Consider the following 44,354-nt stretch of genomic DNA (forward strand, 5'->3'; position numbering starts at 1 on the left):
CCCTCATCCAGTGGCTCGGCGCCTCGTACGCCCTCGCGCTCGGCGTCCTGCTCGTCCTCGGCGGACGGCTCGGCGACAAGTACGGCCGCCGCCGGCTCTTCCTGACCGGACTCGCGGGCTTCACCGCCGCCTCGGTCGCCTGCGGCCTCGCGCCCACACCGGGAACCCTCGTCGCCGCCCGGCTCGTCCAGGGCGCGTTCGGCGCGCTCGTCATCCCGCAGGGCTTCGGCATCCTCGGGGCGACCTGGCCCCGGGACCAGATCGGCAAGGCGTACAGCCTGTTCGGACCGGTGATGGGCCTGTCCGCCGTCGGCGGCCCGATCCTCGCCGGGTTCATCGTCGACGCCGACCTCGCCGGTCTCGGCTGGCGCCCGATGTTCCTCATCAACCTCGTCCTCGGCGGCGCCGCACTCCTCGCCGCCGCCCGGCTGCTCCCCCGCGACACCGGCGACCGCGCGACCACCGTCGACGTGCCCGGCTCCGCCCTCCTCGGCGCCACCATGCTCGCCCTGCTCACCGGCCTCATCGACGGCTCGGCCCACGGCTGGGGCGCGCTCCCCGTCCTGCTCCTGCTCGTCGGCCTCGCGCTCTTCGCGGGGTTCTGTCACCGCCAGCGCACCGCGCCCAGCCCCCTGATCAAGCCCTCCCTCCTGCACAACCGCGGCTTCACCTCGGGACTCGTCATCGGCGTCGTCTTCTTCGCCGCGGTCGCCGGCCTCCTCTACGTCGTCTCCCTCTTCCTCCAGCAGAGCCTCGGCCGCTCCCCCGCGGCTGCCGCGCTCGCTCTCACACCCCTGTCCGCGGGCATCGTCATCGCCTCGATCGCCTGCTACCGCCTGATCGGCCGGCTGGGCCGCCGCCTCGTCCTCATCGGCTTCCTCGTCACCCTCGCCGGAACGGCCCACCTCATCGCCCTGGTCACCGTCTCCGGCACGGACACCGGCGGCTGGGCCCTGGTCCCACCGCTGCTGGTCATCGGCCTCGGCATGGGCGCCTGCTTCGGCTCGCTCTACGACGTCACCATCGGTGACATCGAACCCGCCGAGGCCGGCAGCGCGGGCGGCTCACTCGGCGCGGTCCAGCAGCTCGCGAACGCGCTCGGAGCCGCCGCCGTCACCACCGTCTACTTCCGGGCCGACGGCGGCGGGACCCACGCCACCACCGTGAGCCTCACCGTCGTGGCCGCCGTCACCGTCCTGTGCTGCCCCCTCGTACGCCTGCTCCCCCTCAAGGCCCCGGAGCAGCACCACTAGGGATTCCACCGGGCCGCCGATCAGGGCACCAGCACCAGTCGGCCGCGCAGTCCGCCCTCCGCGAGCCGCGCGTGGACCTTGACGGCCTCGTCGAGGGCGTACGTCCCGGCCACCCGGGTCGTCAGCGCCCCCTCGTCGACGAGCGCCACCAGCTCCGCGAGCCGGGCCCCGTCGGCGGCGACCTCCACGGCACCGGTCCGCACCCCGCGCACGGACGCCGGGTGGGCCCCCGGGATGACACCCATGAAGGCACCCCCGTCCTGCACCCACTCCAGGGCGTCGGCGCCCAGGATCGCCGCGTCCAGCACGGCGTCCACGCTCCGCGGGGCCACACCGTCCGACACGAACCGGTCGGCCCCCAGGGACCGTACGAGCTCCTCGTCGCCCTCACGGGCCAGTGCGGTCACGCTCACCCCGAGCCGGGCGGCGAGCTGCACGGCGTACCCGCCGACCGCGCCCGCGGCACCGGTGACCAGCAGACTCCGCCCCGGCTCCAGGCCCAGCCCGTCCAGGGCCCGGGCCGCGGTCAGGGCGTTGAGCGGCAGGCTCGCCGCGTGCGCCGTGTCGACCGAGCGGGGCGCCACGGCCACCGCGTCGGCGTCGACCACCACGAGATCGGCGTGCGTGCCGAGGGGCTTGGCGGTCCCGTACGCCAGCGCCAACACCTCGTCCCCCACGTTCCACCCCGAGGCGACCCCGACCGCCTCCACCACACCCGCCACGTCCCAGCCGAGGCCCAGCCGCTTCCCGGCGCCCCCGAAGACACCGGCGCGCACCCCGGCGTCCACGGGGTTGACCCCGGCGGCCGCCACCTTGATCCGCACCTGCCGGGCCCCCGGCTCCGGCGGGGCGACCTCGACGATCTCGACGGCTTCCGGACCACCGAACGACGTCACAACCGCTGCACGCATCCCAGCTCACCCCATCTGTAGGTCATCCACGGGTCTCTCACCCGCCACAACAACCCTAGGAAGAGTTACTATCCATTGGTAAGTAGGCACCTGAAGGTGCGTACGTCACCCGGAGGTGAGTCATGGCGACCACGACGGCGGCCCAGCGGCGCCACCAGGCCCGCGTCGAGTACGACGCGTTCCTCAAGAGCTGCCCCACCAACCAGCTCCTGGACCGCATCAGCGACAAGTGGGTCAGCCTGATCGTGAGCGCGCTCGCCGACGCCGGCGGACCGATGCGGTACAGCGACCTCGGCCGCAAGATCGCCGGAGTGAGCCCCAAGATGCTGACGCAGACCCTGCGGTCACTGGAGCGCGACGGCATCCTCTCCCGCGCGGTCACCCCGTCCGTGCCGGTCCGCGTCGACTACGAACTCACGCCTCTGGGCACGAACCTGAGCCGCCTGCTCACCGCCGTCAAGGACTGGGCGGAGCACCACATCGAGGAGGTCGTCGAGGCCCGCGAGCGCTACGACACCTCGTCCGAGGCGTCCTGAAAGTCCCCTGACCGCAGCCGTGCGACCTGCTCGGCGCTGAAGTCGACCGTGCGCCGCATGTGCCCGATGATCAGGGCGACCTCGTCGTCGTCGAGGCCCTCGAACAGGCCGTACCAGCCGGCGCCCAGCCGCTCCCACATGCGCCCGAACTCGGCGATCTTCTCGGGCACGGTCGCCACCAGCACCCGCCGCCGGTCGACCACATCGCGCTCCCGCACGACGTAACCGGCCTTCTCCAGCCGGTCCACCAGCCGCGTGGCCGACCCGGTGGTCAGCCCCGTCATCTCGGCGATCCGCCCGGTGGTCACGGGCCCGTCCTCCAGGCTGAGCAGGTTCACGCACTGCACGTCCGTCGGGTGCAGGCCGACGTGGTCGGCGAGGGCCTGGTTGAACAGGGCGTACGAGGCCATGTACCGCCGCGAGACGACCGCCAGCTCGCCCAGCAGCCGCTCCCGAGAATCCCCGCCGATGGCCATCCGGCCCCTTTCACCAGCCCGGCCAGAATCGTACGCCGCCCGCCCCACACCCCCAGAAACGATCACCCACCCCACAAGCGTTTCCTCGCCCCCTCCGCCCCTACCCGACCCACCCTGGGGCTCCGCCCCAGACCCCGCTCCTCAAACGCCGGAGGGGCTGAAATTTCGCACCCGCAGGCGGGATCCGGCGTGAGGGGACGTGCCGGTACATCGATGCCCGTCGCCACCGACGGTCACCTCTCCGTCCGACGGCGACGGGCTGATGCACCGGCACGGCCCCGACCCACCCACCGGACCGAACCCGCGACGGCCGGTGCAACGAACCCGTCCTGGCACAGTGACCCCCATGCTGATCGCCCGCTCCGCGCTCCTCTTCGCCCTCGCCGCACTGCTGGAGATCGGCGGCGCCTGGCTCGTCTGGCAAGGCGTACGCGAACACCGGGGCGCCCTCTGGATCGGCGCCGGCGTGATGACGCTGGGCCTCTATGGCTTCATCGCCACCCTCCAGCCGGACGCCGAGTTCGGCCGCGTCCTCGCCGCGTACGGCGGAGTCTTCGTGGCCGGCTCCCTCGCCTGGGGCGTCGTCGCCGACGGCTACCGCCCCGACCGCTGGGACATCACCGGCGCCCTGATCTGCCTGGCCGGAGCCGCCGTGATCATGTACGCCCCCCGAGGGGGCAACTGACCCCCGCCTATCCTGGCCGAAGCGACCGCAGACCCACCGACACCGCAGACACGCAGAGACACAAACACCGCCAAGGAGCAGCCGTATGACCCCCGCCGCCGCGTCCCGTATCGCCGTCATCACCGGTGCAAGCAGCGGAATCGGCGCCGCGACGGCCCGACAGCTCGCGGCCGAGGGCTACCGCGTCGTCCTCACGGCCCGCCGCAAGGACCGCATCGAGGCGCTGGCGGAGGAGATCACCGCGGCGGGCGGCCAGGCCACCGCGTACACCCTGGACGTCACGGACCGCACCGCGGTCGACGAGTTCGCGACGGCGTTCAAGACGATCGGCGTGCTGGTCAACAACGCCGGCGGCGCACTCGGCGCCGACCCGATCGCGACGGGCGACCCGGCCCAGTGGCGCCAGATGTACGAGACGAACGTCATCGGCACCCTGAACATCACCCAGGCCCTCCTCCCGGCGCTCACCTCCAGCGGCGACGGCACGATCGTCGTCCTGTCCTCCACGGCGGCCCACGCCACGTACGAGGGCGGCGGCGGCTACGTGGCCGCCAAGCACGCCGAGCACGTGCTCGCGGAGACGCTGCGCCTGGAGATCGTCGGCACGCCGGTGCGGGTCATCGAAGTGGCCCCGGGCATGGTCAAGACGGAGGAATTCGCGCTCACCCGCTTCGGCGGCGACACCGAGAAGGCCGCCAAGGTCTACGCGGGCGTGGCCCAGCCCCTGACCGCCGACGACGTCGCCGAGACGATCACGTGGGCCGTCACCCGCCCCAGCCACGTGAACATCGACCTCCTCGTGGTCCGCCCCCGAGCCCAGGCGTCGAACACGAAGATCCACCGCGAACAGTGACCCCGGCCGAACCACCCACCCCCCAGCCACCCGCAGCCGACGAACAGGCCCGCCTGGCCCTGGAGAAGAAACGCGAACGCTACGTCTGGTACTACCTCGCGTACTTCCTCTTCGGCATCCACATCGTGGCCTTCGTCATGATCTACGCGGTCCTGTCAACGAAGTGACCCTCCGCCCGAGGACAAAGCCCCACCTCAGCAGCCCGGCGCATAGCTCACACGGGTGAACTCGATCGATCACCCGCACGCCTTCCGAACGCCCGACCTAGGCTCGCGCCACAACATCAAAAACGACGGCCCTCGGCCGGGACTGCCATCCCGGCCAAGGGCCTGACCAGCACGGAAGTGAGCTTCCTGATGGCTGAACGCGAGCCTAACGCGCTCCCCTGCGCTCCGGACGAATCCCGCTGCGCGACAACAGAGTTCATGGATCTCGAAGTCCCCGAGTACGCCTACATGTTCGGCTTCCTGCAAGCCGACGGGCACCTCTCCAAGGGGACGGGTCAAAAGGGGCGCTTGACCGTCGAGCTCAGCGCTCGCGACGTCGACATTCTGCGCGAGTTCCAACGCCTGACCCCGTACAACAGCACCATCGGCGGACGGACCCGGACCACGAACTTCGCCGCGTCGCACGAGTCTTCCATCTGGAACCTGTGCGCCCTCGAAGCGAGGACGAAGCTGAACGAACTCGGTCTGCCGTACGGACGTAAGTCCAGGACCATCGCGCCCCCTCACGCCCCCTTCTCACAACCTGACTATCTCCGGGGAGTGATCGACGCGGACGGCTCGGTGGGCTTCACGGCCCAGGGCTTTCCCTTCGTGTCCCTGACCACCGCCAGCGTCGCCATCGGCGCCTACCTATGCTTTTACGCAGGCAGGATTACCGGCGTCGAACGTTCTCTCAAGCGCAACGCCCGCGACGGCATCTTCAACATCCTTTACACGAAGGAAGCGGCCCAGCAACTGGCCGCCCGCCTCTACTACCCGGACTGTCTGTCACTGGACCGCAAGCGGGCTGCCGCCGAGTCTCTCCACACGTGGTCGCGCCCGGCCGACATGCGCGTGGCGCCCGACCGTCGCCGCTGGACGCCATCGGAGGACCGATTGCTGCTGGCTCTGAACAACGACGCCGCGGCGGCCAAGGAACTCGGCAGGACCGAGAAGAGCTGTTACGTCCGCCTCTGGCGCCTGCGGACCGGCAGGACACCTCTTCCGGCCGACGCCTGACCGAACAGTCGGCGAGGCCCCGGACCCGGGGCCTCGCCGGCATCAGCCCTTCACACAGATGAACTGCTTCAGCTTCGCCACGACCTCCACGAGGTCACGCTGCTGCTCCATCACCTGCTCGATCGGCTTGTACGCGCCCGGGATCTCGTCCACGATGCCCGAGTCCTTACGGCACTCGACACCCCGTGTCTGCTCCTCCAGGTCCTTCGTCGTGAAACGGCGCTTCGCGGCACTCCGGCTCATGCGCCGACCCGCCCCGTGCGAAGCCGAGTTGAAGGCCTTCTCGTTGCCGAGACCCTTGACGATGTACGAGCTGGTGCCCATCGAGCCCGGAATGATTCCGAACTCTCCGCGGCCGGCGCGGATCGCTCCCTTGCGCGTGACGAGCAGGTCCATGCCCTCGTACCGCTCCTCGGCCACGTAGTTGTGGTGACAGGAGATCTCCGTTTCGAAGGTCGGCTTCGCCTTCTTGAACTCCTTGCGGATCACGTCCTTGAGGAGCGCCATCATGAGCGTGCGGTTGTACTTGGCGTACTCCTGCGCCCAGTAGAGATCGCTGCGGTAAGCCGCCATCTGAGGTGTGTCGGAAACGAAGACGGCGAGATCGCGGTCGACCAGTCCCTGATTGTGCGGGAGCTTCTGCGCGACACCGATGTGGTGCTCCGCGAGTTCCTTGCCGATGTTCCGGGAGCCGGAGTGCAGCATCAGCCAGACCGAACCTGACTGATCAAGACAGGTTTCGATCATATGATTTCCGGATCCAAGTGTTCCCATCTGCTTCACAGCCCGCTCCTCGCGGAACTTCACCGCGTCCGCCACCCCGTCGAACCGCCCCCAGAAGTCGTCCCACCCGGCGGTGGCCAGGCCGTGGAAGCGGTCCGGGGTGACCGCGGAGTCGTGCATGCCCCGGCCGACCGGAATCGCCTGCTCGATCTGCGAGCGGAGCCGCGAGAGGTCGCCCGGCAGGTCGTTGGCGGTGAGGGACGTCTTGACGGCGGACATTCCGCAGCCGATGTCGACACCCACCGCCGCCGGGCACACCGCGTCCCGCATCGCGATGACGGAGCCGACCGTCGCGCCCTTGCCGTAGTGGACGTCCGGCATGACGGCGAGGCCCTTGATCCAGGGCAGCGTCGCCACGTTCTGGAGCTGACGGAGCGCGACGTCCTCGACGGAGGCGGGGTCGGCCCACATGCGGATGGGGACCTGCGCCCCCGGCATCTCTACGTACGACATATCGTCCTCTATCCCCACAAAAACAGCAGAAGTCTTAAATCGCAAAACCGGCGCCTAGGTCGACGTATAGGACAACGGACCGGCGTCCACGGCTGTGCGTGCGATACACATTGTCTCCAGGGGTCGCCCCCGTGCGGCAACCGAATAACCACAGGACACCCGGGCCGAAGCGCCGTCGGGAACCGTCGAGAGGAGCCTGACCGTGCAGCGGAAGGCGTACGTATCTGCCGCCGCCGTGCTCCTCGCGGCAGTGCTGTCGGGCTGCTCGGGCGGTTCGGGTGTGGGCGGTTCGGCCCCTGACTCCAAGGGCGGCGACACCGGCACGACGGCCGCGGCCGCCCAGCCGGGCAAGTACCGCACCCTCCCGGAGGCGTGCGGCGCGGCCGATCACGACACGCTCGACACGCTGCTGCCCGGCATCCAGGAGACGACCGACGAGGCGCAGCAGGAGAAGGCGTACGCCGGCGAGGCCACGCTCACGTACGACACGGACCGGCGTGACGGCTGCGACTGGAAGGTGGCCTCCGCCGCCGCCACCGATCACCTCTTCGTCGACTTCGAGCGCGTGGTCTCGTACGACACCACGGTGAGCGACGAGGCCAAGGCCGAGGAGCTCTACGCCACCAAGCAGGCGACGGCCGACCTCCCGGAGCCCGCCGCGTCCTCGTCCTCCTCCGCGTCCGCGTCCGGTGACGTCACTCCGAGCCCGAGCGGCAGCGCCGGCGGCGCGGCCGACGGCGCCAACGCCTCGGGTGCCCCCTCCGCGCCCTCCGCCTCCGCCTCGCGGACCCCGGCCGATCTCCAGCCGCGCGTACTCGACGACCTCGGCGACGAGGCGTTCCTCGACGACAAGCTGAACACCGGCTCGTCGACGGCTCAGCAGCGCACGGTGACTGTGGTGTTCCGCACGTCCAACGTGATCGTGAGGATCGAATACTCCGAGCAGCCGACGGCTTCCACGGACGCCCCCGACAGCAAGGAAATGCAGGACAGGGCGCAGAAACTGGCTCAGGTGCTGGCCTCCCGGCTCAACGGCTAGCGGCCCCGCGGCCGCTGGGGGCGCCCCGGCGCAAACCACCCGAACGGGAAACGCCCCGACGCCCCACCACGTACCGTGGCTCCTCGGACCCGACCGGCCGCACGCCCCATGTGCGGCCGTACCACGAGCGCCACGAGTGAAGGAACCATGCACCGACCAGTACAACGAGCAGGCCGAGCACAGCGACTCCCCCGCATCCTTGTCAGCGCGGCCGCCGTCCCGGTGATGCTCGTCGCCGCGGGTTGTTCCTCGGACTCCGGCTCCGGCGACGACGCGCAGAAGGACGCGAGCGCGGGCCCGGGAGCGACGGTGTCCGCGAGCAGCGCGGCCCCCTCCGTCCAGTCCGCCGCGTACAAGACGTTGCCCAAGGCGTGCTCGGTGCTGTCGAAGAAGTCGCTGGGCGAACTGATACCGAAGGGCTCGAAGTCGGGCAAGTCCGGCAAGTTGGACGAGCCGGAGCAGCGCGGCAACTGCAACTGGACGAGCCTCGACAACAACGGGGTGAAGGGCTCTCAGTTCCGCTGGCTGAACGTGGCCCTGCTCCGCTTCGACTCGGACGCGCGCGGTTCGGGCGACGAGCAGGCCCACGCCTACTTCCAGAAGCAGGTCGCGGCCGCGCAGACGGTGGAGGGCGCGCTGGACGCCAAGTCGGTGCCGGTCTCCGGTACGGGCGACGAGGCGACGGCCGTTCGCTACGGCCTGAAGAAGAAGGAAGGCGCCTTCAAGCAGCAGACGATCGTGGCGCGCGTCGAGAACGTGGTCGTGACGCTCGACTACAACGGCGCCGGGCTCGCGGGGGAGAAGACCCCGGACGCGACCGTGCTGCTGAAGGCGGCCGAGAAGGCCACGAAGGAGGCGGTGGCCGCGGTGGCCGCCGCGAACGGTGACGGCGCGGCGAGCTCGGACTCGCCGGACCCGGCCTCCTCGTCGAAGCCCTCGTCCTCGTCCGCGCCGTCGGCCTCGCCGTCCAAGAGTGCCTCCGGGAGCACCGGGACCGGCTCCAAGAGCGCGTCGCCGTCGCAGTCGGCGGCGAAGAAGAGCTGACCCGGCCGCGACCGGATTCGGGGCCCGTCTCAGGGCTCCGGCAGACAAGTTCACGGGGCCCGGTTCCCTCCGGAACCGGGCTCCTTCCATACCGCGCATCCGTACGCCACACACATGTGCCACTCTGTTGCGCGCAACAACACGCAAGGGGAGGGGAGTACAGGTGGCCGCGCCCATACAGCTCACACGGATGCACAAGATTCTCATTGGCGTGGTCGTCGCCGGTGCGCTCATCATCGCCGGAATCGGCTTCGCCGGTTCGTACGCGGCGGTCCGTGAGCTGGCGCTCCAGAAGGGGTTCGGGAACTTCAGTTACGTCTTCCCGATCGGCATCGACGCGGGTATCGGCGTCCTGCTCGCCCTCGACCTGCTGCTGACCTGGATCCGCATCCCGTTCCCGATGCTGCGCCAGACGGCCTGGCTGCTGACGATGGCGACGATCGCGTTCAACGGCGCGGCGGCCTGGCCGGACCCGCTGGGCGTGGGCATGCACGCGGTCATCCCGGTGCTGTTCGTGGTCTCGGTCGAGGCGGCCCGCCACGCGATCGGCCGCATAGCCGACATCACGGCCGACAAGCACATGGAGGGCGTGCGGATCACCCGCTGGCTGCTCTCCCCGGTTCCCACCTTCCTGCTGTGGCGCCGGATGAAGCTGTGGGAGCTGCGGTCCTACGAGCACGTCATCAAGCTGGAGCAGGAACGTCTCGTCTACCAGGCCCGCCTGCACTCCCGCTTCGGCCGTGCCTGGCGCCGCAAGGCCCCCGTGGAGTCGCTGATGCCGCTGCGGCTGGCCCGCTACGGCGTGCCCCTCGCGGAGACGGCCCCGGCGGGTCTCGCCGCGGCGGGCATCGAGCCCGCGGTGCTACCGCCCGCGCCCGCCCCGGTCCAGGCGTCCGTCCCGGCCGCCGCCGCGGCGCCCGAGCCGTTGGAGCTGGAGGCGAACGACGGCGCGCGGCAGCAGCCGCAGCGGCAGCCGCAGGCCGAATACGGTCAGCAGGGCCAGGGACAGGGACAGAATCAGGGCCGGTTCCCCGGCCAGGGCCAGGATCAGGGTCAAGGCCAGTACCAGGATCAGGGTCAGTTCCAGGGCCAGGGGCAGTTCCAAGGCCAGGGCCAAGGCCAGTACCCGGGCCAGGGACAGGGCCAGTACCAAGGCCAAGGCCAGTACCCGGGCGGCCAGGCGGGTGGGCCGGAGTCCAACCCGTGGTTCGCCACTCCCGACCCTCAGGAGATCCCGTACGACGGCGGCTACAACCCGTCGTACGCGGCGGAGGAGCAGTACCAGCAGTGGTTCGCCGAGCAGGAGGCGCAGGCCTACGAACCCGGCCCGGAGGAGACGGGTACGTTCCCGATCCCGGCGGGTCCCGGCCGTACGCGCCAGCTCGGTGAGGGCGGCGGCCCCGAGCAGCTTCCCATCCCGTCACCGCGGGAGGAGCAGTCGCCGATCCTGGACGAGAAGGCCCAGGAGGAGGCGTACTACCAGGTGTTCCGCCAGTCGATAGACGGCAGCTTCCCCACGCCGCGGGTGCTGGGCGACAACATCGAGGCCACCTACGGGACGGCGCTCAGCCCGAGCGCGCTGAAGAACCTGACGGACCGCTTCCAGAACCGTTTCAACACGGAACTGGAGGAGGACCACATCGCGTAGGCGGGTCCGCGCGGCAGCGCGGCACGCGACACAGGACCGTACGAGGAAGGGGCGCCCGGTGATCACCGGGCGCCCCTTCCTCGTACCGCCGAGGCCGCTATGCCGAGAGCAGCTTGCGCACCCGGTCCTGGCCCACGGCCAGCAGCAGCGTGGGCAGACGCGGGCCGGTGTCACGGCCGACGAGCAGGTGGTACAGCAGCGCGAAGAACGTGCGCTGGGCGACCTTGATCTCGGCGGGGAGTTCCTTGGCGGTCGCGTCGGCGGGGAAGCCCGCCTGGACCTTGGGAACGCCGTAGACGAGGTGGGTGAGGCCGTCCAGGGACCAGTTCGCCTCCAGTCCGTCGAGGAGCAGGCGCAGCGACTCGCGGCCCTGGTCGTCGAGGGACTTCAGGAGCTCGGCGTCGGGCTCGTCGCGGACGACGGTGCGCTCCTCGGCGGGAACCTGGGTGTTGATCCAGGTCTCGGCCTTGTCGAGGCGGGGCCGGACCTCGTCCAGGGACGTGAGCGGGTTCTCGGGGTCGAGTTCGCTCAGGATGCGCAGGGTCTGGTCCTCGGCGCCGGCGGTGATGTCGGCGACGGAGGCGAGGGTGCGGTACGCCATCGGGCGGGCGGTCGGGGGCAGCTCCCCGGCGGCGGTGCCGACGGCACGGCTGTACGCGGCGGCGTCGGCCGGGAGGACCGAGCCGTCGGCGACCTTGCCGGCGAGCTTGTCCCACTCGTCGTAGAGCCGCTGGATCTCCTGGTCGAAGGCGATCTTGAAGGACTGGTTGGGGCGGCGGCGGGCGTACAGCCAGCGCAGCAGTTGCGGCTCCATGATCTGGAGCGCGTCGGCCGCGGTCGGGACCCCGCCCTTGCTGCTGGACATCTTGGCCATGCCGGAGATGCCGACGAAGGCGTACATCGGGCCGATGGGCTGCTCGCCGCCGAAGATCCCGACGATCTGGCCGCCGACCTGGAAGGAGGAGCCCGGGGAGGAGTGGTCGACACCGCTGGGCTCGAAGATCACGCCTTCGTAGGCCCAGCGCATGGGCCAGTCGACCTTCCAGACCAGCTTGCCGCGGTTGAACTCGCTGAGCAGGACGGTCTCGGCGAAACCGCAGGCGGAGCAGGTGTACGACAGCTCGGTCGTCGTGTCGTCGTAGGCGGTGACGCTGGTCAGGTCCTTCTCGCACTGCCCGCAGTAGGGCTTGTACGGGTAGTACCCGGAGGTGGAGCTGCCGTCGTCCTCGGCGGCGGCGCCGGAGCCCTCGGCCGCCTCCAGCTCGGCCTCGTCGACCGGCTTCTGGCCCTGCTGCTTCTTGGCGGGGGCCTTCTTGGTGCGGTACTGGTCGAGGATCGCGTCGATGTCGCCGCGGTGCTTCATCGCGAACAGGACCTGCTCGCGGTAGGTGCCCGCGGTGTACTGCTCGGTCTGGCTGATCCCGTCGTACTCGACGCCGAGCTCGGCCAGGGCCTCGGTCATCGCGGCCTTGAAGTGCTCGGCCCAGTTCGGGTACGCGGAGCCGGCGGGGGCCGGGACGGAGGTCAGCGGCTTGCCGATGTGCTCGGCCCAGGACTCGTCGATGCCCGCTACGCCGTTCGGAACCTTGCGGTAGCGGTCGTAGTCGTCCCAGGAGATCAGGTGGCGCACGGTGTGGCCGCGGCGGCGGATCTCGTCGGCGACGAGGTGCGGGGTCATGACCTCGCGGAGGTTGCCGAGGTGGATCGGGCCGGACGGGGAGAGCCCGGACGCGACGACAACAGGTTTGCCCGGGGCCCGGCGCTCCGACTCTTCGATGACCTCATCCGCGAAACGGGAGACCCAGTCGGTGGTCTCGGAGCTCTGAGCCACGATCGGCACGTCCTTCTTCCTCAAACGCGAGTACGGCTGACACGACCATTCTCCCAGCTCGGACCCGAACCGCGAAAACGGCTTTTCACCGCATGGGATACTGGCTTTCCTGTACTCACAGTCTCCGTACTCGCAGTCTCCGTATGCGGAGTCTCCGTCCTCGGAGTCTCCGGAACCCGAGCAGAAACGGCAGCCACTCCATGGCCTCGGTCACGTCCCTCACCGCTTCCGTCCATCAGCGCCTCGCGGACGCCCTCTCGGCAGCTCTGCCGGAGGCCGGTTCCGCGGACCCGCTGCTGCGCCGAAGCGACCGGGCCGACTTCCAGGCCAACGGGATCCTGGCCCTCGCCAAGAAGGCGAAGGCGAACCCGCGGGAGCTGGCGACGCAGGTCGTGGAGCGGGTCGAGTCGGGTGACGTGATCAAGGACATCGAGGTCTCCGGGCCCGGCTTCCTGAACATCACCGTCACCGACCGGGCGATCGTGACGAACCTGGCGGAGCGGTACGCGGACGACGAGCGCCTCGGGGTGCCCCGCGCGGAGAACCCGGGCACGACGGTGATCGACTACGCCCAGCCGAACGTGGCCAAGGAGATGCACGTCGGGCATCTGCGGTCCGCGGTGATCGGTGACGCGGTGGTGCAGATCCTGGAGTTCACCGGCGAGTCCGTCGTGCGCCGGCACCACATCGGCGACTGGGGCACCCAGTTCGGCATGCTCATCCAGTACCTGATCGAGCACCCGCACGAGCTGGACCACAAGGGCGGCGAGGTCTCCGGCGAGGAGGCCATGTCGAACCTGAACCGGCTCTACAAGGCGGCGCGGACCGTCTTCGACTCCGACGAGGAGTTCAAGACGCGGGCGCGGCTGCGGGTGGTGGACCTCCAGGCGGGCGAGCCGGAGACGCTGGCGCTGTGGCAGACGTTCGTGAACGAGTCGAAGATCTACTTCAACTCGGTCTTCGACAAGCTCGACATGGAGATCCGTGACGCCGATGTGGTCGGCGAGTCCGGCTACAACGACATGCTGGAAGAGACGTGCCGCCTCCTGGAGGAGTCGGGCGTGGCGGTCCGCTCGGACGGCGCGCTGTGCGTGTTCTTCGACGACGTGAAGGGCCCGGACGGCAACCCGGTGCCGCTGATCGTGAAGAAGTCGGACGGCGGCTACGGGTACGCGGCGACCGACCTGTCCGCGATCCGTGACCGTGTCGTCAGCCTGAAGGCCGACAGCCTGATCTACGTGGTGGACGCCCGGCAGTCCCTGCACTTCAAGATGGTCTTCGAGACCGCGCGCAGGGCCGGCTGGCTGAACGACGACGTCAAGGCCCACCAGCTCGCCTTCGGCACGGTCCTGGGCAAGGACGGCAAGCCGTTCAAGACCCGTGAGGGCGAGACGGTCCGGCTGGTCGACCTGCTCGACGAGGCGATCGACCGGGCGACGGCCGTCGTGCGGGAGAAGGACGAGGAGTCGGGCCTCCTGAGCGAGCCGGAGATCGAGGAGAACGGCCGGTACGTCGGCATCGGCGCCGTGAAGTACGCGGACCTCTCCACCTCCGCCGTCCGGGACTACAAGTTCGACCTGGACCAGATGGTCTCGCTGAACGGCGACACCTCCGTGTACCTCCAGTACGCGTACGCCCGTATCCGGTCGATCTTCGGAAAGGCGGGCGACCGTAAGCCGGTTGCCCACCCGGAGCTCGAACTGGCCCCGGCGGAGCGGGCGCTCGGTCTGCACCTGGACCGGTTCGGCGAGACGCTGGACGAGGTGGCCGCCGAGTACGCCCCGCACAAGCTGGCGGCGTACCTGTACCAACTGGCCTCGCTGTACACGACGTTCTACGGTCAGTGCCCGGTCATCAAGCCGGCCCCGGCGCAGGAGGTCGCGGAGAACCGCCTGTTCCTCTGCGACCTGACGGCCCGCACGCTCCACCAGGGCATGGCCCTGCTGGGCATCAGGACGCCCGAGCGGCTCTGACACTCCCGTCGCGGGCCCCGTCCTCCTCGTGAGGACGGGGCCCGCGGCGCGTTGTCAGTGCCGGGTCCTACAGTCACCGGCATGGCGACCCTTCCCAATCCGCTGCCGCGGCTGACGGCAGACCCGAGTGGGCGCGCGCTCGGGCTCGAGCTCCCCGCCGGGAGACTCATCGACACGACCCACGACGGCCCGTGGCACGAGCCTCTGCTGTGGCATGCCGAGGAGCGGGCGGTTCCCGGGGACTGGGCGGTCCTGTCCGCCGCCCGGACCGCGGGTCTGCTGCCGGTGCTGCTGGATGTGGGCGGCCCGCAGAGCGGCCCGGAGGACTGGGAGTTGATGCCCGACGCGATGTCGTATCCCGGGGATCACGACGCCGAGGAGGTGCTGGCGGAGTTCTGGGAGGAGTACGCGGGGGAGGAAGCGGGCGCCGACGAGGACTCCCCGGGCAGGGACCAGGTCGTCGAGGTCTTCGGGGAGCAGCCCGGCCTCGACGGGACGATCGCTCCGTACGGGCCGCTCTGGCCGGGCCCGGCCGACGCCACCGTGCCCGACGCGGACCCGGACGCCCGCGCCGCCGAGGTCTCCGACTCCCTGACGGGGTCCGGCTCCTGGCTCAAGGACCCCCGGCTCGCCCTGGTTCCCGCGCGCCGCAGCGCCGACATCCCGGCGGCCATCGGCTGGACCGGGCCCGCGAACCACGAGGGCGACGTGGCGCGTCTGTGCGCGGTGCTGCGCTCGTGGGAAGACCGTTTCGGCATACGCGTGGTGGCCCTGACCTTCGACCAGTTGGTGGTGTCCGTGGCGGCGCCGCCGACGACGATGGCCGAGGCCGAGGCGGTCGCCGCCGAGCACTACGCGTTCTGCCCGGACAACATCGACCAGGGCAGCCGGACGACCTTCCGGGAGTACGCCGAGAAGAAGGTGCTGAACGGGCGGGTGTGGTCCTTCTGGTGGGACTGAGCCCCTCGTGCCGGTGGGAGTGAGCCCCGTTTCCGGGCGTCGGAAAACTTGTCGCCCGGAAACGGGAACTCGAAAGCGGGCTGCGACGGACAACGGGTGACCCTGCCCCGTCTTCGAGGAGATCCATGAGCCCGAGAGGCGACCGATGACCCTCTCTCCGAGCGTCGGAGTCCACGGTCCCCCCGCCGCCGCCTACGCCACCGGCGGGGCCTCGGCGAGTACGGGCGGCGACTCCGACGCCTCGGTGATCGAGCGGTCCTTCGACGAACCCGACGTGTTCGCCGAGCTGTTCCACCGCTACGCCGACGACATCCACCGGTACGCGGCCAGGCGGCTCGGCACCGAGGCCGCCGACGATCTGATGGCAGAGACCTTCGTGATCGCCTTCCAGCGGCGGCGCCGGTACGACCTGTCGAGGCCGCATGCCCGGCCGTGGCTGTACGGGATCGTCACGCGGCTGATCGGCGGCCATCGCCGGGCCGAGGCACGGCGGCTGCGGGCGCTGTCGCGGGTCGCGTCCACGGGTCCCGCCGACGGGGGCGGCGGCGAGCCGCTGGCGGAGCGGGTGGCCGCCCGGGTCAGCGCCGAGAGCACGCGCGGAGCCCTGTCGGCGGCTCTCGCGGCGCTGCCCGCGCGCCACCGGGACGTCCTGCTGGTCGTCGCCTGGGGAGATCTCGACTACGCGGAGGCCGCCGAGGCTCTCGGCATACCGGTGGGCACGGTGCGCTCACGGCTGCACCGGGCCCGGAAGAAGCTGCGCGAAGCGCTGGGCGGGGCGGATCCCACAGCCTTTCGAGAGGAACAGGAGGAACCCCGCCGTGGATGACCTCACCCTTGTACGCGAGCTCGCGGCCGACCAGGCCGCACCGACCGACCGGGCGCGCGCCGTCGCCTTCGCCCGGCTGACGTCCGCCATCGGCGAGGAGACGCGCGGCGGCGGCGAAGCGCCGGCCCAGCAGGGTCCGCTCACACGGCGGCTGGTGTTCCGCGCGGCGATCGCGGCCACGGGCACGGCGGTGGTGGCCGGCACGACCCTTCTCGCCGTGCGTGGCAAGGGCGGCGAGGAACCACGGTTGACCGCGCTCACCGCCGCCCAGGTGCTGCGCAGAGCCGCGGACAGGTCGCGGTCGGACAGCACCGGCCTGCCGATCCCCCGCGACGACCAGTACCTCTACGCCAAGGAGGTCATCCATCGGGTCTATCAGCGGGACGGGAGGAGGAAACGGCTCGTCGACGAGTGCTGGCTGTCGGTGGACGGCTCCAGGACCACCCGGTACATCTACGACGGCAGGGTCGTCGACGACGAGCCGTCCAGGCACAAGGTGATCTGGCCACCGCTCCAGTACGCGAAGCTCGAGAAGTGGCCGACCGATCCGGAGCGGCTCCTCAGGGTGTTCAGACTGGGCAGGAAAGCCGACCCCGCCGTGGAGATGGACGGCAGTGCCTACGTGGAGGCGTGCCTGTTCCTGCGAGGGCCCCGGGTCATGCCGCCGGGGCTGCGGGCCGCGGCGTTCGAGGCCGTCGCGATGCTGCCGGCCGTCGAGATCGACCACGACCAGGTGGACGCGCTCGGCCGGCACGGCATGCGGATCTCCTACCCGGGGACGTCGTACAGCCTCATCTTCGACCGGGAGACCTACGCCTGTCTCGGCCTGCTCCAGCAGGGCACATCCGACAGGAACGGAACGTTCTCCGACGCCCAGGCCGTGGTGGCACAGGGCGTGGTGGATCGGCTCGGCCAGCGGCCCGGCGGCTAGGCGCGCAGACCCGCCTCCAGTCGCCGCAGGCCCTCGGCGATCTCCTCCGGCGTCTGGGTGACGAAGCACAGGCGCAGGGTCGACGGGTCCGGGGTGCCCGCGTAGAACGGGGCTCCGGGGACGTAGGCCACGCCGCGGTCCACCACCGTGCGGAGCAGGGCCGTGGTGTCGTACGGCTCGGGGAGGCGGGCCCACAGGAACATGCCGCCTTCCGGGCGGGTCCAGGTGGATCCGGCCGGGAGGGCGGCACCGATGCCCGCGAGCATGGCGTCCCGCCGTTCGCGGTAGACGGCCGCGACCTGGGCCACGTGGGAGTCCAGGTCGCGGTCGGCCAGGTAGCGGGCGGCGGCCAGCTGGTTGACGGTCGGGGTGTGCAGATCGGCGGCCTGCTTGGCGACGGCGCAGGCGCGCCGCAGGGCCGCGGGTGCCCGCAGCCAGCCCAGCCGCAGGCCGGGTGCCATCACCTTGGAGAAGGAGCCGAGGAGGACCGTGCGGTCCTCGGCGCCGTCGTGGGAGGCGATCCAGGGGACCCGCTCGCCCTCGAAGCGCAGCTCTCCGTACGGGTCGTCCTCGACGATCCACAGGCCGTGCGCGGCGGCGGCGCGGGCGACGGCGGCCCGTCGTCCGGCCGGCAGGGTGCGTCCGGTGGGGTTCTGGAAGGTGGGGACGGTGTAGAGCAGCTTCGGGCGCTCGCGGGCCACCAGTTCGCCGAGGGCGTCGGGGTCGAGGCCGTCGTCGTCGCCCGGCACGGCCAGGACGCGCGCTCCCGCGAAGGCGAACGCCTGAAGTGCCGCCAGATAGCAGGGACTCTCGACCAGGACGGTGTCGCCGGGTTCGATCAGGGCGGTGGCGAGCAGCGACAGGGCCTGCTGCGAGCCGGTGGTGACCAGGACGTCGTCGGGCCCGGTGGGCAGTCCGCGCACGCTCATGCGGTCCGCGAGGGCCGCGCGCAGCGACGGCTCGCCTTCGGTCGTCGAGTACTGCAGGGCGCGTTCGGGCTGCTCGGCGAGGACGTCGCGGTACGCGGCCGCGATGCCGTGGGCGTCGAACAGTTCCGGGGCGGGCAGCCCGCCCGCGAAGTTGATCACCTCGGGGCGGGCGGTGACCGCGAGGATGTCGCGCACCGGGGAGCCGCCGATCGCGGTGGCCCTCGCGGCGAGCGGGGGCACGGGTGCGGCCTGGGCGGTGGGTTCGGTGACGGTCACGATGGCGGCTCCTTGTCCTTGGCGACGGCGTCCTCGCGGGCGGCCCCGTCGTGCCGGGGCCGCCCCTTGACCGACCCTAGGCAGGTACGTGGCCTCTACACCCGCCCGTTCCGCGATGCGGACGGATCACAACTCGCCCATGACACCTAGGGTTTGACGCCCGTGGCGACGTAGACGTTGATGTCCGCGTCCGTGACGTCATTGATGTCGAGGTAGCGGACCCTGTCGACGGCGTCGAGCGTGGCGAGGAAGGCGGGCTCGGCGGCCTCGGGGGCCGGGGTGTTGCCGTCCGGGTGCCAGTGGTGGGCGGGGACGACACCGGGCTCGTCCAGGACCAGGCCGTTCTCGGTGAAGAAGCGCTCGACGTCCGCCTTCGAGCGCAGGACGAAGGTGAATCCCCGCTCGGTGAACGTCCGTTGGACCGCGCGGATGTTCTCCGCGTTCAGGTCCTCGGTGAGGTGGCTCAGGACCAGCCGGCTGCCGGACGGCAGGGCGTCGACGAGCCCCCGCACGATGGGGTAGGCCTCCGCGTCCTCGACGAAGTGCAGGATGGCGACCAGGACCAGGGCGACGGGCTGCTCGAAGTCGAGCGTCTCGACGGCCTGTTCGAGGATCTGCTTGGGCTCCTTGAAGTCCGCGTCGATGTAGTCCGTACGGCCCTCGGGTCCGCTGGTCAGCAGGGCGCGCGCGTGGGCCAGGACCACCGGGTCGTTGTCCACGTACACGACGCGCGCGTCCGGGGTGATCCGCTGGGCGATCTGGTGGACGTTCTCCTGGGTGGGCAGCCCGGTGCCGATGTCCAGGAACTGCCGGATGCCGCCCTCAGTCGCCAGCGCCGTCACGGCGCGGCGCAGGAAGTCGCGGTTGTGCCGGACGTCGAGGTAGCCGCGCGGGTTCGCGGCGAGCGCGGCGGCGGCCGCGTTCCGGTCGACGGGGTAGTTGTCCTTGCCGCCGAGGAGGACGTCGTAGACCCGGGCGGGGTGCGCCCTGGTGGCGTCGATCCTCCTTCTCAGCTCGGCGGGGTCCTGGCTGAGGGCGTCACCGGGCATGGGGCATCTCCCTGGGAGGTCGCGTCACCTGATGGCCAACAACCTAACTCCTGGAGGGACTTGATGGTGCCGTCATCACTCGGCGGAAGCCGTTACCCATGCGCTGCCGCCGAGTGGATGCTCGTACGCCGGCCGTCCCGCGTTCCCGCTCGTACGGAACGGCTTGCCGTGGTCGTCGACGCGTACGGTGCCGCTCTTCGCCCCGCTGGACCAGTCGAGTTCCAGGTACCAGCTCACGTCGTGTACCCGCGCGTCGGCGAACACGTAGAACACCTCGGGGTCCGTCTCGCTGACCTTGTACGGGAAATCCCGCTGTCCGCCCTTGAGCGCGGTCGCGGGGCTCCCCGCGTCGAGGTCCACGGTGAAGGACTTCGTCTCCACACCGCCGCCGCAGCCCACGCCCATCGCGTAGTCGTTCCAGGCGAGCGGCGCATTCTTCTGCACCACCCGCACGTGCAGCGCCTCCAGGACGACGGTCGCCCTGCCGGTGCCCTGGACCGTCAGCGCGATCATCTGCTCACCGCTCGCGACCCCGCCGAGCGCGGTGACCCAGCCCCGGGCATCCGACTCGTTCGGCGGCGGCGGAGGCACCTGTGGGGCGTTCCGGTTCACCAGGTAGTGCTGGCTGCACGGGCTGTCCCACTTGTACGCGTTCGCCAGGACGGTCGGCGCTTCTGCCCCTTCCCCGCTCCCGCCGGCCGCGCTGTCATCGGCCGCGCCGTGCTCGTCGACGGCCCCGGCGATCGTCGAACCGGTCGGCCGGGGACGGGCGCCGTGCGACGGGGAGGCCGAGGCGGACCCGTGGGGCGTGCCGGGTGTCGCGCCGGTCCGGCTAGCGCTCGGGGCGGACGGGACGCCGAGAGCGACGGCCTTCCCCTTCGTGTGGTCCGCACCGTCGCCGGACCCGAACCGCACGGTCAGCGCGGTGGACACGAGCGCGGCCGCCACGACGGCACCGGCTCCGGCGAGCACCACGGCCCGGCGGCTCCATCGCACCTGCGCCGAAGCGGGGGCCTCGCGTCCCGGCTTCCGCCCGCCACCGGTCGCGCCCCCAGCCCTGTCCTCGGTCCTGCCCTCCGGCCCGTTTCCGGACCTGGGACCGGGCCTGATCCCCCGCTCGTTCCCCGACTCGGTCTCCGGTGCGGAACCCGGCATGTCCGCCGACCCGGTCTCCGGTGCGGAACCCGGCACGTCCGCCGCACCGCCGTCGGGCCCGTCGGCCGCACCGGAGGAACCACCCGAAGTCCCGTCCGCCCCAGCCCTGTTCAGCCCGGCCCTGTTCAGCCCTGCCCGAGTCGCCTCGGCACCGTTCGGCTCGGCTCTGTTCGTCTGCCCCCGCAGCGCGTTCGCGAGGATCCACCGGCGATGCAGCTCCAGCAGTTCCTCGGGGGTGGCCCGGCACGCCCGCGCGAACCGCTCCACGGGCGCGTAATCCGTCGGTACGGCATCCCCGTTGACGTACCGGTGCAACGTGGACGTACTCACGTGCAGCCGTTTGGCGAGCACCCCGTAACTGAGTCCGGACCGCTGCTTCAGCTCCCCCAGCAAGCCCGCGAACTCGTTCCCCGTCACCTGTTCCCCCATCCCCCCGCGTTCCAGGCCGGTGTTCCAGGGGCATGCCGTTCCCCCAGGTCAGACCCGTTGCCGGCATTCCGGCTTCCCGTATCCGCCGCCGGTCGTGGCGGCCGGGACGGATCACCGCCCAAGCTGTGGCCATCCAAGCACGCCGCCCGCCCCGACCGGCCGGGCAGCCGTTCCATCAGGCCACTCACACCCACAGCGACATCCACAGGGGGATCACCCATGTCCGCACGCACCACCCGTACCCGACTGCTCGCCGCCACGACGGTCGCCCTCGCGGCGCTCGCCCTCTCCGCGTGCGACAACGGCAAGGGCGTACGCAGCGAGGGGCCGGGCGACAGCTCGTCCGCCACGTCCGGGACCTCGTCGCGGCCGACGACGCCGACGACCGGCGGAGGGACGACCGCCGGCGCGGGGACGACGGCGAAGCCCACGGGCACCGGCACGGACACCGGCGGCTCGGCAGGCCGTTCACGGGCGAAGGACGGCGGCTCCGGTGCCGGTTCCACCGGGGGTTCCACGGGCGGCTCGGCCGGAAAGAACGGCACGGACTCCAAGGGCGGCTCGTCCACGCACACCGGCACCAGGAACGTGGCCTGCGACGGCTCCGACACCAAAACCGTGGCGACCGTCGTGTCCCGTCCGCTCAACCACCTGCTGCTCACCGTCACCAACACCGGCACGCGCAACTGCGACCTGACGGGCTATCCGATCGCCCGCTTCGGCGAGGCCCAGTCCGTTCCGCCGGTCGCGGAGGAGACCCACCCGCAGGCGGTCGTCACGCTCGCGCCCGGCGAGTCCGGCTACGCGGGTGTGCTGCTGTCGGCCGCCGACGGCAGCGGGAGCAACGGATACACGGCCAAGACCCTGGAGGTCGGCTTCGACCGGGGCCGCGGGGCGACTCCGGCCCTGCCCGCGAAGGGCGTCTACGTCGACGACCGCCTCACGGTGACGTACTGGCAGCAGAACCTGGACGACGCGCTCGGGTACTGAGCCGGCACGGTTCCGGCGGAAGCCGCCGGAACCGGCCCGGTGTCAGCGCAGGTTGCGGGCCACCTCGGTCGCCCAGTACGTGAGGATGTTCTGGGCGCCGGCGCGCTTGATGCCGGTGAGGGATTCCAGGATCGCCCGGTCGCGGTCGATCCAGCCCTTCTCCGCGGCGGCCTCGACCATCGAGTACTCGCCGGAGATCTGGTAGGCGACGACCGGCACGTCCGAGGCGTCGGCGACCCGGGCGAGGATGTCGAGGTAGGGACCGGCGGGCTTCACCATCACCATGTCGGCACCCTCCTCCAGGTCGAGCGCCAACTCCCGCAGGGACTCACGGGCGTTGGCCGGGTCCTGCTGATAGGTCTTGCGGTCGCCCCGGAGCGAGGAGCCGACGGCCTCGCGGAAGGGGCCGTAGAAGGCGGAGGCGTACTTCACGGTGTAGGCGAGGATGGCGACGTCCTCGCGGCCGATCTGGTCGAGCGCGTCACGGACGACACCGATCTGACCGTCCATCATGCCGCTGGGTCCCACGACATGGGCGCCCGCGTCGGCCTGCACCTGGGCCATCTCCGCGTAGCGCTCCAGGGTGGCGTCGTTGTCGACCCGCCCCTGCTCGTCGAGGACACCGCAGTGACCGTGGTCGGTGGTCTCGTCCAGGCACAGGTCGGACATCACGAGCAGTTCGTCGCCGACCTCGGCGCGGACATCGCGCAGGGCGACCTGGAGGATGCCGTCCGGGTCGGTGCCGGGCGTCCCGACGGCGTCCTTCTTCGCGTCCTCGGGAACACCGAACAGCATGATGCCGGAGACCCCGGCCTCCAGCGCCTCCACGGCGGCCTTCTTCAGGCTGTCCCGCGTGTGCTGCACGACCCGGGGCATCGAGGAGATCGGCACCGGCTCACTCACTCCCTCGCGGACGAACGCCGGGAGGATGAAGTCGGCCGGGTCCAGCCGGGTCTCGGCGATCATGCGCCGCATGACGGGCGTGGTACGCAGCCGCCGAGGACGCGTACCGGGGAAGGATCCGTACTTCGTCATGACGTCTACGCTACGCCCGTCACAGAGGCACCTTTACCGACTCGGCGTCGGAGCCTGAGCGGGCCTCTGGACCGGGTCGGGAGACTCGGACGAGGGCTGTGACGTCCGCCGGAGCCAAGGGGGCCGCCCCGGGACGGGCGGCGCGGCAGTCACGGCACCACGCCCCTCGGAACGGTGCTCTGAAGCCCCTGTCGCAGCCTCCTTCGCAGGTCGCCATGGCGGGTGGAGGGGGCATGGGCCGGCTCAGGGGCGGCCCACCGCCGTCGGCTGCGACAAGGGGTGGCAGCGCCGGTGGAAGCAGGTCCAGCAGACGGTTGCGGAGGAAGCCCGCCGGGTGCCGTACATGGAGAGGAAGGCCATCGGTCAGGGCGTGGATCACCGACGCCCTGCCGAGGCCGTTCTCGAACCAGGCGGCGACCAGGGGCGTCAGTCGCCGCACCTCCCTCCCGGACAGGGTCAGCCGGATGTCGGTCCGGCGCAGCCCGGCCAGCAGCGCCTCCGCCTTGTCGCGGTGCTCGCTGCGGGGCGGCTCCGGATCGGCGGACTCGGTCTCGACGGCCGATGCGCCGAGGTGTGCGGCGTCGGGTTCCGTGACCTGCTCGGGCAAGGCGACACGGGGCGGGCTGCCGATGGCGGGGCTGTCCGGGGCCGTGGGGTACGGGGCCGCGGGGTACGGGGGCGGCGCAGACGTCATCGGCGGGGCAGCCGGGGCCGGCTCGGGCTCTCCGTACTGCCGCGCCCGGGTGAGCGCGGGGGCGTGGAAGGCGTATGTACGGGTGATCATCTGACCGGAGGGGAGCCGTTCCCGGACCCGCTCGACATAGCCCCGCGCCTCCAACTCCCGCAGCGCGCAGGCGATCCGGGCCCGCCCCTCGGGGAACCACTCGGCGAGACTGCGGATGTCGACCCGGGCGCCCTCGGGCAGCGACAGGATGTGCACGGCGACCCCGATCGCGGTCGCGGAGAGTCCCCGGTGCTGGGCGAGGTGGTTGCCGACGATCGTGTACCGGTCGGGCTGGCGCTCACGTACGTGAGTGACACCGAAGTGGGTGTCGTTGTGCCGTACTCCCTGACTCGGACGCAGGGCATCGATAAGCTTGGACACAGCCATGGGGAAGCGGTTTTCTTCCTCTTTGGTCAGGCCCTCGCACTGGGATTGCAGTCCCGGCGGGGGCCGAAGCATGTGTGGGGATGTGGAGTTGTGGATGTCACTTGGGGCGAGCGTGCACGCCCGGACCGCCCACGCGCCACCTCCACCAGCCTGTTTCACCCGCCCGGGTGACATGGGCAGGGTTTGGTTGGTCGGTTGGTTTTTTCCCCGGGTTCTTTGATCCTTTACCGCCCGCCGCTCCGGCCGTCCCACCACCGAAGTACGCCTCACCGGGCTCCGGTTCGGGGGTCACCGGACCGGCGTGAGATCGAGTTCCGCCCACACCGTCTTGCACGGCACCGGACCAGCCCGCACACCCCAGCGATCCGCGAACTCCTCCACGAGCAGCAACCCGTGACCGGACCCGCCCATCGCCACGGTGGTGGCCCGCGCTCGCACCGGCCACCGCTCGCCCCGGGCGTCGGCCACCTCCACACACAGCGTCCGGGGAGCCCGTACGGACAGCGTGAGACGGAAGCTCCGGCCGGGAACCCGGCCGTGCAGAACGGCGTTCGCGGCGAGTTCGGCGACGACCAGCCGGGCCGGGTCCAACGGCAGCCCCCAGTCGTGCAGTTGCTCGGCCGCGAGCAGCCGGGCGAGACGGGCACCACGCCGGGTGGCGGAGAGCGGCACGGAGAAGTGATGGAGCGGAGCGCGCGCAGTTCGCTGATTCACGTCACTCAGCGTGTTCCCGCGTACGTAATCTGTGAAGGACGGCAGCCCGTGCGGACGGTGTCTGTCCGGGTGGCGTCCGGTTCTGTCCGGGCTGTACGGGGTGTCCGGGGAGCCGGTGTCCGGGTTGGGCAGGGAACGGCACGGCTGGAGGGCGGCGGGCGTGGGCGAGTGGGACGCGGGTCCGGAAGAGGACGACGACGAGACCGGGGCCGTGATGAGGACCGTCCAGCGCCAGTTGCGGCTGTGGCGCGAGTCGGCCGGTCTCACCCAGGCCGAGTTCGGGGCGGCCATCGGATACGGGGAGGAACTCGTCTCCTCCGTGGAACGGGGGCGGCGGATCCCCCGGCCCGAGTATCTGGACCGCGCGGACGCGATCCTCGCGGCGGGCGGCCGACTCGCGGCCCTGAAAGAGGACTTGGCGGAGGTCCGCTACCCGAAGAAGGTGCGGGACCTGAAGAAGCTGGAGTCGGAAGCGGTCGAACTCTGTGCCTACAACAACTCGGTGATCCATGGCTTGTTGCAGACCGAGAACTACATCCGGGCGTCCGTCGCCACCCGTCGCCCCCCGTTCTCGGAGGACGACCTTGAACGACACGTGACCGCTCGCGTGGCCCGCCAGGACATCTTCGGCGAGCAGACGCCACCGCGCGTCTTCAGCTTCGTGCAATGCGAATCGACGCTACGACGCCCTATCGGCGGCAAAATGGTGATGCGTGAACAGCTTGAACACCTTGCGGTCATGGCCAAGTTGAGCAACGTCGACCTTCAAGTGCTGCCGCTGAATCGCGAGGACAACGCCGGCTTGGCAGGCTCGTTCAGACTCCTCAGGCTGCGGGACGGAAGTACCGTCGGCCACAACGAGGTCCAGCTCATCAGCAGGGTGATCACCGATCCCAGGGAGGTTCAGATCTTGGACATTCGCTACGGGATCATCCGGGCACAGGCTCTCGCGCCTCGGGAATCACTGGCCTTCATCCAAACGGTGCTGGGAGAGACATGATCCGCAAGCCTGCACGGGACGACGGACCGGCTCTGGAGTGGATAAGGAGCAGCTACAGCACTCCGGACGGCCCCGACTGCGTGGAAGTGGCCGTCCGCCCGGACCGGATCCTCGTCCGGGACTCCAAGAACCCCGACGGCCCCCGCCTCGGCCTCGCCCCGGGTGCCTGGGCGGCCTTTCTGCCGTCCGTCTGACCGGGCGTACGACGAAAAACGCCCCGCCGTCTCCCGGAGGAGACGGCGGGGCGTCGCTCACCTGGATCAGGTGGTCCGGCGCCTGCGGGAGCCGGGGCGGCGCTCGCTCGGGCGGGTCACCGGGTCACCGGCGTCCAGCGCGGCGGCACGGCGGCGCAGGCCGAACTCGGCCAGTGCCTCCGCCAGCTTGTGCACGGAGGGCTCGGGAGCCATGACGTCGACCCGCAGCCCGTGCTCCTCGGCCGTCTTGGCCGTCGCGGGGCCGATACAGGCGATCACCGTCACGTTGTGCGGCTTGCCCGCGATGCCGACCAGGTTGCGGACCGTGGAGGACGACGTGAAGAGCACGGCGTCGAAGCCGCCGCCCTTGATCGCCTCACGGGTGTCCGCCGGCGGCGGCGACGCGCGCACGGTGCGGTACGCCGTGACGTCGTCGACCTCCCAGCCCAGCTCGATGAGCCCGGCCACCAGGGTCTCCGTGGCGATGTCCGCCCGGGGCAGGAAGACACGGTCGATCGGGTCGAAGACCGGGTCGTAGGGCGGCCAGTCCTCGAGGAGGCCCGCGGCCGACTGCTCACCGCTCGGCACCAGGTCCGGCTTCACGCCGAAGGCGACGAGCGCGTTCGCGGTCTGCTCGCCGACCGCGGCGACCTTGATGCCCGCGAAGGCGCGCGCGTCGAGGCCGTACTCCTCGAACTTCTCCCGGACCGCCTTGACGGCGTTGACCGAGGTGAAGGCGATCCACTCGTAGCGGCCGGTCACCAGGCCCTTGACCGCGCGCTCCATCTGCTGGGGCGTGCGCGGGGGCTCGACGGCGATCGTCGGCACCTCGTAGGGCACGGCCCCGTACGACCGAAGCTGGTCGGAGAGCGACGCCGCCTGCTCCTTCGTCCGCGGGACGAGCACCTTCCAGCCGAACAGCGGCTTGGACTCGAACCACGACAACTGGTCGCGCTGGGCGGCTGCGGAACGCTCACCGACCACGGCTATCACCGGGCGCCCGCCGTCCGGGGACGGCAGCACCTTCGCCTGCTTCAGCGTCTGCGCGATCGTGCCGAGGGTGGCCGACCAGGTGCGCTGGCGGGTCGTCGTACCGGCGATCGTCACGGACAGCGGGGTGTCGGGCTTGCGGCCGGAGGCCACCAGCTCACCTGCGGCCGCGGCCACGGAGTCGAGCGTCGCCGACACCACGACGGTGCCGTCGGAGGCGCCGACCTCGGTCCAGCAGCGGTTCGACGCGGTCCGCGCGTCGACGAACCGTACGTCCGCGCCCTGCGCGTCCCGCAGCGGCACACCCGCGTAGGCGGGCACACCGACGGCGGCCGCGATACCGGGCACGACCTCGAACGGAACACCCGCGGCGACGCAGGCGAGCATTTCCTCGGCCGCGTACGTATCAAGTCCCGGGTCCCCGGACACCGCACGCACGACCCGCTTGCCGCCCCGCGCGGCCGTCATGACAAGATTGGCAGCGTCCCTCGACGCGGGGTCACCAACGGTTGTTGACGCGCTGTCAACAACCGTCAGCTGAGGCGTGCCTGTGCCCTGGTACGGAACCGGCGAAGTGTCCGGATCCGTGTTCAGAACGGCGACGCCTTGTCTGGCGTGAACGCGCACCACGTCGAGCACGTCGTGCTCGGCGACGAGGACGTCCGCGTTCGCCAGCGCCTCCACGGCGCGCAGTGTCAGTAGCCCTGGATCTCCGGGTCCGGCACCCAGGAAGGTGACGTGCCCGTGGACGGGACCGGCGGGAAGGTTGGTGGGGCTCACAGTGCTCGCTCCCCCATCAGACCGGCCGCGCCCTTGGCAAGCATCTCGGCGGCGAGTTCACGGCCGAGCGACATCGCCTGCTCGTGTGTCTCGGGCACGGGACCGGTGGTGGACAGCTGCACCAGCGTCGAGCCGTCGGTCGTACCGACGACGCCACGCAGGCGCATCTCCTTGACAATCTGCCCGTCGGCCAGAAGATCGGCGTACGCACCCACGGGAGCGCTGCAGCCGGCTTCCAGTGCGGCGAGCAGGGATCGCTCGGCGGTCACGGCGGCCCGGGTGTACGGGTCGTCGAGCTCGGCGAGCGCGGCGACGAGGTCCGCGTTGTCCGCGGCGCACTCGATCGCCAGGGCCCCCTGGCCGGGGGCGGGCAGGACGGTGTCGACCGGCAGGAAGTCGGTGACCTCGTCGATGCGGCCGATCCGGTTGAGTCCGGCGGCGGCGAGCACGACGGCGTCGAGCTCCCCGGCGTGGACGTACCCGATTCGGGTGTCGACGTTGCCCCGGATGGCGACCGTCTCGATCGACATGCCGTGGCTGCGCGCGTACGCGTTGAGCTGGGCCATACGGCGCGTCGAACCGGTGCCGACGCGTGCGCCGTCCGGAAGCTGCTCGAAGGTCAGCCCGTCGCGGGCGACGAGCACGTCACGGACGTCCTCGCGCACCGGCACGGCGGCCAGTGCGAGCTCCTCGGGCTGCGCGGTCGGCAGATCCTTGAGGGAGTGCACGGCGAAGTCGACCTCGCCGCGCACCAGTGCCTCCCGCAGCGCGGTCACGAAGACGCCCGTGCCGCCGATCTGCGCGAGGTTCTCGCGGGAAACATCGCCGTACGTCGTGATCTCAACGAGCTCGACGGGCCGGCCGGTCACCCGGCTCACGGCATCCGCCACCTGCCCGGACTGGGCCATGGCGAGTTTGCTTCGCCTGGTCCCCAGCCTCAAAGCCTGCTCACTCATGCTCGCCCTCGGTTCTTGGCGTTCTCGGTGTTGTTCTCGGCCCGCGAGACGGCGGCGACCGTCTCCGGGTCCAGGTCGAACAGGGTCCGCAGCGCGTCCGCGTACCCGGCACCGCCGGGCTCGGCGGCGAGTTGCTTGACCCGTACGGTCGGCGCGTGCAGCAACTTGTCCACGACGCGCCGCACGGTCTGGGTGATCTCGCCGCGCTGCTTGTCGTCGAGGTCCGGCAGCCGTCCGTCGAGGCGCGTGATCTCGTGCGCGACGACGTCGGCGGCCATGGCGCGCAGCGCGACCACGGTGGGGGTGATGTGCGCGGCCCGCTGGGCGGCGCCGAACGCGGCCACCTCGTCGGAGACGATCCGGCGCACCTGGTCCACGTCGGCGGCCATCGGCGCGTCCGCGGAGGCCTCGGCGAGCGTCTCCAGGTCGACGAACCGCACGCCGAGCAGCCGGTGAACGGCCGCGTCGATGTCACGGGGCATGGCGAGGTCGAGCAGCGCGAGCACCGGCGCGGGGCGGGGCGCCTCGGCGACGGGTTCGGGCCTGCGGCGCTCGGGGATGCGGCCGGTGGTCGCCGCGGTGGCGGCCAGCGCGGCGATGAGATCGGCGTCGGCCTCGGCCTCCTCGCCGGGCGTACGACGGCTGTCGCGGCGCTCGACGGTTCCGGTGCCCTTGTCCACCCAGGCCGCGTGCTGCTCCAGGGTGGCCGCGTCCATGCCGGCGACGGCGGCCTCGCCCATGACGGAGAAGCCGGTGGCGCCCTGCACGGCGGACAGGTCCAGCGGGCAGGCGTCCTCGGCGCCGGCGGGCGCGAGGTGACCGGCCGGGCCGGCCGTCGTCTCGCGCAGTGCCGCGGGCGTTCCCGTACGTCCTTCGACGGCGGCCGCGACGGTCTCGGCCGTCAGGACGAGTCCGGTGGCCCCGGTGCAGGAGACGGCGATGTCGGCACGTGTCAGCTCGACCGGCACCGAGTCCATCGGTACCGCGCGGGCCAGCACGTCCGTGTCGTCGCCGCCGGTGAGGATCTCGGCGAGGCGCTCGGCGCGGTCGGGGGTGCGGTTGGCGATCACGATCTCGCCGACGCCGACGCGCGCGAGGGTCGCGGCGGCCAGCGAGGACATCGAGCCCGCGCCGATGACGAGGGCCTTCTTGTCCTTGGCCCAGGCCTCGACGGGCCGTCCGGCGGAGAGCTGCTCCAGGCCGAAGGTGACCAGGGACTGTCCCGCCTGGTCGATGCCGGTCTCGGAGTGCGCGCGCTTGCCGACCCGCAGGGCCTGCTGGAACAGATCGTTCAGGAGACGGCCCGCGGTGTGCAGCTCCTGCGCGGTGGCGAGCGCGTCCTTGATCTGGCCGAGGATCTGGCCCTCGCCGACGACCATCGAGTCGAGGCCGCAGGCCACCGAGAAGAGGTGGTGGACGGCCCGGTCCTCGTAGTGCACGTACAGGTGGGGGGTGAGCTCCTCCAGGCCTACGCCGCTGTGCTGGGCGAGAAGCGTGGAGAGCTCGGCGACGCCCGCGTGGAACTTGTCCACGTCGGCGTACAGCTCGATGCGGTTGCAGGTGGCGAGCACCGCACCCTCGGTGGCGGGCTCGGCGGCGAGGGTGTCCTGGAGCAGCTTGACCTGCGCGTCCGCGGACAGCGCGGCCCGTTCGAGGACGCTGACCGGAGCGCTGCGGTGGCTCAGCCCGACGACGAGGAGACTCATGCCGGCATCACCGCTGGAAGGTCCCCGTCGGGACCCTTGCCGTCGTTCCCGCGCTCGGCCGGGGCGGCCGCGGCCTGGGCCTCGGCCTCCTCGCCGGCCTTGCGCTGCTCGTGGAACGCGAGGATCTGCAGCTCGATCGAGAGATCGACCTTGCGCACGTCGACGCCGTCCGGGACGGTCAGGACGGTCGGCGCGAAGTTCAGGATGGAGGTGACTCCGGCGGCGACCAGGCGGTCGCAGACGGGCTGGGCGGCCCCGGCCGGGGTGGCGATGACACCGATCGAGACACCGTTCTCGTCGATGATCTTTTCCAGGTCGTCCGTGTGCTGCACCGGGATCCCGGCGACGGGCTTGCCGGCCATCGCGGGATCGGCGTCGATGAGCGCCGCCACACGGAATCCGCGCGAGGCGAACCCTCCGTAGTTGGCCAGTGCCGCGCCGAGGTTGCCGATACCGACGATCACAACCGGCCAGTCCTGGGTGAGGCCCAGTTCGCGGGAGATCTGGTACACGAGATACTCGACGTCGTACCCCACACCACGCGTTCCGTAGGAACCGAGGTAGGAGAAGTCCTTGCGAAGCTTCGCGGAGTTGACCCCCGCGGCGGCCGCGAGCTCCTCGGAGGAGACCGTGGGCACCGAGCGCTCCGACAGTGCGGTGAGGGCTCGGAGGTACAGCGGAAGCCGGGCGACAGTGGCCTCGGGAATTCCTCGGCTGCGGGTCGCCGGTCGGTGAGTTCGGCCAGTTGCCACGGTGCTCCTGCGGGTAGAGCGGGGCTGCAGGCGGTCACACGTCCCCAGACCGCCCCGTCGAATGCAGGCTATGTCTTTGTGAACGCGTGCACAAAGATGGTGTCCGATTTGCCCGGCCAACGTGACCGGGGTCACGCGTGCCCGGCACGCCGGTATGCAACCGGCGCGCGGACGACTCCGCTCCGCACACGAAGGGGGCAAAACCGCACACTCTCCTCAACGAATCCCGCCCCCGAGACCAATCGCCGTCGATCCTAGGCGACTTTCCGGACGCTTTGGACTGCTCAGGCAGGTCACAAGTCGGGATACATCACGGGCACCCCCGGCCCCACCGGGCACGGCTCACCCCGTGAGGGCTTTGCGAAGGCGTTCCTCGTTCACGCGCCAGAACGTGTGCTGGGCGCCGTCCACCAGGACGACCGGGATCTGCTCCCAGTACTGGCGGTGCAGCTCCTCGTCCTCGGTGATGTCCTTCCCCTCCCACGGGACCCCGAGATCGGCACACACCTTCTCGATCACCTCCTGTGCGTCATCACACAGATGGCACCCGGGCTTCCTGATCAGCGTGACCAGGTGATCCGCGGGCGTCTTCGTCTCCGTACGGCGGTCGCTGCGCCGGAAGATGGGACTCATACGCGCCATTCTCCCGCCCCGGACACCTCGGGGGGACCCCCGGCCCGGCACGCGGCCGGCAGGGCCGCGCGCCGGTCCGACGCGCCGCGGGTGCGGTGCGCGGGAGCGCTCGTTTAACGGCATGGCCGCGGAGAGTTCACAGCACCGAATCCTGTCGACTCCGGAAGCGCTGAACAGACTGGCTATGCTCACGACATGGCCGCTCTCGGATGGCTCACTCCCCGTAGGCGCTCCGCGACCGCGCGGAGCGTGTTGGCAGGCGAGGCCTCGGCGGAGGCAGCGCGCAAGTCCTCGCAGGAACTGCAGGAACTGGAAGAACTGGCGCCACCGGACGCCGTGGAGGAACCCGACTTCCCGGTGCTCGGCGACGACAGGGCCGCCGCGTTCTTCGATCTCGACAACACCGTGATGCAAGGTGCCGCCCTCTTCCACTTCGGACGCGGGCTGTACAAGCGGAAGTTCTTCGAGACCCGCGACCTCGCGAAGTTCGCCTGGCAGCAGGCGTGGTTCCGGCTGGCCGGAGTCGAGGACCCCGAGCACATGCAGGAGGCGCGTGACTCCGCGCTGTCCATCGTGAAGGGCCACCGGGTCTCCGAGCTGATGTCGATCGGCGAGGAGATCTACGACGAGTACATGGCCGAGCGGATCTGGCCCGGGACCCGGGCGCTCGCCCAGGCGCACCTGGACGCCGGTCAGAAGGTGTGGCTCGTCACGGCGGCGCCGGTGGAGATCGCCACGGTGATCGCGCGGCGGCTCGGGCTCACGGGCGCGCTGGGGACCGTCGCTGAGTCGGTGGACGGGATCTACACCGGCAAACTGGTCGGCGAGCCGCTGCACGGGCCGGCGAAGGCGGAGGCCGTACGGGCGCTGGCGTCCGCGGAGAGCCTGGACCTGTCGCGCTGCGCGGCGTACAGCGACTCGCACAACGACATTCCGATGCTCTCGCTGGTCGGGCATCCGTACGCGATCAACCCGGACTCGAAACTGCGCAAGCACGCGCGGGACTTCGACTGGCGGCTGCGGGACTACCGCACCGCGCGCAAGGCCGCGAAGGTCGGGATTCCCGCCGCGGCCGGGGTCGGGGCGGTGGCCGGCGGCACGGCGGCCGCGATCGCGCTGCACCGTCGCCGGCGGTAGTTCGCCGCCGTTTGCGGCTTTCGCGGGTCCGGTCGGTGGGTGGGTCGGGGCCGTGCCGGTGCATCAGCCCGTCGCCGTTGGACGGAGACGTGACCGTCGGTGGCGACGGGCATCGATGTACCGGCACGTCCCCTCGCGCCGGATCCCGGCTGCGGGTCGTGGAAAGTTTCAGCTCCGGCCGGGAAGATCCAGCCCCTCCGGCGTTTGAGGAGCGGGGTCCGGGGCGGAGCCCCAGGGTGGGACGGGTAGGGGCGGCGGGGGCGAAAACCTGTCCGGACCTGGGGTGGGACCGCGCGCCGCGCGGGCAATCACATGGTCCTACCCACGTCTTGGGCGACTCAGTCGCGCTCTCCGCAGGCGGGCACAACACGCCCTGCACTCAGGCGGAACACGAACCGATGCGATCAACAAGCGGTCACCGATCGATACTTGAACCGGCACCGATCCGTGCCAAAAGCGTCGTAATCGATGATTTTAGCAACTGGGTGTAGTGCTGCCTGTACGAAGCGTTATTCTCCTCAGACGCAAACCGGTACCCCTCCGTCGTCACGACGGGTGAAAGGTCCCGCACTGCACGTGATGGAAGCTCTGCCTCTGGGAGTCCCGTGTACTCACACGTCGGGGTTGACGCCTCGGGCCTGGCTACGCTGCGCGCAACGGTCCTGGACCGTTTGCGCGGCTTCGTCCCCACCGCGTACGCCGTCCCCGCCTTCGCCCTCGCCGCGCCCGTCGGACCTTGCTATGCCCTGGCCGACGGCAACGCGACGGTCGGCAGGCGGGGCCGCTCGGGCTCGGCCACCACCGCACGCCGTCCGGCCGCGGACAGCGACAGCGCCCGGATGATGGATCTCGTGGAGCGCGCCCAGGCCGGCGAGGCCGACGCCTTCGGACGCCTCTACGACCAGTACAGCGACACCGTGTACCGCTACATCTACTACCGGGTCGGGAGCAAGGCGACCGCCGAGGACCTCACGAGTGAGACCTTTCTGCGGGCGCTGCGCCGGATCGGCACCTTCACCTGGCAGGGCCGCGACTTCGGCGCCTGGCTCGTGACCATCGCCCGGAACCTGGTGGCCGACCATTTCAAGTCCAGCCGCTTCCGGCTGGAAGTGACCACCGGGGAGATGCTCGACGCCAACGAGGTCGAGCGCTCCCCCGAGGACTCCGTCCTGGAGTCCCTTTCCAATGCCGCGCTCCTTGAGGCCGTGCGACGGCTCAACCCCCAGCAGCAGGAGTGTGTGACGCTCCGCTTCCTCCAGGGGCTCTCGGTCGCCGAGACCGCCCGGGTGATGGGCAAGAACGAGGGTGCGATCAAGACCCTCCAGTACCGGGCCGTCCGCACGCTGGCCCGGCTCCTGCCCGACGACGTGCGCTGAGCCCGCTTTCGACCACAGGGGCCCCGCACGCTCTGCGACGTCCAACTCACCTTCCGTAAAAGTCTGTTGACTTCGCGGTCTGTGCATCAGTCGTCCGTAACCGAAGTGCCGTGACACTCGTTGTGCGGGATACAGGCTCCCTGTGGTCACGCCTTGGCCAGCGCCGATCACCCGATCGTGTGCACACGGCCAGGGGGTGCAACCCTCAGGACCCCCTGGGGAGTCGACCGTCATGACGAGAGGAGGTGCCGCCAGTGATCGCGAACGTATCGGCACACCGGCGGGCGAACGCCTTCGCCCAGGCCCTGGAGGAGATCGACCAGGGCACGGCGGCCGAGCAGCCGGATGGTTCGGCACCGTCCCGGGCTGCTGCGGAACAGACCGAGCAAGGGCTGCTGTTGGCCCTCGCCACCGGTCTCGGCGAGCTGCCCGAACCGGAGCTGGACCCCGAGGTCAAGATCGTGCAGCGAGCCCAGCTCGTCGCCGCGATGGAGGCCATGCTGCTGGAGGGCACGGCTGCCGGAGGCGAGGGTCCTGACCGCGCTCTGCCCGGGCAGCGGTCCCATCGGGCCAAGGGCGCGCACCGGGCGACCGGACTGGGGAAGCTCCGGCCCCGGTCCCGGCTGTCCAAGGGGCTGGCCGCGGGCGGGCTCACCGTCGGTGTGGCCGCCGGAGCCTTCGGCGGTGTGGCCGCCGCGAGCTCCGACGCCCTGCCCGGTGACTCGCTCTACGGGCTCAAGCGCGGCATGGAGGACATCAAGCTGGGGCTGGCCGACGGCGACAGCGACCGGGGCGAGCTCTACCTCGACCAGGCCTCGAACCGCCTGAGCGAAGCCCGCCGGCTGATGGAGCGGGGCCGCTCGGGGCACCTCGACCACGAGTCCCTGGGCGAGATCCGCCGAGCCCTGTCCGGCATGCAGCACGACGCCTCCGAGGGCCACCGGCTGCTGCACGAGGCGTACGAACGGGACGGCTCACTGGGCCCCATCCAGACGCTGTCCGCGTTCTCCCAGTCCCACCGCGAGGCCTGGGGCGCCCTGCGCGACCGGCTGCCCGTGCAGCTCGGTGACGTCAGTGACCAGGTCTCGTCGGTCTTCGAAGCCATAGACGAAGAGGTCGACCCGCTGCGCTCGCTGCTGCCCAGGACGCCCGCCCCCGAGGGCACCGGCCGTCACCGGGGCAAGAGCGAGGAGTCCACCCGCTCGCCGGGCACGGACACTCCGGCGCCCAGCGCCAGCAGCGGCTCCACGGGCGAAAGCCACAGCAGCGGCAAGCCCAAGCCGTCCAGTTCCGGCAGCAGTGGTGAGGGCCTGCTCGGCGGCAGCACCGGCGGTCTGCTCGACCCGCCGCAGGACGACACCAGTTCCACCCCGTCGTCCAGCGCCGGCGGCAAGGGCAGCGCGACGAGCGAACCCGACGTCACCCTGCCGCCCCTGCTCCCCGGTCTCCTGCCGGGCCTGGGGATCGACACGCAGGACAGCGACTGACCGGACCACCGCGGTACGTCGATGGGGGCGCCCTCCTCGGGGAGGGCGCCCCCATCGACGTACCGGCATATCAGGACATGATCAACAGAATCGTATTTGCATGATCAGAAGAAAACGGACCTGCGCTGCACCAGCAGCTTGTACAGGGTGTGCTGGATCTGCTCCCTGACCTGGTCGGTCAGGTTGAACATCAGCATCGGGTCGTCGGCCGCCTCCGGCGGATAGCCGTCCGTGCGGATCGGCTCGCCGAACTGGATCGTCCACTTGGTGGGCAGCGGGATCGCGCCGAGCGGGCCCAGCCACGGGAAGGTCGGCGTGATCGGGAAGTACGGGAATCCCAGCAGCCGCGCGAGGGTCTTCGCGTTGCCGATCATCGGGTAGATCTCCTCCGCCCCGACGATCGAGCACGGAATGATCGGGGTGCCCGCGCGCAGCGCCGTCGAGACGAAGCCGCCCCGGCCGAACCGCTGGAGCTTGTAGCGCTCGCTGAACGGCTTGCCGATGCCCTTGAAGCCCTCCGGCATCACCCCGACCAGTTCACCGCGCTCCAGCAGCCGTTCGGCGTCCTCCGAGCAGGCCAGGGTGTGACCGGCCTTGCGGGCCAGCTCGTTGACGACCGGCAGCATGAACACGAGGTCGGCGGCGAGCAGCCGCAGATGACGGTTCGCGGGATGGTTGTCGTGGACGGCGACCTGCATCATCAGGCCGTCCAGCGGAAGGGTGCCCGAGTGGTTGGCGACGATCAGGGCGCCGCCGTCGGACGGGATGTTCTCGACACCCTTCACCTCGACGCGGAAGTACTTCTCGTACACCGGCCGGATCAGGGACATCAGGACCTGGTCGGTCAGCTCCTGGTCGTAGCCGAACTCGTCGATCTCGTAGTCGCCGGTGAGCCTGCGGCGCAGGAAGGACAGGCCTCCCGCGATGCGCTGCTCCAGGCTCGTACCCGTACCGCCCTGCTGGGGCGGCTGTTCCTCCTGCGTCACGGGAACATCATCCTGCGGGAGGGCCCGTCCGGGCAGGGGCTGGACCTCGCGTACGACCACGGGCTCACCCTTGCGCCGGCTCCCCGCGGCCCGGCGCCTCGCCGGGCGCTGCACCGCAGCCCCGCGCGAGCGGTCGTCGTCGAACGGAATGACCTTGGCGTCCGCCATCGTTGATGCGCTCCTCAGTTGGCGCTCTGCGTCGGGGGGTGGCCGCCGCCCGGAAGAGACAGTGCGGCGATCTTGTCCACGGCCCCCGCAAGGGCCTCCGGGGGCAGGAGTCCGGGACCCCTGCTCTGGGCGAAGTCCGCGAAGGTCTCCGCCGTCGTGTACTTCGGCTGATAGCCCAGGGTCTCGCGCATCTGGACCGTCGCGACGACCCTGCCGTGCGTGAGCAGCCTCAACTGCTCCGGCGAGAAGTCCGTCACCCCCAGGGTACGCACGGCCGTGCCGGCCCAGCTGAGGGCCGGCAGCAGCAGGGGCACGGTGGGCCGGCCGAGCCGCCGCGCGCACTGCGAGAGCAGCAGGACGCCGTCCCCGGCGATGTTGAACGTGCCGCTGTTGAGCGTGCCCCGCTGCGGCTCGTGCGCGGCGAGCCGCAGCACCTCGATGACATCGCTCTCGTGGACGAACTGGAGCCGCGGGTCGTAGCCGAACACCGTCGGCAGCACAGGCAGCGAGAAGTACGAGGCGAGCGGCGAATCCGCGCTCGGTCCGAGGATGTTGGCGAACCGCAGCACGCACACGGCGACGTCGGGCCTGCGGCGCGCGAAGCCGCGCACGTAGCCCTCGACCTCGACCGTGTCCTTCGCGAAGCCGCCGCTGGGCAGCGACTTGGGCGAGGTGGTCTCGGTGAAGACGGCGGGATCGCGCGGCGCCGAGCCGTAGACGTTCGTGCTGGACTTCACGACGAGCCGCTTGACCGTCGGGGACTTCTGGCAGGCACCGAGGAGCTGCATGGTGCCGATGACGTTGGTCTCCTTGACCGTGGTCCGGCTGCCGGAGGCCAGCGCCGTCCCCGTCACGTCCATGTGGACGACCGTGTCGACGGAGTACTCGGCGAGCACCCGGGCGATGGTGGGCTGCCGGATGTCGGCCTGCACGAAGTCGGCGCCGCCGATGTGGTGCTCGGGCGGCACCGCGTCCACGGCGATCACCCGGTCCACCTGCGGGTCACGCTGGATCCGTCGTACGAACCGGCCCCCGAGCTGCCGGGCCACCCCGGTCACGAGCACGACCTTCCCCAAGATCAGCGCCTTCCTTCCAGAATCTGGACGTAGCTCCGCTCGTACCTGCCGCGTTCCCCGTGTGCGCCAACTTAGCGGGTCGATGTTGCGCTGTGATGACCGCCCGATGCACGAAGTGACGACAGCCATGGACGGGCGACCAGACCCAGCCATTCGGCCCACAGCCGCGCGGGGCCCGCGTGGCCGAAGACGTTCGACGGTCGAGCGACTTTTCGGGGTTCCTCGGCGCGGCCGCCACCGGGCCGAAGTCGGCCCGGCCACCGTCGCGCCGAAAGTCCCCTGTCGCCGCCTCAGGGCCCCGGCCGACGGGCGTGCGCCCTTTCCCGACCGGATACGCCTGTGGCCCCCCACCCGCTGGTGAGAGGCCACAGTACGCGTTTCCGCGCGTCGCTTACTTCTTGTTGCGACGCTGAACGCGAGTGCGCTTGAGCAGCTTGCGGTGCTTCTTCTTCGCCATCCGCTTGCGCCGCTTCTTGATAACAGAGCCCACGACTACCCTCGCTCACTTCTCTTTACTCGGTGCTGGGCTGCATGGGCCCACACGACCTATGAGGGGCCAGCCTACCCGTCCGAGAGCTGAGGTCGTAATCGAGGTGATTCCGGGAGATCGCGAACGGTCTCCCGGAACGCCGTCAGGCGGTCTCCACCCCCACGTAGCTCTCACGCAGGTACTCGTGAACCGCTTGCTCCGGCACCCGGAAGGACCTCCCCACCCGGATCGCCGGCAGATGACCGCTGTGCACCAAGCGGTACACGGTCATCTTCGACACTCGCATCACCGAGGCCACTTCCGCCACGGTAAGGAACTGGACCTCGTTCAGAGGCCTCTCGCCTGCAGCCATGTCACACCTGCACCTTCCGCACTCGACGGCCACCGGCTTCCCCTTCCGGTGACTCTTCGTCGTTGCGCACTCACTCCCCAATGTAGGGGCGGGTGATGCGAGTGGGGAAGAGGGGATGCCATCGGCCGCCTACTGTGACAGACACGCTCGATTGAGTACATAGCGAGTAAGCGGTCGGTAGTAATCAGACCGCACAGCGTCATCTAGCGGAACGACGACGGACACCCGCCCCTCTGCCTCTCCGACGAACAGCGCGGGATCGTCCGTATCGGCGAGACCGATGGCCTCGAACCCCAGTTGACCTGCCCCGCAGACCCATCCGTGGTCTCCGATGACCAGTTCCGGGAGGGGCCCGCCGGCCTCGGCGGCGGCCGCCAGAACGGTCCTGACCGGGAGGGGTGAATGGGTGTGTGCGCCGGTCGCACGACCGGCGTCCCCGGCCTCCGGTTCGCGCACCAGCGCGACACCTTGTACGTAGTCGAGGTTGTATGTGCGTAGGCCGAACCGGGTCGTTATGTCGATAGAGCTACCCTGCGCGGGGGTGAGGACGGCACACCCCGCCGCCGACAGGGCGTCCGCGAGCGCGGCGTAGAAATCGATCAGACGGTGCGGGTGACCCGTACCGAGAAGCACGGGGTGACGGCGCCGGGCGGCTTCGCCGAGCCGCTCCGCGAAGGCGTCGAGGGCCGCCAGGGTCCGCTCCGGGTCGATCACATCATGCCCCGAAGTGTGTGACGGATCAGCCGAGACTCCGCATTTGTCGGCCATCAACTCGATCAGATCCCGCTGCCGCCACGACCATTCGGGATCAAGTCCGAGCAGCAGACGGGGATCGCGAGCGGCGAAGAGCCGGTAGCTGCGCAGGCTCTCCTCGCGCGACGTGGCCACGGGTCCGGCGAGCCGGGCGGCCAGCAGATGTGCGCGCAAAGCTCCGGTGCTCAACACGTCAGCGATGCTGACGCATGCACCGATGCCTTATGCCCACAATGCGGAATACGCCCCACAGTTGGGCTAATGTTCCCTACGGGAGCATCCCCCGCAGGGGGAACACGGCCTTGCGTGTCGCCACGATCGCCTGGTCGAGGCGGTCCGCCGGGTCGTACCCCGACTCCCAGTCCTTCCAGGACACCGGCCACCGTCCGTCCGTCATCCGCATCGGCGCCAACTGCCGTGTGCGGGCGAAGACCTGCTGGCGCCAGCTCTCCGGGACGACCGTCTCCGGCTCGACGGGACGGCCCGCCGCCACGGCCACGAGGTGCGTCCACGAACGCGGCACGACCTCCACCACCGCGTAGCCGCCACCCCCGAGCGCGACCCAGCGCCCGTCGGCGTACGTGTGCGCCAGGTCGTGACAGGCGACCTGCACGGCCCGCTGCGCGTCGAGCGAGACGGCCAGATGCGCGAGCGGGTCCTCGAAATGGGTGTCCGCGCCGTGCTGGGTGACCAGTACCTGCGGCCGGAAGTCGGCGATCAGCTCGGGCACCACGGAGTGGAACGCCCGCAGCCAGCCCGCGTCCCCGGTACCCGCCGGCAGCGCGAGATTCACGGCCGTGCCCTCCGCGCTGCCCGCCCCGGTCTCCTCGGGCCACCCGGTCTGCGGGAACAGTGTCCGCGGATGCTCGTGCAGGGAGATCGTCAGGACGCGCGGATCCTCCCAGAAGGCCGCCTGGACACCGTCGCCGTGGTGGACGTCGACATCGATGTACGCGACCCGCTCGGCGCCCAGCTCCAGCAGCCGGGCGATCGCCAGAGCGGCGTCGTTGTAGACGCAGAACCCGGAGGCGGCGCCGGGCATCGCGTGATGCAGCCCGCCCGCGAAGTTCACCGCGTGCAGGGCCTCACCGCGCCACACGGCCTCCGCGGCTCCCACCGACTGCCCGGCGATCATCGCGGACACCTCGTGCATCCCGGCGAACGCGGGATCGTCCATGGTCCCGAGGCCGTACGCCGGGTCGGCCGACGCGGGATCCGCGGAAGCCGCCTTGACGGCCGCCACGTAGTCCTCGCGGTGCACCAGCCGCAGCGTCGAATCCCCGGCGGGCTTCGCCGCGACCACGTCGACGTCCCGGTCGAGCCCGAAGGCGTCGACGAGCCCCCTCGTCAGCCGGAGCCGGACCGGATCCATCGGATGGTCCGGACCGAAGTCATACCCCGTTACTGCCTCGTCCCACATCAGCTGTGCGCGGCCGCTCATGCACGTCACCGTATCGGTCCGGTTGAGCCTCGAACGACCGGGCGTACCCCAGGGTCGCCAGGACCAGCACCATCGGTACGAGCATGGCCCCGCGGTAGTTCCACGCGTCACCCAGCGCGCCCACCAACGGGGACCCGATCAGGAACCCGACGTAGTTGAAGATGTTCAGCCGCGCGATCGCCGTGTCCGACGCCCCCGGGAACAGCCGCCCGGCGGCCGCGAAGGTCTGCGGCACGATCACGCACAGCCCGAGCCCCAGCAGCGTGAACCCCAGCATGCCCACCCCGGCCCCGGGCGCGACCGCCACCACTCCGAACCCGAGCGCGGCGACCACGGCACCCAGCCGCACCACCGCCACGGCACCGAACCGCCGCACCCCGAGGTCTCCGACGGCCCGCCCCACCAGCGTCATCACCATGTAGACGTTGTACGGAACGGTCGCCATCTGCTCCGAACTGCCCAGCACGTCCTTGAGGTACTTCGCGCTCCAGTTGGAGACCGTCGAGTCCCCGATGTAGGCGAACGTCATCACCAGGCACAGCGGCAGCAGGAGCTTGAAGACGAGGGGACCCGCACCCGCACCTGCCTGCGCGTCCTCCTTCCCGTCCGCCTCCGCGGCCGCGCCCCCGTCGACGTACCACCGGCTCCCCACCAGGGCGAGCGGCAACAGCATCAGCACCGCCGGCAGATACGACACGAAGAGCGACAGATGCCAGTGCGCCCCGGCCCACGCGAGCGAGGCGCCCACGATCCCGCCCAGGCTGTACGTGGCATGGAAGCCGAGCATGATGCTGCGCCCGTACGACCGCTGGAGACTCACCCCGAGCATGTTCATCGAGGCGTCCAGGGCGCCGACCGCGAGGCCGAAGGCGCCGAGGGCGACGGCCACCTCGACGAGCTGGTCGCCGGCGCCGACACCGAGCAGGGCCAGCAGCACGACCGGCTGCGACCACCGCAGGATCTGGCTGGGGCGTATGCGCTTGACGAGATGCTCGGTGGTGACGCTGCCCAGCCCGGCGAGGACCGGGACGGCCGCCAGGAACACCGGCAGGAGCGCGTCGGAGATCCCGTAGCGGTCCTGGATGGCCGGGATACGCGTCACGAGCAGCGCGAAGGCGGCACCCTGAGCGAAGAAGCTGAACGCCAAAGAGGCCCTACCGCGCCGCAGCACATCTGTCATGGCGGCGAGCGTAGGGCCCCGGCTTACCGGTGGGTAGATCAAGCCGAAGATGAATTTTGCTCAGCTCTTCGGGGGTGGGGGTGGGGAGGGACCGCCGAGCTCCTTGCGGAGGGCCCGTCCGGGTCCTCCGCGCGGGGTACGAGGTCCTCCGTACGGAGCCGTTCAGCTCTGCTTCCCGGCCTCCGCGGCGACCTCGTGCTCCAGCATCTTCTGCATCGGGACGACGGCGAAGCGGCCGCTGAGCAGGAAGGCGAGGACCATCGACGCGATCGTGACGACCGTGCCGAGCCAGACCATGGTGTCGATCGGCAGCGTGTAGGCGCCCACGGCCTTCGCGACGCACTCACTGAGCAGGACCGTGCCCCACACCAGCGAGAACGTCCGCTCGGCCTTCCGGAACGCCTCCGAGCCCGCCACCAGCCGGTCCCAGGCCGCGGCCCGCGCCACGTCGCCCTTCACGAGGAACGGCTTCATCCCCTGGGTCATCATCGGCCGTCCGAGCCTGACGGACACGAGGACACCGATCCCGATCACGCTGCTGACCCCGCTGTCCTTCGCCAGCATCAGCCGCGGGTCACCGGCGACGAGGCTGAGCGCGAGCCCCACCACGTTGACGAGCAGGATCAGCGCGGCCAGGGCGTTGGCCTTGCGCTCCTTCACCACGCTCCACACGGTGCGCACGGCCGGCACGACGCTGCTCCAGCCGAGCGCCGCCATCGTGCTCATCCCGAACCCGTTCTTGAGCAGGTAGTACGACCCGACGGGCACCGCCACGTCCACGATCAGCGGCAGGAAGCTCGGCCGGGGGCCGGCGGTCTCCGGTGCGGTGGCCGTTTCCGTCCGGGCGGCGCCGGCGGTCGCTCCGGTGCTGATCTCGGTGGCGGTGATGCTCATGATCGGGTCCCTCCGTCGTAGCTGTGTACGTCCCGTTTCGATGTACTCAGCTTCGCGGTCGGACCCCGCCCTCCGACAGAAACGATCGTCCGGAGCTCGGCATGACAAATGTCAGCGTCCGCCGATGGGAACCGTCATACCAGCAGGTCAGCCAACTCCCCCATGTCGGCGAAGAGTTGAGTGGCGCCGGTCAGCCGGTCGGCCGGTGTCATGGCGGTGAACCCGTACACGTCCATCCCGGCCGCGTTGGCCGCCTGTACGCCCAGGGGACTGTCCTCGACGACGGCGCACCTCTCCGGTCGTACGCCCATGCGCTCGGCTGCGTGGAGGAACAGATCCGGGGCCGGCTTGCCCCGCCCGACGTCCTGCGAGCTGAAGATCCGGTCCTCGTCGAACCACCGGTCGAGCCCCGTCGTCCGGTGTCCGACCCGGATCCGCTCGTGACTCCCGGAGGAGGCCACGCAGTACGGCACTCCGTCCGCGGCCAGCTTCTCCAGCACCTGGCCGGCCCCGGGAACCGGCTTCAACTCCCGTTCGAATGCGGCGAAGACCCGCGCGTGGAAGACGTCGTCGAAGTCGTCCGGCAGCCGCCGGCCGGTGCGCTCCAGGACCAGGTCGTGGATGCGGTGCATCGCGGAGCCCATGTAGTCACGCAGGGAGTCCTCGTACGAGGTGGGGTGCCCCAGTTCGGTGAGGTAGGCGGCCAGGAGAGTGTTGGAGATCGGCTCGCTGTCCACGAGGACGCCGTCATTGTCGAAAATAATCAGGTCGTAACGCATAACAAAGACCCTAAACGCAGAAAACCCCCGGACCGGTATCCCCGGTCCGGGGGTTTTCTCAAAATTTGTTCGGCGGCGTCCTACTCTCCCACAGGGTCCCCCCTGCAG

General features: G+C 70.6%; 43 protein-coding genes (1 of these 43 cut by a window edge). 19 read left to right on the forward strand and 24 right to left on the reverse strand.

The features are described 5' to 3' along the window. A protein-coding gene (locus ACIQ7M_RS38335; RefSeq protein ID WP_403653082.1) for an MFS transporter crosses the window boundary here: on the forward strand, positions 1-1,253 show its 3' portion. The gene continues 172 nt to the left of window position 1, outside the view; 1,253 of the gene's 1,425 nt are visible here — the last part of the coding sequence; the start codon falls outside the window, past its left edge; it ends in the stop codon at positions 1,251-1,253. Between the two features lie 20 nt (positions 1,254-1,273). Here the strand turns inward: ACIQ7M_RS38335 and ACIQ7M_RS38340 are convergent, their stop codons facing one another. Beyond that, a complete protein-coding gene (locus tag ACIQ7M_RS38340) occupies positions 1,274-2,164 on the reverse strand; it encodes an NADP-dependent oxidoreductase (protein WP_403653085.1) in 891 nt (296 codons plus the stop codon). A 122-nt stretch (positions 2,165-2,286) separates the two neighbouring features. On the opposite strand from ACIQ7M_RS38340, the gene ACIQ7M_RS38345 reads away from it, so the two are divergent. Then, entirely contained in the window at positions 2,287-2,700 is a 414-nt protein-coding gene (locus ACIQ7M_RS38345) for a helix-turn-helix domain-containing protein (protein WP_355767261.1), read from the forward strand. Here the strand turns inward: ACIQ7M_RS38345 and ACIQ7M_RS38350 are convergent. Then, positions 2,673-3,176, reverse strand: coding sequence for a MarR family winged helix-turn-helix transcriptional regulator (locus ACIQ7M_RS38350; protein WP_355767263.1), 504 nt, complete (start codon positions 3,174-3,176; stop codon positions 2,673-2,675). The genes ACIQ7M_RS38345 and ACIQ7M_RS38350 overlap by 28 nt on opposite strands. Positions 3,177-3,522: 346 nt before the next feature. Between ACIQ7M_RS38350 and ACIQ7M_RS38355 the strand changes: the two genes are divergently transcribed. The 4 genes from ACIQ7M_RS38355 to ACIQ7M_RS38370 all read left to right on the forward strand — a co-directional run bounded on the left by ACIQ7M_RS38355 (position 3,523) and on the right by ACIQ7M_RS38370 (position 5,940). Next, complete coding sequence (locus ACIQ7M_RS38355; protein ID WP_355767609.1) at positions 3,523-3,861, forward strand: YnfA family protein; 339 nt, start codon at positions 3,523-3,525, stop codon at positions 3,859-3,861. A gap of 85 nt (positions 3,862-3,946) precedes the next feature. Continuing rightward, positions 3,947-4,714 carry an SDR family NAD(P)-dependent oxidoreductase gene (locus ACIQ7M_RS38360; protein ID WP_386989402.1) on the forward strand — a complete coding sequence of 256 codons (768 nt, stop codon included), beginning with the start codon at positions 3,947-3,949 and terminating at the stop codon, positions 4,712-4,714. Further along, positions 4,711-4,881 carry a hypothetical protein gene (locus tag ACIQ7M_RS38365; RefSeq protein WP_403653090.1) on the forward strand — a complete coding sequence of 57 codons (171 nt, stop codon included), beginning with the start codon at positions 4,711-4,713 and terminating at the stop codon, positions 4,879-4,881. Before ACIQ7M_RS38360 ends, ACIQ7M_RS38365 begins: the two co-directional genes overlap by 4 nt. A gap of 189 nt (positions 4,882-5,070) precedes the next feature. Further along, complete coding sequence (locus ACIQ7M_RS38370; RefSeq protein ID WP_403653170.1) at positions 5,071-5,940, forward strand: hypothetical protein; 870 nt, start codon at positions 5,071-5,073, stop codon at positions 5,938-5,940. 42 nt (positions 5,941-5,982) lie between these two features. Here ACIQ7M_RS38370 and ACIQ7M_RS38375 read toward each other — a convergent pair whose 3' ends face one another. Beyond that, positions 5,983-7,176 (reverse strand): RtcB family protein, encoded by a 1,194-nt coding sequence (locus tag ACIQ7M_RS38375; RefSeq protein WP_403653093.1) that lies wholly within the window; start codon positions 7,174-7,176, stop codon positions 5,983-5,985. Between the two features lie 202 nt (positions 7,177-7,378). Here ACIQ7M_RS38375 and ACIQ7M_RS38380 point away from each other — a divergent pair, with 202 nt between their 5' ends. From ACIQ7M_RS38380 to ACIQ7M_RS38390, 3 genes are all read left to right on the forward strand, one after another. Next, complete coding sequence (locus ACIQ7M_RS38380; RefSeq protein WP_403653096.1) at positions 7,379-8,215, forward strand: DUF3558 domain-containing protein; 837 nt, start codon at positions 7,379-7,381, stop codon at positions 8,213-8,215. A gap of 147 nt (positions 8,216-8,362) precedes the next feature. Next, a complete protein-coding gene (locus ACIQ7M_RS38385) occupies positions 8,363-9,259 on the forward strand; it encodes a DUF3558 domain-containing protein (protein ID WP_403653099.1) in 897 nt (298 codons plus the stop codon). 163 nt (positions 9,260-9,422) lie between these two features. After that, entirely contained in the window at positions 9,423-10,907 is a 1,485-nt protein-coding gene (locus ACIQ7M_RS38390; RefSeq protein ID WP_403653101.1) for a DUF2637 domain-containing protein, read from the forward strand. Between the two features lie 97 nt (positions 10,908-11,004). Here the strand turns inward: ACIQ7M_RS38390 and lysS are convergent, their stop codons facing one another. Then, positions 11,005-12,747: a lysine--tRNA ligase gene (lysS, locus tag ACIQ7M_RS38395; RefSeq protein ID WP_403653104.1), complete on the reverse strand. Its 1,743-nt coding sequence runs from the start codon at positions 12,745-12,747 to the stop codon at positions 11,005-11,007. A gap of 191 nt (positions 12,748-12,938) precedes the next feature. Here lysS and argS point away from each other — a divergent pair, with 191 nt between their 5' ends. From argS to ACIQ7M_RS38415, 4 genes are all read left to right on the forward strand, one after another. Then, positions 12,939-14,711, forward strand: coding sequence for an arginine--tRNA ligase (argS, locus tag ACIQ7M_RS38400; protein ID WP_403653107.1), 1,773 nt, complete (start codon positions 12,939-12,941; stop codon positions 14,709-14,711). An 81-nt stretch (positions 14,712-14,792) separates the two neighbouring features. After that, positions 14,793-15,671 carry a DUF4253 domain-containing protein gene (locus tag ACIQ7M_RS38405; protein ID WP_403653110.1) on the forward strand — a complete coding sequence of 293 codons (879 nt, stop codon included), beginning with the start codon at positions 14,793-14,795 and terminating at the stop codon, positions 15,669-15,671. Between the two features lie 145 nt (positions 15,672-15,816). Then, positions 15,817-16,497 (forward strand): RNA polymerase sigma factor, encoded by a 681-nt coding sequence (locus ACIQ7M_RS38410; protein WP_403653113.1) that lies wholly within the window; start codon positions 15,817-15,819, stop codon positions 16,495-16,497. Beyond that, positions 16,490-17,428 carry a CU044_5270 family protein gene (locus tag ACIQ7M_RS38415; protein WP_403653116.1) on the forward strand — a complete coding sequence of 313 codons (939 nt, stop codon included), beginning with the start codon at positions 16,490-16,492 and terminating at the stop codon, positions 17,426-17,428. The genes ACIQ7M_RS38410 and ACIQ7M_RS38415 overlap by 8 nt, the downstream gene beginning before the upstream one ends. On the opposite strand, the gene ACIQ7M_RS38420 is transcribed toward ACIQ7M_RS38415, so the two are convergent. The 3 genes from ACIQ7M_RS38420 to ACIQ7M_RS38430 form a co-directional block, all read right to left on the reverse strand. Next, on the reverse strand, positions 17,425-18,633 hold the full coding sequence (locus ACIQ7M_RS38420) for a PLP-dependent aminotransferase family protein (RefSeq protein WP_403653119.1): 1,209 nt from the start codon (positions 18,631-18,633) through the stop codon (positions 17,425-17,427). The two genes, ACIQ7M_RS38415 and ACIQ7M_RS38420, sit on opposite strands and share 4 nt — an antisense overlap. 146 nt (positions 18,634-18,779) lie before the next feature. Further along, a complete protein-coding gene (locus ACIQ7M_RS38425) occupies positions 18,780-19,682 on the reverse strand; it encodes an SAM-dependent methyltransferase (protein ID WP_403653122.1) in 903 nt (300 codons plus the stop codon). A 75-nt stretch (positions 19,683-19,757) separates the two neighbouring features. Continuing rightward, positions 19,758-21,254, reverse strand: coding sequence for a helix-turn-helix domain-containing protein (locus ACIQ7M_RS38430; protein ID WP_403653125.1), 1,497 nt, complete (start codon positions 21,252-21,254; stop codon positions 19,758-19,760). A gap of 231 nt (positions 21,255-21,485) precedes the next feature. Between ACIQ7M_RS38430 and ACIQ7M_RS38435 the strand changes: the two genes are divergently transcribed. Next, positions 21,486-22,256, forward strand: coding sequence for a DUF4232 domain-containing protein (locus ACIQ7M_RS38435; protein ID WP_403653128.1), 771 nt, complete (start codon positions 21,486-21,488; stop codon positions 22,254-22,256). Positions 22,257-22,298: 42 nt separating this feature from the next. Here ACIQ7M_RS38435 and hemB read toward each other — a convergent pair whose 3' ends face one another. The 3 genes from hemB to ACIQ7M_RS38450 all read right to left on the reverse strand — a co-directional run bounded on the left by hemB (position 22,299) and on the right by ACIQ7M_RS38450 (position 25,116). After that, complete coding sequence (gene hemB / locus ACIQ7M_RS38440; RefSeq protein WP_403653131.1) at positions 22,299-23,291, reverse strand: porphobilinogen synthase; 993 nt, start codon at positions 23,289-23,291, stop codon at positions 22,299-22,301. 19 nt (positions 23,292-23,310) lie between these two features. Next, the gene (locus tag ACIQ7M_RS38445) at positions 23,311-24,402 is read right to left on the reverse strand and encodes a helix-turn-helix domain-containing protein (RefSeq protein WP_403653134.1); all 1,092 of its coding nucleotides are present in this window, start codon (positions 24,400-24,402) and stop codon (positions 23,311-23,313) included. Between the two features lie 288 nt (positions 24,403-24,690). Then, positions 24,691-25,116 carry an ATP-binding protein gene (locus ACIQ7M_RS38450; protein ID WP_403653136.1) on the reverse strand — a complete coding sequence of 142 codons (426 nt, stop codon included), beginning with the start codon at positions 25,114-25,116 and terminating at the stop codon, positions 24,691-24,693. Between the two features lie 160 nt (positions 25,117-25,276). On the opposite strand from ACIQ7M_RS38450, the gene ACIQ7M_RS38455 reads away from it, so the two are divergent. Next, entirely contained in the window at positions 25,277-26,116 is an 840-nt protein-coding gene (locus ACIQ7M_RS38455) for a helix-turn-helix transcriptional regulator (protein ID WP_403653139.1), read from the forward strand. After that, positions 26,113-26,310 (forward strand): DUF397 domain-containing protein, encoded by a 198-nt coding sequence (locus ACIQ7M_RS38460; RefSeq protein WP_403653143.1) that lies wholly within the window; start codon positions 26,113-26,115, stop codon positions 26,308-26,310. The genes ACIQ7M_RS38455 and ACIQ7M_RS38460 overlap by 4 nt, the downstream gene beginning before the upstream one ends. Before the next feature lie 66 nt (positions 26,311-26,376). Here the strand turns inward: ACIQ7M_RS38460 and ACIQ7M_RS38465 are convergent, their stop codons facing one another. The 5 genes from ACIQ7M_RS38465 to ACIQ7M_RS38485 all read right to left on the reverse strand — a co-directional run bounded on the left by ACIQ7M_RS38465 (position 26,377) and on the right by ACIQ7M_RS38485 (position 32,127). Further along, the gene (locus ACIQ7M_RS38465) at positions 26,377-28,080 is read right to left on the reverse strand and encodes a bifunctional uroporphyrinogen-III C-methyltransferase/uroporphyrinogen-III synthase (protein ID WP_355767653.1); all 1,704 of its coding nucleotides are present in this window, start codon (positions 28,078-28,080) and stop codon (positions 26,377-26,379) included. Beyond that, positions 28,077-29,036, reverse strand: a complete 960-nt coding sequence (hemC, locus tag ACIQ7M_RS38470) for a hydroxymethylbilane synthase (RefSeq protein ID WP_355767655.1) — start codon at positions 29,034-29,036, stop codon at positions 28,077-28,079. The genes ACIQ7M_RS38465 and hemC overlap by 4 nt, the downstream gene beginning before the upstream one ends. Next, positions 29,033-30,742, reverse strand: coding sequence for a glutamyl-tRNA reductase (locus ACIQ7M_RS38475; RefSeq protein ID WP_355767658.1), 1,710 nt, complete (start codon positions 30,740-30,742; stop codon positions 29,033-29,035). Before ACIQ7M_RS38475 ends, hemC begins: the two co-directional genes overlap by 4 nt. Further along, positions 30,739-31,494, reverse strand: a complete 756-nt coding sequence (locus ACIQ7M_RS38480; RefSeq protein ID WP_355767660.1) for a redox-sensing transcriptional repressor Rex — start codon at positions 31,492-31,494, stop codon at positions 30,739-30,741. Before ACIQ7M_RS38480 ends, ACIQ7M_RS38475 begins: the two co-directional genes overlap by 4 nt. Before the next feature lie 342 nt (positions 31,495-31,836). Next, positions 31,837-32,127, reverse strand: coding sequence for a glutaredoxin family protein (locus tag ACIQ7M_RS38485; RefSeq protein WP_355767663.1), 291 nt, complete (start codon positions 32,125-32,127; stop codon positions 31,837-31,839). 195 nt (positions 32,128-32,322) lie between these two features. Between ACIQ7M_RS38485 and ACIQ7M_RS38490 the strand changes: the two genes are divergently transcribed. The 3 genes from ACIQ7M_RS38490 (at position 32,323) to ACIQ7M_RS38500 (ending at position 36,127) form a co-directional block, all read left to right on the forward strand. Then, entirely contained in the window at positions 32,323-33,264 is a 942-nt protein-coding gene (locus ACIQ7M_RS38490; RefSeq protein WP_386988196.1) for an HAD family hydrolase, read from the forward strand. Positions 33,265-33,869: 605 nt separating this feature from the next. After that, positions 33,870-34,640: an ECF subfamily RNA polymerase sigma factor, BldN family gene (locus ACIQ7M_RS38495; protein WP_355773044.1), complete on the forward strand. Its 771-nt coding sequence runs from the start codon at positions 33,870-33,872 to the stop codon at positions 34,638-34,640. Positions 34,641-34,894: 254 nt separating this feature from the next. Then, positions 34,895-36,127, forward strand: a complete 1,233-nt coding sequence (locus tag ACIQ7M_RS38500) for a DUF5667 domain-containing protein (protein WP_355773047.1) — start codon at positions 34,895-34,897, stop codon at positions 36,125-36,127. A 104-nt stretch (positions 36,128-36,231) separates the two neighbouring features. Here ACIQ7M_RS38500 and ACIQ7M_RS38505 read toward each other — a convergent pair whose 3' ends face one another. The 9 genes from ACIQ7M_RS38505 to ACIQ7M_RS38545 form a co-directional block, all read right to left on the reverse strand. Further along, on the reverse strand, positions 36,232-37,281 hold the full coding sequence (locus ACIQ7M_RS38505; RefSeq protein ID WP_355773050.1) for a lysophospholipid acyltransferase family protein: 1,050 nt from the start codon (positions 37,279-37,281) through the stop codon (positions 36,232-36,234). A 14-nt stretch (positions 37,282-37,295) separates the two neighbouring features. Further along, complete coding sequence (locus tag ACIQ7M_RS38510) at positions 37,296-38,357, reverse strand: NAD-dependent epimerase/dehydratase family protein (protein ID WP_355773053.1); 1,062 nt, start codon at positions 38,355-38,357, stop codon at positions 37,296-37,298. A gap of 391 nt (positions 38,358-38,748) precedes the next feature. Beyond that, positions 38,749-38,847, reverse strand: coding sequence for a 30S ribosomal protein bS22 (locus tag ACIQ7M_RS38515; protein ID WP_003948845.1), 99 nt, complete (start codon positions 38,845-38,847; stop codon positions 38,749-38,751). Between the two features lie 142 nt (positions 38,848-38,989). Further along, positions 38,990-39,199, reverse strand: coding sequence for a helix-turn-helix domain-containing protein (locus ACIQ7M_RS38520; protein ID WP_093781815.1), 210 nt, complete (start codon positions 39,197-39,199; stop codon positions 38,990-38,992). 129 nt (positions 39,200-39,328) lie between these two features. Next, positions 39,329-40,144 carry a phosphatase gene (locus tag ACIQ7M_RS38525; RefSeq protein WP_355773055.1) on the reverse strand — a complete coding sequence of 272 codons (816 nt, stop codon included), beginning with the start codon at positions 40,142-40,144 and terminating at the stop codon, positions 39,329-39,331. A 76-nt stretch (positions 40,145-40,220) separates the two neighbouring features. Next, positions 40,221-41,393, reverse strand: a complete 1,173-nt coding sequence (locus ACIQ7M_RS38530; protein WP_403653152.1) for an acetoin utilization protein AcuC — start codon at positions 41,391-41,393, stop codon at positions 40,221-40,223. Then, positions 41,344-42,573, reverse strand: a complete 1,230-nt coding sequence (locus tag ACIQ7M_RS38535; RefSeq protein ID WP_386989220.1) for an MFS transporter — start codon at positions 42,571-42,573, stop codon at positions 41,344-41,346. The genes ACIQ7M_RS38530 and ACIQ7M_RS38535 overlap by 50 nt, the downstream gene beginning before the upstream one ends. A 162-nt stretch (positions 42,574-42,735) precedes the next feature. Further along, positions 42,736-43,467: a VC0807 family protein gene (locus ACIQ7M_RS38540; RefSeq protein ID WP_403653155.1), complete on the reverse strand. Its 732-nt coding sequence runs from the start codon at positions 43,465-43,467 to the stop codon at positions 42,736-42,738. A gap of 134 nt (positions 43,468-43,601) precedes the next feature. After that, a complete protein-coding gene (locus ACIQ7M_RS38545; protein ID WP_403653157.1) occupies positions 43,602-44,246 on the reverse strand; it encodes an HAD family hydrolase in 645 nt (214 codons plus the stop codon). Between the last annotated feature and the right edge of the window lie 108 nt (positions 44,247-44,354).

This window comes from Streptomyces sp. NPDC096324, from assembly GCF_044763015.1.
In the GTDB taxonomy this organism is placed as follows: domain Bacteria; phylum Actinomycetota; class Actinomycetes; order Streptomycetales; family Streptomycetaceae; genus Streptomyces.

Excerpts from the sequence above, each read along its gene's own strand:
- hemB (WP_403653131.1), bottom strand. The coding sequence starts at position 23,291 with ATGACGAAGTACGGATCCTTCCCCGGTACGCGTCCTCGGCGGCTGCGT.
- ACIQ7M_RS38375 (WP_403653093.1), bottom strand. The coding sequence starts at position 7,176 with ATGTCGTACGTAGAGATGCCGGGGGCGCAGGTCCCCATCCGCATGTGG.
- ACIQ7M_RS38405 (WP_403653110.1), top strand. The coding sequence starts at position 14,793 with ATGGCGACCCTTCCCAATCCGCTGCCGCGGCTGACGGCAGACCCGAGT.
- ACIQ7M_RS38490 (WP_386988196.1), top strand. The coding sequence starts at position 32,323 with ATGGCCGCTCTCGGATGGCTCACTCCCCGTAGGCGCTCCGCGACCGCG.
- ACIQ7M_RS38475 (WP_355767658.1), bottom strand. The coding sequence starts at position 30,742 with ATGAGTCTCCTCGTCGTCGGGCTGAGCCACCGCAGCGCTCCGGTCAGC.
- ACIQ7M_RS38355 (WP_355767609.1), top strand. The coding sequence starts at position 3,523 with ATGCTGATCGCCCGCTCCGCGCTCCTCTTCGCCCTCGCCGCACTGCTG.
- ACIQ7M_RS38535 (WP_386989220.1), bottom strand. The coding sequence starts at position 42,573 with ATGACAGATGTGCTGCGGCGCGGTAGGGCCTCTTTGGCGTTCAGCTTC.
- ACIQ7M_RS38520 (WP_093781815.1), bottom strand. The coding sequence starts at position 39,199 with ATGGCTGCAGGCGAGAGGCCTCTGAACGAGGTCCAGTTCCTTACCGTG.
- ACIQ7M_RS38385 (WP_403653099.1), top strand. The coding sequence starts at position 8,363 with ATGCACCGACCAGTACAACGAGCAGGCCGAGCACAGCGACTCCCCCGC.
- argS (WP_403653107.1), top strand. The coding sequence starts at position 12,939 with ATGGCCTCGGTCACGTCCCTCACCGCTTCCGTCCATCAGCGCCTCGCG.
- ACIQ7M_RS38540 (WP_403653155.1), bottom strand. The coding sequence starts at position 43,467 with ATGAGCATCACCGCCACCGAGATCAGCACCGGAGCGACCGCCGGCGCC.
- ACIQ7M_RS38370 (WP_403653170.1), top strand. The coding sequence starts at position 5,071 with ATGGCTGAACGCGAGCCTAACGCGCTCCCCTGCGCTCCGGACGAATCC.
- ACIQ7M_RS38425 (WP_403653122.1), bottom strand. The coding sequence starts at position 19,682 with ATGCCCGGTGACGCCCTCAGCCAGGACCCCGCCGAGCTGAGAAGGAGG.
- ACIQ7M_RS38485 (WP_355767663.1), bottom strand. The coding sequence starts at position 32,127 with ATGAGTCCCATCTTCCGGCGCAGCGACCGCCGTACGGAGACGAAGACG.
- ACIQ7M_RS38345 (WP_355767261.1), top strand. The coding sequence starts at position 2,287 with ATGGCGACCACGACGGCGGCCCAGCGGCGCCACCAGGCCCGCGTCGAG.
- hemC (WP_355767655.1), bottom strand. The coding sequence starts at position 29,036 with ATGAGTGAGCAGGCTTTGAGGCTGGGGACCAGGCGAAGCAAACTCGCC.
- ACIQ7M_RS38545 (WP_403653157.1), bottom strand. The coding sequence starts at position 44,246 with ATGCGTTACGACCTGATTATTTTCGACAATGACGGCGTCCTCGTGGAC.
- ACIQ7M_RS38435 (WP_403653128.1), top strand. The coding sequence starts at position 21,486 with ATGTCCGCACGCACCACCCGTACCCGACTGCTCGCCGCCACGACGGTC.
- ACIQ7M_RS38360 (WP_386989402.1), top strand. The coding sequence starts at position 3,947 with ATGACCCCCGCCGCCGCGTCCCGTATCGCCGTCATCACCGGTGCAAGC.
- ACIQ7M_RS38505 (WP_355773050.1), bottom strand. The coding sequence starts at position 37,281 with ATGGCGGACGCCAAGGTCATTCCGTTCGACGACGACCGCTCGCGCGGG.
- ACIQ7M_RS38530 (WP_403653152.1), bottom strand. The coding sequence starts at position 41,393 with ATGAGCGGCCGCGCACAGCTGATGTGGGACGAGGCAGTAACGGGGTAT.
- ACIQ7M_RS38410 (WP_403653113.1), top strand. The coding sequence starts at position 15,817 with ATGACCCTCTCTCCGAGCGTCGGAGTCCACGGTCCCCCCGCCGCCGCC.
- ACIQ7M_RS38445 (WP_403653134.1), bottom strand. The coding sequence starts at position 24,402 with ATGGCTGTGTCCAAGCTTATCGATGCCCTGCGTCCGAGTCAGGGAGTA.
- ACIQ7M_RS38460 (WP_403653143.1), top strand. The coding sequence starts at position 26,113 with ATGATCCGCAAGCCTGCACGGGACGACGGACCGGCTCTGGAGTGGATA.
- ACIQ7M_RS38350 (WP_355767263.1), bottom strand. The coding sequence starts at position 3,176 with ATGGCCATCGGCGGGGATTCTCGGGAGCGGCTGCTGGGCGAGCTGGCG.
- ACIQ7M_RS38340 (WP_403653085.1), bottom strand. The coding sequence starts at position 2,164 with ATGCGTGCAGCGGTTGTGACGTCGTTCGGTGGTCCGGAAGCCGTCGAG.